Below are 57,671 nucleotides of genomic sequence, written 5' to 3'. Positions count from 1 at the left end.
TTTTATTAACGCCATTGGCGAGGCAGTACACGAGGTCAAACGACAAATCCCCAGTCATATTAGTGATCGTTTGGAAGCGGTTTTACTCGAGAGGCATTATTAGTCTTCATGTATAGCAAAATTTTAGGTACTGGCAGCTACTTGCCATCTCAAGTCCGTACAAATGCCGATTTAGAGAAAATGGTAGAGACAAGCGACGAGTGGATTGTTGCGCGTACCGGTATTAAAGAACGCCGAGTCGCCGCGGAAAATGAAACCGTGGCTGATATGGGCTATCACGCGGCTTGTCGTGCCATAGAAATGGCCAAGATTGACAAGCACGATATCGATATGATCATCGTAGCGACCACCAGTGGCAGTCACGCGTTTCCGTCATCAGCTTGTCAAGTTCAAGCGCAACTGGATATTCATGGCTGCGCGGCGTTTGATGTCGCGGCCGCGTGTTCGGGTTTTATGTACGCGCTATCGATAGCGGATCAACATATTAAAACGGGGATGTGTAAACACGTGCTCGTGATTGGTGCAGACGCGCTGGCCAAAGCGTGTGAACCAAACGACCGAAGCACCATTATTCTATTTGGCGATGCTGCAGGAGCCGTCGTCTTAGGTGCTAGTGATGAGCCCGGTATTTTGTCCACGCACATTTTTGCAGATGGTCAATTTGGTGATTTGCTCAGCTTGCCAAACCCACTTCGTGGGCAAGATGCCAACAAATGGCTCCATATGGCGGGCAATGAAGTGTTTAAAGTTGCAGTGACTCAGTTATCTAAGCTGGTCAAAGACACCCTCGATGCGAATGGAATCGACAAATCTCAACTGGATTGGCTGGTCCCTCATCAAGCCAATTACCGCATTATTGCCGCGACAGCGAAGAAATTATCGCTACCGCTTGAGCAAGTGGTTGTTACTTTGGATAAACACGGTAATACCTCTGCCGCGACGGTACCGACCGCACTCGATGAAGCAGTGCGTGATGGCCGAATTCAACGCGGTCAGACCTTGTTGTTAGAAGCATTTGGCGGTGGATTTACCTGGGGATCTGCGCTGGTTAAATTTTAGGCATTTGCAGCGTTTGCCTGACTCGAATGTCTTATTGGTTTAATGCTGCATGCGACGCGTATTTTGCGCGCGCGATTTATGGTTTTTTGCTTTAAGGAAAATTACATGAGCAAGTTTGCTATCGTCTTTCCCGGCCAAGGCTCTCAAGTCGTTGGCATGTTGGCCGAACTCGGCGAGCAGTATGAGATTGTCAAACAGACATTTGCGGAGGCTTCAGAAGCCTTGGGGTACGATCTTTGGGCGTTGGTGCAAAATGGCCCAGCGGAAGATTTGAACCAGACTTTCCGCACCCAACCGGCATTGCTTGCATCCTCTGTTGCCATTTGGCGAGTGTGGCAATCTCTTGAGCTTGCTCAACCTCAAAATCTTGCCGGTCACAGCTTGGGTGAATATTCAGCCTTAGTGTGCGCAGGTGTCATTGACTTTAAGCAAGCGATCAAACTGGTTGAGCTACGCGGTCGCCTGATGCAAGAAGCCGTGCCAGCGGGTACTGGTGCGATGTATGCCATTATCGGTCTTGATGATGCCGCTATTGCCAAAGCGTGTGAAGATGCGGCGCAAGGTGACGTTGTCTCTCCAGTCAACTTTAACTCACCAGGTCAAGTGGTTATCGCCGGTAGCAAAGACGCCGTAGAACGCGCAGGCGCGCTATGTAAAGAAGCGGGTGCGAAACGTGCATTACCACTGCCAGTTTCAGTGCCATCGCACTGCGCTCTGATGAAGCCTGCGGCGGATAAATTGGCTGTGGCGTTGGCCTCGATTGACTTTAATGCTCCAAGCTTGCCTGTGATCAACAACGTTGACGTGATGGCAGAAACGGATCCAGCGAAGATTAAAGACGCTTTGGTGCGTCAGCTTTATAGCCCTGTACGTTGGACTGAGTCGGTTGAGAAAATGAGTGAGCAAGGCGTGGAGCGCCTGATTGAAATGGGCCCTGGTAAAGTATTGACTGGCTTGACCAAGCGCATTGTAAAAACATTAGAGGCTCAAGCGGTAAACGATGTTGCCTCGCTTGATGCGGCAAAATAATTAGGATAACTCATGACAAACCTATTGGATTTAAGCGGTAAAATCGCGCTTGTGACAGGTGCAAGTCGCGGTATTGGTCGTGCAATTGCGGAAACTTTGATTGCGCGCGGCGCGACAGTGATCGGTACAGCGACCTCCGAAAGTGGCGCAGCAGCAATCAGCGAATATCTTGGTGACAATGGCAAGGGTTTGGCGCTGAACGTGACCAGTCCTGAGTCAATTGACCTTGTGCTAAAAGCGATCACCGATGAATTTGGTGGCATCGACATTTTGGTTAACAATGCGGGTATCACACGCGACAATCTCCTCATGCGCATGAAAGACGAAGAGTGGATGGATATCATGGATACCAATTTGACGTCGATTTTCCGTCTCTCAAAAGCGGTACTCCGTGGTATGATGAAAAAACGCAATGGCCGCATAATTAACGTTGGCTCAGTTGTTGGTACTATGGGCAACCCAGGACAGGCAAACTACGCAGCAGCAAAAGCGGGTGTGATTGGTTTTACCAAATCTATGGCTCGTGAGGTCGCCTCGCGTGGCATTACCGTTAATACAGTCGCGCCTGGCTTTATCGAAACAGACATGACGCGTGCGCTCAACGACGAGCAACGCGCCGCAACATTGGCAGATGTGCCTGCAGGTCGTTTAGGCGATCCTCGAGAAATTGCTGAAGCTGTGGTATTTTTAGCGTCTCCTGCGGCGGCGTACATCACTGGTGAAACGCTGCATGTTAACGGCGGTATGTACATGGTTTAAATCATGTGCCACATTTGTGCATGATTTAGGTCAAATAGGTAAGGAATTTCGGTAAAAATCGCGTAAAATTGTGGTTTGACCAGAAAAGATGCCCTTGCAACTTTTAATAGTTTGAATAAACTACGAAAAACATCGCATAAAGCGAACTCTGTATAGGAAAAGAAAAATGAGCAACCTTGAAGAACGCGTAAAGAAAATCATTGTTGAACAACTAGGTGTGGATGAATCTGAAGTGAAAAATGAAGCTTCTTTCGTAGATGACCTAGGTGCAGACTCTCTTGACACTGTTGAGCTAGTAATGGCGCTAGAAGAAGAATTTGACACCGAGATCCCAGACGAAGAAGCGGAAAAAATCACTACTGTTCAAGCAGCGATTGATTACGTGACTAACGCTCAGTAAGATTCTCTCCCAGGCGGTCACCGAGACCGCCTGTGTTTTTTCTGATTTCATCTATCCTCTCATAGAACATTTCTTTCATATTTCCCGGAGAATAATATCGTGTCCAAGCGTCGCGTAGTTGTCACTGGCATGGGTATGTTGACACCGGTCGGCAACACCGTACAAGATTCATGGAAAGCGTTACTGGCAGGTCAAAGTGGTATCTCAAATATTGAGCACTTTGACACGGAAGGTTTTCCTACTCGTTTTGCAGGCTTAGTTAAAGATTTTGACTGCACCCAATACATGTCAAAAAAAGATGCTCGTAAAATGGATTTGTTTATCCAATACGGCATCGCGGCAAGCGTGCAAGCGCTTGACGATTCGGGGCTTGAAATTACACCAGAGAACGCCACTCGTGTTGGTGTCGCCATTGGTTCAGGCATCGGTGGTTTAGAGCTGATTGAAGCAGGTCATACTGCATTGGTCGAAAAAGGCCCACGTAAGGTGAGTCCGTTTTTTGTGCCATCAACCATTGTTAATATGATTGCAGGTAACCTGTCTATCATGCGTGGAATGCGTGGCCCGAACATTGCTATTTCAACCGCGTGTACCACAGGTTTGCACAACATTGGTCATGCTGCGCGCATGATTGCTTATGGCGATGCAGACGCTATGGTAGCAGGCGGTGCAGAAAAAGCGTCAACGCCACTTGGTATGGCTGGTTTTGCCGCTGCAAAAGCGTTGTCCACTCGTAACGATGAGCCGCAAAAAGCGTCACGTCCTTGGGATAAAGACCGTGATGGTTTTGTTCTCGGCGATGGTGCTGGCATCATGGTGCTTGAAGAGTATGAGCATGCAAAAGCTCGTGGCGCAAAAATTTACGCGGAACTGGTCGGTTTTGGTATGTCTGGTGATGCGTATCACATGACGGCGCCAAGCGAAGATGGCTCTGGCGGCGCGTTGGCGATGCAAGCGGCAATGCGTGATGCAAATGTCACTGGTGAACAAATTGGTTACGTGAATGCTCACGGCACATCAACGCCAGCTGGCGATGTTGCAGAACTCAAAGGGGTCAAGCTTGCACTTGGCGAAGCAGGTAGCAAGCAAGTAAAAGTCTCATCGACTAAGTCAATGACAGGCCATTTGCTTGGTGCAGCGGGTTCCGTTGAAGCGATTATCACGGTATTGTCTTTGGTTGACCAAATTGTACCGCCAACCATCAATCTGGATAATCCAGAAGAAGGTCTTGATATCGATTTGGTTCCTCATACGGCCAAACCGGTAGAGATGGAATACGCAATTTGTAACTCGTTTGGCTTTGGCGGCACAAACGGTTCATTGGTATTTAAAAAGATCTAAATCAAGTCTTATCTCCGCAAGACTTGAGTTCCAACGGCTTGATGCATAGCATTGAGCCGTTTGTCGTTTTAAGGCAAGAAGATCGCGAGGTGGATAATGTATTGGGTAAATGGCGTGCCAAGCACATCGGTGACACTAAACGATCGCAGTTTCCAATACGGTGATGGCTGTTTTACGACGATGCGAGTTCGCGGCGCGCAAATAGAACATTGGCCTTATCATAAAGCGCGTATGGCAGCGGCGCTCGAGTGTTTGAAGATAGCGGAGCCAGATTGGGTCACGATTGAATCTTGGCTTGCTGTTGTCTTAGAGACGATGGCACAAGAGACCCATGCCATTGGTGGGATCAAGTGGCATGTAAGCCGAGGTCAAGGCGGCCGCGGTTACAGCCCGGCGAATGTTGATACACCTTGTCATACAATGTCGAGCTTTGCCTACCCAAGTCATTATGCGACTTGGCAACAAGACGGTATTGCGCTGGGTGTGTGTCAAACACCACTTTCGGTCAATCCTTATTTTGCCGGCCATAAGCATAATAATCGTTTAGAACAAGTGTTGTGCAAAGCAGAGCTCGAACAGGGTCCCTTTGCTGACGGTATAACGATAAATGTGCAAAACCACGTGATAGAAACTACAATGGCGAATCTATTTTGGCGCGTTGATGATAAGGTGTTTACCCCGGCATTAACCTCATCTGGTGTGGCTGGCGTCATGCGCCGCTGCGTGATGGACGCGTTGGTGGCACTAGGCCAACCCATGGTTGAAGTATACGCGCCATTATCACAGTTACTATGCAGTGACGAGGTGTGGCTGTGTAATTCACTGTTGGGCGTTGCCCCGGTATCTCGTATTGGTGAGAAAGCTTATCCAATTGGTAAGCTAACTCGAACGTTGCAAGGAATTTTAAACCCGTGATCAAGAAGTTGTTGGTCGGCATTGTTATCATTACTGCGCTAGCTTTAGCTGGCGTTTATTATGCAATTGAACAAGCAAAGTCATATTTACAAACGCCATTGGCACTTAATCAAGCTGAGTTGGTGACTATCACACCGGGCACGAGCTTTAACCGTGCTATCGGGCTATTGGTCGCTCAAGGTTGGCTTAGTGAGACGCCTTATCTAAGGTTGTTACCCAAGCTTTATCCTGAACTGACGAATGTCAAAGCGGGCACTTACCAATTAGTGGCTCCCTTAACGGCCTATGATGCGCTTGCGCAATTTACTCAAGGCAAAGAACATCAATTCACCATTACCTTAGTCGAAGGAAGTCGCTTTAGTGAATGGCGACAACAATTGGCGCAGGCACCCCATTTAACACATCAATTAACGGAACTTAGCGAAGCGGAAATTGCCGCTAAGTTGGGCGTTGACCGAGAAAAGCTGGAAGGGTTATTTCTAGCAGAAACGTATCATTATACGGCGGGAACGACCGATGTGGCTTTGCTGCAACGCGCGCAGCGTAATCTTGAGCGTGTGCTCAAGAAACATTGGGCGCAACGTGATGCTGCATTGCCTTTGCGCTCTGAGTACGACGCGCTGACTTTGGCGTCAATCATAGAAAAAGAGACGGCTATCGCCTCAGAGCGTAGCCGAGTCGCGTCTGTTTTTATCAATCGTTTGAATTTGGGAATGCGGCTTCAGACCGATCCCACCGTGATTTACGGTATGGGTGAGGCCTATGATGGCAATATAAGAAAAAAAGATCTTCGTACTGCAACGCCTTATAATACCTATATGATCAATGGGTTACCACCAACGCCAATCGCGATGGTGGGTGAGGCCGCGATTGCGGCAGCACTGAGTCCAGAACAGAGTGACTATCTTTATTTTGTCGCCAGTGGTCGTGGTGACCATGTGTTTTCCAAAACGTTAGCCGAACATAATCGAGCCGTTAGAGCGTATCTCAAGGTATTAAGAAATCAGTGATGAAAACAGCCAAATTTATTGTAATTGAAGGGTTAGAAGGCGCGGGCAAGAGCTCTGCAATTAAAACCGTCCTCGAGACGCTGGAACAGTTGGCGGTTGACACGGTGATCACAACGCGCGAACCAGGCGGTACGCCTTTGGCAGAGAAGATGCGCGCGCTGGTGAAAGAAGAGCACGCCGAGGAAACTCTGCAAGATATGAGCGAGTTACTGCTGCTTTACGCCGCGCGTGTTCAGCTGGTTGAAACGGTCATCAAGCCTGCGCTATCGCAGGGCACTTGGGTGGTGGGAGATCGGCATGATATGTCATCTCAAGCGTATCAAGGCGGTGGACGCCAAATTGATCGCCGCACCATGGAGCAACTGCGTGATACGGCGCTTGCTGGTTTCAAACCGGATATGACACTTTATCTTGATATCGATCCCCAAGTTGGACTTGAGCGCGCGCGCGGTCGAGGAGAGCTTGATCGCATAGAAAAGATGGACTTGAGCTTTTTCGAGCGTACACGAGCGCGTTATCTTGAGATTGCACAAGCGGATGACAGCGTTTTTATCATTGACGCAGAGCAATCGATGGAGCAAGTTGCGCTGAATATCGCCCAGACATTAACTCGCTGGGTGGCGGCGCAGCCTAATGAATGAGTGGCAAAGTTACCCATGGCTCACCCCTTTGTGGCATCAGTGGCAAGGCGCGCTGACGCGTAATGTGCTGCCAAATGCGCTGCTGCTCAATAGTGCTGAAGAGCTTGGTGCGGAGGCGCTGGTTAATCAACTGGCGCAAACCTTGTTATGTCAGCATTCTGACATCGAGCCTTGTGGTTTCTGTCATAGCTGCAGTCTGTTTTTGGCGCGAAACCATCCTGATTTTCATTCGTTAAATCCGGAGAAGTCGGGCAAGTCGATAACCGTCGATCAGATTCGACAGTGCAATCGTTTGGCACAAGAGTCATCTCAACTGGGTGGTTATCGCGTCTTTATTATTGAGCCTGCTGATGCAATGAATGAGGCCGCGGCAAACGCGCTGCTTAAAACGTTAGAAGAGCCAGGGCTCCGTTGCTATTTTATTTTGATGACAGCTCATCCGCAGCGCCTGCTACCAACAATACTGAGCCGTTGTCAGCAGTGGTATCTTGCCACGCCAAGCACCCAAACCAGCTTGGAATGGCTGAGTCAACGAGGCCAACATCATATCACAGCCGCAATGCTAAAATTAAACTCAGGCTCTCCGTTGCGAGCGGAGCGTTTTTTCCGTGATGATCAGTGGTCAGCCTACCAAAAAGTTGAAAGCGAATTTTTGGCCGTGTTGTTGAATGAAAGCGCTGATGAAGCGCCGCTTGTCAGTGCGATTATTACCGAAACACTGCCGCGCTTGGCGTGGCTTTGGCATCTGCTTTGCGATGGTCAAAAAACGCATTTTTCGTTGAATGATGCTACCTTACTACCCGGCGCGCAGCGCTTGGCTGAGGTGCCATATTTTCGGTTACAGCGCATGAGTCAATCACTGGTCGCACTAATGCAGCAACTGCGCACGCATTCGGGGCTCAATGAAGAGTTGCTTGTGATGAATTGGCTTATCGAATCTCGAGAGGATGTATGTTTGTAGATTCCCATTGTCATCTGGACAAATTAGATTACCAAGAATTACACACTGGCATCGCTGATGTCATTGAGAAGGCAAGGCAAGTGGGGGTTGAATCCTTGCTTTCTGTCGGTGTTACCATGAAAGCTTTTCCTGACATGATGACCATGATAGAGCCGTTTGATACTGTGTTTGCCTCTTGCGGTGTACATCCATTAGATGTTGATAGCCCTTTTGATTTAGCCACTTTTGAGCAATACGCACGACACAAAAAAGTGGTCGCAATTGGGGAAACTGGGCTCGACTATCACTATCAGCCGGAGAGTGCGCCATTGCAACAAGAGCGTTTTCGCCAGCAAATTCGCTTAGCGGTGGCGTTGAACAAACCCCTTATTATTCATACACGAGAGGCGCGAGCAGACACGCTTGCTATTTTACGTGAAGAAGGGGCGGATCGCTGTGGCGGTGTGATTCACTGCTTTACTGAAGATCTTGCGTTTGCAGAAGCGGCGATGGCACTGGGCTTTTATATCTCCATTTCGGGCATTGTGACGTTTCGTCAAGCCACCGAACTTAAAGCCGTTGTTAAAGCTTTGCCATTAGAACGGTTGCTGATTGAAACCGATTCGCCTTATCTGGCGCCGGTACCTCATCGAGGGAAAGAAAATCAGCCAGCTTATGTTGTCGAAGTTGCGGCTTATATTGCGCAGTTGAAAGGCATTGCGCTGTCTGAAGTAGCACGGCAAACAACGCAAAACTTCAAAACTCTTTTTTTGCGATAAAAATCAAATTAAGTAATTATGGACTCAAAAAGGACGCATTTTGCGTCCTTTTAGTTTTTATTATTATTGTTTTTTATCGAATCAAATTTGGTAATCGATTGCGATAGGTCACATCCGAAGTAAAATCACAAAAAGTAGTTTTGTTACAAAAAATAACTTTCGGAACCAAGTTGATCACAAACGGTATGAGAGACCATATATTGTTTTGTTTATTAAAAACAATTGCTTAATGGTGATTTTGGTTGGTTTTAACGCGTTTTGACTTGTGATCCACAACAGCATTTGAAACTTATTTTCGTAATCTTATAGATATAAACCACACGCTCGATATATATTTAGCGCACCGAAATTAAACCGCAATGTGTGGTTACAATTTTGGTGGGTGCTAACCTTGAAAGGCGACGGGGGTCCGCCGTTAGAACCCGAACACTAAACTATAATCAATCAGGAGCATGTTAGATGTTTAAAAACCTCTTTGCGAACCTGCAAAAAGTCGGTAAAGCGTTGATGCTACCAGTATCAGTGCTACCAGTCGCGGGTATTCTACTTGGCGTAGGCGCGGCGGACTTTAGCTTTCTACCAGAAGTTGTTTCCAACCTAATGGAACAGGCCGGTGGGTCTGTATTCGGCCAAATGTCCCTATTGTTCGCCGTTGGCGTAGCACTAGGTTTCACCAATAACGACGGTGTTGCGGGTCTGTCTGCAATCGTTGGTTACGGTATCATGGTTGCCACCCTAAACGTGATGGGCGAAACCATGGGCGTTGGCAAAATCGATACTGGTGTTCTTGGCGGTATCCTTGCTGGTGGCGTAGCCGCTTGGGCGTTCAACCGTTTCTATAAAATTCAGTTACCAGAGTACTTGGGCTTCTTCGCAGGCAAGCGTGCGGTGCCAATCATTACTGGTTTTGCTACGATTGCACTTGGCGTTGTTCTTTCTTTCGTATGGCCACCAGTCGGTTCTGTTATCAAAGCGTTCTCTAACTGGGCAGCATACCAAAACCCTGAGTTGGCGTTCGGTATCTACGGTATGGTAGAGCGTTCTCTAATCCCATTTGGTCTGCACCATATCTGGAACGTACCATTCTTCTATGAAGCAGGTACTTGTACAACGGCTGCTGGTGAAACTGCCAACGGTATCATGACCTGTTTCTTGACTGCAGATGATGCATCTCGCGCAGCAGGTAATGGTTTTGGTCAGCTAGCAGGTGGTTACCTATTCAAGATGTTTGGTCTTCCAGCAGCAGCGATTGCGATTGCGCATGCCGCTAAGCCTGAAAACCGCGCCAAAGTATTGGGTATCATGCTTTCAGCAGCATTGACCTCGTTCTTGACTGGTATTACTGAGCCTATTGAATTTGCGTTCCTATTTATCGCACCTGTATTGTATGTGATTCACGCAGTACTAGCGGGCCTTGCTTATGTATTGACTAACGCGCTTGGCGTGGTTCACGGTCACACGTTCTCAAATGGTTTCATTGACTTTGTCGTTCAATCACCAAATGCAGAAAATATGCTAGTGCTTGTGGGTCTTGGTCTTGCTTACGCGGTCATTTACTACCTAGTGTTCTCGTTCGTGATTCGTGCACTGAACCTGAAAACACCAGGCCGTGAAGACGAAGAAGAAGGCGCAGAAACTGCAACAGGTACTGAGCTTGCTGGTGAACTTGTTTCAGCGTTTGGCGGTAAAGCAAACATTACTAACCTTGATGCGTGTATCACTCGTCTGCGTGTTTCAGTTGCAGACACGGATGCGGTTGATCAAGATAAGCTTAAGAAGCTAGGTGCTGCAGGTGTTGTTGTGGTATCGGGTGGTGTTCAAGCCATCTTTGGTACCAAGTCAGACAACCTACGTACTGAAATGGACGAATGGATCCGTAACCACGGCTAATCTGTTTGTATTCCATATGATAAAAAGCCAATCAGGAAACTGATTGGCTTTTTACGTTTTGGGGTACACGTATATTTAATCCATTTGGCGATACTGAAGCATTTTGAGCCATAAGCGTATTTTATGATGCGCTATATTATTTCGTCCCACATTCGAGCTTGATAATCCTTGCACCACTCTACCATTTCAGTTGGCAACATAGTGCGAAACGGGTGTGGGTCATCGGAAGGAATCACTTCAATCATTTTGTCTATCATGATTTGTGGTGGGTACTGCCCATCTGGGGCTGCCAGCTGACGCTGAATCGCGCGAATACCCGTTTCTTTGGTAAAGTTCTTTTGTGGATCATACCATTCATCAACCTGTTCATAGATTCGGTCGTTAAATCCAGTACGAAACGCGCCTGGATTGATGGTACATACTCGCACACCAAACTCTTTTAGCTCATCCTTCATGCACTGCGCTATCGCTTCGATTGCGTGTTTTGAGGCGTTATAAGGCGCAAGAAACGGGTAGGTACTGACACCTGCCATGGATGAGACAAATACAATTTTTCCACTACCACGCTCAACCATTTTCTTTGCAAAACCTTGGGTGAGTGCGAGCGGGTTAAAAATATTGGTGTCCATCACCTCGCGTACGTACTCTACTGGGATTTCCGCTATTGGGCCGGTCGCGCCTGTTCCTGCTGCATTGACTAAAATGTCGATATCATATTGCCACGCTCTTTGGTGATCGCGAGGGTCATTCACATCGAGTTTTATGACTTGCATCTTTAGATTCTGGTTTGCGATGAGAGTTTTGAGTTCGGTGGCTTGCTGATAAGTATATACACCTGCAATGATATTGTGACCTGCATTGGCGAGCCCGATGGCTGAGCCAAGAGCCAAACCGGACCCTGCGCCGGTGAGTAAAATCGTTTTTGCCATGAATCAATCCTCAATGTTGTGATATCGGTTGATGGTTACCTCTCCATCTAAGGCATCTTTCAGTTCCTCTACCGCTTTGAGGAGGTGGGGAGTTTTCCAGTGTGCTGCTTCGGCATTGGGAGAGTGCCAAATTTCATAGGGGGTGAAAATATGAGGATCTTGCGCATCTTGCAGGTAGATATAGCTTATGCAGCCGTCTTCTTGGGTTCGTGTATTAAAGGCGAGGGTCTTCAGGGTTTGTTTTGCACTTTCGATATGTTGCGTGTGGCAGCGAAATCTTGCCATGACATACAAGGTGTGCTCCATAGCTTCGACTCCTTTATGGGTTGCGAAATGACACCTGGATACATTTTAGTCGCTTCGCCTTTGAGCGCCATTTGAGAGATGGTGTTTCTCTGAGAGAAGAGGTTATGTGGTGAAATGTACGGCCTTTATATCAAAAATAAAAAGCCACTTACGTGAAGTGGCTTTTTGAATGTCTATTTGACGCGATTAACGCTGTTCCATTGCACGTTTAATGCAGAACGCTGCGCCGCCCCAAGTAATACCAATGCCTATGAGCATCATAACGATAGCACCAACAGTCATGATTAGGCCTCCTGTTCTTGTGGTGATTGAGTTTCCGCTTTGCGGCGGCTGGATAGGTTAATCGCAACAGCGATGACGGTGATGACACCCATAACAACCCAACCTAAAGTGAGATCGTAGCCGCCGTAACCCACAGTAAACATTTCATACAATTTCGTTGCGAGGATCACTGCTAGCATCAGAGGTGTTACAAAGCGCAAGCAGATCTCAAACCATGTACCAACGCTAAAGTCAGAAACTTTGTTGACGTATTCACGAACTTGACCCACTTGCTTCATTAGCCAAACCACAAGCACAATTTCAACCAAGCCACCGAAGATAATACCAATGTTATTGGCAAAGTGGTCGATAAGATCAAGCAGTAATAGACCGCCATTAGTGGTGAATGCTAAAGAAACCACGGCACTAACGCCGACCACCAAGTTAGCCGCTTTGCGACGTGACCACTGGAATTTGTCAATCACAGCCGAGGTGACAGCTTCAATAATTGAAATGAGTGAGCTTAATCCAGCGACTGTTAGAGCAAAGAAGAACAGCGGGCCAAGAATATAAGGCGCGGGCATTAGGTTGATTGCTGCAGGTAATGTAACGAACGCCAATCCAACACCTGCCGATACCACTTCGGTGATCGCAACGCCTTGCTCTTGGGCCATATAGCCAAGCACAGAGAAGATCATGATCCCGGCCATCATCGAGAAACCACAGTTAATCAATACCGTCATAAATGCGTTGTTAGTGACGTCTGATTTTTCTGGTAGGTAGCTTGAGTAAGCCAGCATGATGGCAAAGCCGATACTTAAGGTGAAGAAGATCTGACCATAGGCCGCTGCCCACACTTTAACATCCATGATTTTGCTGAAATCAGGTTTGAACATGTAGTTCACACCGTCTAGCGCGCCAGGAAGAAAGACCATGCGACCTATGAGGATCAGCACCATGATAAACAAAATAGGCATCATAATTTTGGAAGCGCGCTCAATACCAGCTTTAACACCACCTGCAACCGCCGCGTAGGTGATAGCCCATGCGATTAATACGGTAAAGGCGATATTCCACTGAATGTTACCTAAGTTGGTTGGTGAATTATCACCCAACTTTAGGTATTCACTAAAGAAGAATGCGTTAGTATCGGTTCCCCAAGATTGAGTAAATGACATACCCAAGTAAGAGATTGACCAACCGATAACCGCAACATAGTAAACGGCAATAATCGCGGCGACACCAACTTGGAACCAGCCAAGCCATTCAAATTTTTTGTGGATTTTGGCTAACGTGACTGGAGCTGAGCCTCGGTATTTTTTACCTAGGCTGAATTCCAAAATCATAAATGGAATACCAGCGGTGAGCATGGCAAAAATATAAGGAATAAAAAAGGCGCCACCACCGTTTTCGTAAGCCATGTATGGGAAACGCCAAATGTTCCCTAAACCAATTGCAGAGCCGACTGCGGCTAGTATGAACCCCGCGCGGGATCCCCATTGTTCTCGCTTCATGATGTACTCCTTACAACTCCCTGAGGAATGAAGCTTTCCTTGAGCACTACAAGACGATTTTTACTGCGAAAGGAGCGAACCTTGCAACCATTCACCGTAAAACATAAAAACCTTGGTTTGTTTATAGGCTCTATAGAAGGAAATTAGAATTAAATGTTGTTTTTAACAACCTGGATTCGCGAAAGCTGGCATAAACAGCTTTTCGTTAACCGGTAGACTAGCGATTTATTTTGTTTGGTGCAACAGCGAACCTTGTGAAGTCCTGTGAGTGGCTTGCTTGGATATGTTGCATTATTGCAAACGGGCAGGGAAAGGTCGTTACGAAATTCTAAAGTACAGTGTAAAATGCTTCATTTTGGATAATTTCAAAGTAATGAGTCTAAATTCATCTTTAGGCGGACCCTCTAAAAAAATTTGATCAAACAACATTTTGTAAATGAAATGTTAGAAGTGCATTGTTAGGCCAAAATGAGCTTGAAATTGATTTAGTAACTGAGTGTGGAAGCGTATTGAACAGTTGCGAATGCCATTCACATCGACACAGCGGTATTGGCATTATCGTCAACACTGACTCCCAGCCAGCGTAGTTGACTGTTGAATGACACGGTTTCTGAGATTGGATACTCAATACCGGTAAACGCTGAGCCGGAAAATCCCCAGTGATTATCGACCCATGGCGCGTCAAGATAGCCGCCCCCTAAGCCAAGCCCCACATAACTGCGAAACCCATTTTTTAGTGGATAAACCACGCTGCTTTGAAACTGCAAAATGTGCAGTTTCGTTTTGGTATCAATCCGCTCAGTTTTGTTGCGTTGGCTGGCAAGGTAGAGACCTATGCGCCCTTTATCCATTGGGGTCTCGATGGCGATGCTCAGATTAACGCCTGCTTTGATATCGTACCGCTCATCGTTATCGTCTTTGACGTCGCCACCTGCAGTGACGCCAACCATGGGAGTGACCTCAAGTTCAGCAGCATCAACGAAAACAAATGGTATCAGAGAGAAAGAAAACATTTTGAGCAATTTGGTTATCAACGTCATCGTGTTAGCGAAAGGTGTTTTTGATTTCCTTGTAAGATATTTCATTTGATTCTCTTGGCGTAAGTGGCGTAAGTGGCGTAAGTGGCGTTTGGGTTTGCTGAGATTGAGTGGTATCGCGAGAGTTAACCGTAAAGCCGATGGTTAGATCTGCTTCGATTGTGATACCAATGGCATAATTACGCGACTGAATTGGTCAGAACTTGAACATGTCTCACGCAACTGTTATTACTTTGTTACATTTACATGGCTTGCGACATGAGTTTTGTGAGTTTGATTAATTTGGAGGCAGTGATGGAATACGATCTTAAGCTAGCGCTATGGGTAGTCGCGGCTGCATTTACCGTGATTCTCTCGTTTGGGTTTGTGGCAATTACCACGGCATAGTGGTGGTTATTTATGGTAGTCAATAGTGGTGTCGTTACTGAGCAAACCACCTTAGTTAATCGTGAGCGTTTTGCTGGCTACCTCGAAGGCAAAACCGCATTGGTGACCCAAGGTGGTGGTCAGCGTGGTATTTTTACAGCCGGCGTATTAGATGCATTCTTACTCGCCAATGTAGACCCATTTGATGAGTTTTATGGCACCTCTGCGGGGGCGCTTAATCTATGTGCCTATTTATGCCGGCAGTTAGGGTTGGCAAAGTCGTTTATTTTAGATCTCACAACGACCCCCGAATTTTTTAGTCTCTTTTCTTACATTCGGCGAAAGCAATTTCTTGGTATGGACTGGGCGCTCACGCAGATCCAACAGTTTCCGTACAAGATAGATCTTGATCTTGGTCGAATGACCTTGGGTCAGCGCGGTGCGTTTGCCGCAGTGACCGATGTTGATACGCTATCGGATCATTATCTCCCTTTGTTGACCCAGCAGTGGTTCGAAACGCTGCTCGCAACGTGCGCGATTCCGAGACTGTATGAGCATGAAGTCGAACTGAATGGTCAACGATTTGTTGATGGTGGTGTCTCAGCGTCAATCCCAGTACAGGAAGCGTGGCGTCGTAATGCACGCTTAATCGTAGTCGTTCGAACTGAGCCGATTGAGGTTCCTGGGCCCAAACCGACGTCCAATGATCTTAATGATGAAATACCAGCGTGGTTTAAGGAACCTTTGCAAGGCGTGCAAGAGAAGTGGCAGCAGACACTGCTTCAATGGCGACAAGGATGGTCAAGCTTTATTCAGCAGCAGTTTATTCAAGCGCAACAAAATGAGCCTTACGCTCCTCAGTTGAATGGCGGACGTTGGTTGTTCGGCGCTGATAATATTTATCGTCTTAGTCATTTATTGGGAGAAAAGTTTGATGCCAGTTTGGCAGATATGTTGATGGTTCATTATCAGACTTATGATTTAACTCAAACGTTTCTTCGACAGCCGCCCGACGACACTTTTGTGGTACAAATTGCGCCAAGCTCGCCGTTGCGCTCATCGTCTTTGATGAGCACGGCCGAAGAGCTTTTGCACGATTACCAGCTTGGGCTGGAAGCAGGGCAGCGTTTTATCACTTTATATCACTCCATGTTGACATCATCAGCTGCCGCTCGCTCGGCTTAATCGACCTCTAGAATACGCATACAATTGGTAGAGCCGATCACGTCCATAATATCGCCTTGGGTAATGATCACTCGATTACCAGACTCAAGTAGTCCTTGTGTTTTGAGCGTCAACAGTGCTTTTTGCGCTGTCGCGACGCCCCCATCACCTTGTGAATCGAAATAGATCGGAGTGACGCCACGATAGAGGGCGCAATGGCGAAGACTTTCTTCATGACGAGATAGCGCAAAAATCGGCAAGCCGGAACTCAGCCGTGACATGAGTAACGCAGTTTGGCCTGATTCTGTGAGTGAAATGACAGCATCGATTCCAGGCATATGATTTGCCGCGTACATGGTCGACATTGCAATCGTTTCTGCCTTACTGCTGAAAGGGTGTGCTGGCGGTGCGTGGCGTCGGTCAGTGACGGCGGTTTTTTCGGCGCCTAAACAGACGGCGGCCATCGCGGTTACCGTTTCAACAGGGTATTGCCCGGCGGCAGTTTCACCCGACAACATCACAGCATCGGTCCCATCCAGCACTGCATTGGCGACATCCATGACTTCGGCTCGAGTGGGCATCGGACTTGAAATCATCGACTCCATCATTTGAGTTGCTGTGATCACGGCGCGATTTAATCGACGAGCGTGCCGTATCAATTTTTTTTGTACGCCAACGAGCTCAGGATCGCCAATCTCAACCCCAAGATCGCCCCGTGCCACCATGACGGCGTCGGACGCTTGAATAATCTCATCCATCGCATCATCTGTCGCAACGGTCTCAGCACGCTCGACTTTCGCCACAAGACGCGCATTGAGCCCAGCATCTTGAGCCAGTTTTCGAGCGTACATCATATCGGCGCCATTGCGGGGAAATGAAATGGCCAAAAAGTCGACGCCAATTTGCGCGGCAGTAATAATATCGTTGTGATCTTTTTCAGTGAGAGCGGCTGCGGAAAGCCCGCCTCCGAGTTTATTGATCCCTTTGTTGTCGGACAGCGCGCCACCGATCATGACACACGTATTGACTTGGCTTCCGGTGACGCTGACCACTTTGAGTTGAATGCGCCCATCATCGAGTAACAACACATCGCCTTCAGTGACATCTTCAGGAAGCGTGGTGTAATCCAAACCGACGCCGCGTTCGTTACCAGCGCCACGTGCCATTGCGCTATCTAAAATAAAAGGCTCACCTACGCGTAGCGTTATAGCGCCCTTCTCAAAAGTGGATATCCGTATTTTAGGGCCTTGAAGATCGCCGAGTATGGCGACATGCTGTCCTATTTTCGCTGCAATTTTTCGCACATTAACGGCACGTTCGAGGTGCTGCTCTGCAGTACCATGAGAAAAGTTGAGGCGCACGACGTTGGCGCCTGCGCGTAAAATTCGTTCTAACACGTCGGCTTTATCGGTCGCAGGACCGAGCGTTGTAACAATTTTGGTTCGTCTAAGGCGCGGTGTCATGACCACCTCCTTTTCAAAGATGAGCGAGCAAAGATACTCATGAGTGTAGTGGTATCTTATTGAAGTTCAATGAGGTTACGATAAATTTTGTGGAGAAAAAAAAGTGACGTAACAATCACATTCTGTGCGCAATGAAAATGGTAGGTTTGTTGCGTTTTATAGGATGAATGTATGAGTTAAATGTCAACAAGGCCGTTGTTTTGCTGATTTGCCGGGCAAGTTAGGGGTATAATGGATCAAATTTCGATAATTTTACTGCGTTGAGCGCAGGTAATTTGACTGAAAACACAAACCATCACCTTTGAACGTGATGCGGGTCACGGCGCTGACGTGTTGCACTTCACAATTACTTCGCAAAGTAAAAAAATTGTCGAGTTATTACTGTGTGGAGTACGAGATGTACATGGCTCAACCCGGCCACATTGACCATATCAAGCAGGTCAATGCAGGTCGTGTATATAAACTTATCGATCAAAAAGGGCCGATTTCTCGAATTGATCTGTCTAAAGAGAGTGAACTTGCCCCGGCAAGTATTACTAAAATTACGCGCGAATTGATCGAGGCGCATCTCATTCATGAAACCACAGTGCAAGAATCCCTAAGTCGTGGACGGCCTGCGGTCGGCTTGCAGGTGAATAATCAAGGTTGGCAATTTTTATCGATGCGACTCGGGCGTGGTTATCTGACGATTGCGCTTCATGAGTTAGGTGGTGATGTACTCATTGACACGAAAATTGATATTCACGAGCGAGATCAGGATGATGTACTTGCTCGGCTGCTGCACGAAATTGAAGAATTTTTCCAAACCTATGCAGAACAATTGGACCGCTTAACCAGCATCGCCATTACTCTGCCAGGCTTGGTGAACTCAGAGCAAGGCATTGTCCTGCAGATGCCGCATTACAACGTTGAAAATTTAGCGTTAGGCCCTGAGATCTATAAGGCGACAGGTTTGCCAGTCTTCATTGCCAATGATACTCGTGCTTGGGCATTGGCGGAAAAGTTGTTTGGTCACTCTCAAGAAAATGAAAACTCGGTGCTGATTTCGATTCACCACGGGTTGGGTGCCGGGATTATTCTGGATGGACGTTTACTCCAAGGGCGCCACGGTAATATTGGCGAGCTCGGCCATATTCAAATCGATCGCAATGGTAAGCGTTGTCATTGTGGTAATCGAGGCTGCTTGGAAACTGTCGCCAGTTCAAAAGCGATTCGTGAGCAAGTCGTTGAGCGAATTCGAAATGGCGAGCCGTCATCTCTGGCATTGCAAGATGAAATGAGTATCGAAAGCATATGCGAAGCTGCAGCAAGTGGGGACGCACTTGCGGTTGATGTGATTGAACAGCTTGGAGAGTATCTTGGTTCGGCGATTGCGATTGTGATTAATCTGTTTAACCCAGAAAAAATCCTAATTGGCGGCGTGATAAATCAAGCGAAAGAGGTTTTATACCCATCAGTACTACGCTGTATTCAAGAGCAAAGTTTACCGGTTTATCATCAACATTTGGAATTGGTTGAGTCGCGTTTTTATAAGCAAGCGACGATGCCGGGGGCCGCGTTGGTGAAACAGGCACTGTATGATGGTGAGTTGCTGATGAAAGTGATTGAAGGTTAATCGGCGATATCTAGGCTTGAATGTTGATGCCGTTAACGAGCTTGCTGTTAATTGATTGCTCCCTCTCTTTTGTTCCGCTATGGTATCAAGTAATTGATGCTGTAGCGGTTTTCTTGTTTTTGTCGCCAGCAAAATGATGTATCAATATCATGGTTACCGAGCGACAAGACGCTCAGGTACCCTAAGCCACGGGATCAGGTGAATAATGTCGAATGTGTTAAATAGCGTCGATATGCGAACAAATTTGGTGGGCGAGAATCGACTCGAGTTATTGCTTTTTAGTCTCAACAGTCGGCAGATTTTTGCTATTAATGTGTTCAAAGTTCGTGAAGTGCTCAAAATGCCGATGTTAACTAAGTTGCCGGGCAGTCATCACCACATTTGTGGTGTCGCGTCGCTACGAGGTGAGGCGGTACCTGTGATTGATTTACGACAAGCGATCGGTTTTCCTCCACAACGTGGCGAAGTACTTGAAGAAAATCTGATCATTACCGAATACAACCGAACTGTGCAGGGCTTTTTGGTTGGACAAGTGCGCAATATCATCAATACCGCTTGGACCGAGATCCAACCGCCACCGAAAAACACCGGACGTTCGAACTATTTAACTGCGATCACCCAAGTCAAAGAAGGGGACCGCAGTGAGATTGTTGAAATTATCGACGTAGAAAAAGTGCTCGCAGAAATCGTCCATTATGACGTGTCGATTTCGGATGGGGTACTTGATGCCCAACTGGTCAATGAGCTTCATGGGCGCCACGTTCTGGTTGTCGATGATTCATCGACGGCACGCAATCAAGTGCGCGATACGCTTGAGCCGCTTGGGGTAAATATTATTGAGTGCGGTGATGGTCTTCAGGCGTGGAATTTATTGAAGCGCTGGTGTGATGAAGGCAAAAACTTAGAACAAGAGCTTCTTATGTTGATAACCGATGCCGAAATGCCGGAAATGGACGGTTATAAACTCACTCGAGAGGTGCGTCAAGATCCTCGTATGTCAAAACTGTTTATCACTTTGAATACCTCGCTGAGCGGTAATTTCAATGAGGCTATGGTGCAAAAAGTGGGATGTGATCGTTTCATTTCGAAATTTCAGCCCGATCTCTTAGTTCAAGTGTTGCAAGAGCGTCTGCGTGATATTTTGCGCTGATTCCATTATTGAGCTGCGGTTTATATTTAAGTCATTTGGGTATAAATATAAACCGCGGCTTTTAAGTTCTTTCAATGCGCATGCGCCTCAAACTTACCATCGACTAATGGAAATCTCGCGAGCGAGTATTTAGCCCGGTAAGGGAATCGGTTAAATCCTCAAGTCGCCCTGCGACGATATGCAGCACATCGCCTTCTTTTTCAACCACGCCTTTTACCATCAACAGTTTTGCCGTGAGATAAGCCTCTTTTTGCGCGCGAGCGGTGGCTTGCCAGACGACCACGCTAATGTTGCCCGTATCGTCCTCTAAGGTTAAAAATGTCACTCCTGCCGCGGTGCTAGGAGATTGTCGCCCGGTGACCAATCCGATAACCGTCACCAAAGCACGGTCACGACACTGCGCTAATTCAGCTCTACGGGTAAAGCGGGGCAGTTTCCCTGCTTGCTCAAGTTGCGTAATAGGATGCGCCGCGAGGCTAATGCCTGTGCTGGCAAAATCTTCTAGAGTATTTTGCCACTGACTTGGGGCTTGAAGTGTGTGTTGCGCACTATCTTCAAGACCACGAAACAGCGGCAGCTCACTTAAATTGTCCATCGCCTGCCACCGAGCTTGAAAGCGATCGCCATGCAGTGTGGCAAAAGCATTTGCTGACGCGAGTTTTTCAATGTCGCGACCGACATTGGGTAAGTTTTTGACTTGCGTGAGGTGCTGATAGCCGGTTGTTGGCCGCGCATCGATAACCGTGCGAATTGTCGCACTGCTAAGGCCTTTTATCATGCGAAACCCGAGCTGAATGGCAAACGAACCATCTGGCCGTAGGGTCAACTGGTGATCAGAAGATGACTGATTGATGCAAATCGGCAGCACAGCCACACCATGGCGTTGAGCGTCTTGCAATAACTGAGAAGAACTGTAAAACCCCATAGGTTGGCTGTTCAGTAGCGCGGTATAGAAGGCGGCAGGGTAGTGATATTTTAACCATGCCGAACAATAGGCAAGTACCGCAAATGAGGCAGAATGACTTTCAGGAAAACCGTATTCACCAAAGCCACAAATTTGCTCAAAGAGGCGTTCGGCAAACGCAGACTCGTAACCGCGAGACAACATGCCACTGATGAGTTTGTCTTTAAATCGCATCACGTTACCATGCTTTTTCCATGCAGCCATGGCGCGACGCAGCTGATCGGCCTCACCGCCAGTAAAGCCTGCAGCAACCATCGCCAGTTTTATCACTTGCTCTTGAAAGATCGGCACGCCAAGGGTGCGTTCAAGCACATCGCGCACCTCATCTGACGGGTAATCAATCGTTTCAATACCTTGACGTCGCTTTAAAAAAGGATGAACCATATCGCCTTGAATTGGACCTGGGCGAACAATAGCAATTTGAATCACTAAATCGTAATAATTGGCGGGTTTTAACCGAGGAAGCATGCTCATTTGCGCGCGCGATTCGATTTGAAAGACGCCCACCGTGTCGGCCTGCTGGATCATGCGGTATACGTTTGTATCGTCTTGCTTACGGGTAATATCTGCGATAGTGAGTGCTTGCTGGTAATGGGTTTCAATAAGTTGAAAACATTTACGAATGGCACTTAGCATGCCAAGCGCAAGTACATCGACCTTTAGCAGTCCGAGACTTTCTAAATCGTCTTTATCCCACTGAATGATAGTGCGATCTTCCATTGCTGCGTTTTCGACTGGCACCAGTTCATAAAGAGGACCGGCAGAAATGACAAACCCACCGACATGTTGCGACAAATGGCGCGGGAAACCGATGATTGCCTCCACTAAGGTAATAAACTGTTGGCCCTTTAGTGTGTCTGAACGCAAACCTAACTCGGTGATTTGATCTTGCCAACTTGTACTAGTGTCACGGCGGTGAATATGTTTGATAAAAAAATCGAGCTGAGTCTCTTCAATGCCAAGCGCTTTTCCCACATCACGCACCGCACTCTTAAAACGATAGCTGATCACGGTTGCCGCTAGCGCGGCGCGTTCGCGACCGTATTTTTGGTACAGGTATTGGATCACCTCTTCACGTCGTTCATGCTCAAAATCGACATCGATGTCGGGCGGCTCGTTACGCTCTTTGCTGATGAATCGTTCAAATAAGACCGAGATCTGACGAGGGTCTACCGAGGTAATTTCCAAGCAATAGCAGACAATCGAATTGGCGGCAGAGCCACGGCCTTGGTATAAAATGCCGCGATCTTTGGCAAACATCACAACATCATGAATGGTCAGAAAAAAATACGCGTATTCAAGCTCTTCAATTAGCGCCAGTTCTTTTTCTATGATGCCTGCAATCTCATCTGGAACCCCGGTATGAAAGCGGCGTTGTGCTCCCTGAGCCACAAGTTGGCGTAAATAGCTCATCGGTGTGTGGGCTGGTGGTACGAGTTCATGGGGGTATTCATAACGCAAACTGGCAAGATCAAAGTCGCAGCGTTGTGCAATGGCAACCGATTCTGCGATCCACTCTGGACGAAATAAGCGCTGCAGTTTTTCTTTGCCCCGTAACGACTGCTCTGCATTTACCAAACGATGATCGCCCAGTGTATCGACTAAAGAGTGGTGTTTTATTGCCGTGAGAGTGTGCTGTAGTGGTAAACGATCGGCGTGGTGCATCACGACACCTCCGCAGGCCGTGATGGGCAAATGAAACTGTTGGGCTAGGGCTTCACAGTGGCGAACATAGGCGCGGTCGTCTTGTTTTAAATGACGTTGTAATCCAAGCCATAAGCGGCCGGAATGATAGCGCGCCAGCCACTTTGCCCATTCTTCATCACTGGTTTGGTGGCAGGGTAGCCAGAGAATAAAGCAATGTTTGAGTGATAAAATATCCCAGTCGAAGAGTTGATAATGACCTTTATCACTGCGACGGCGCGCGTTGGTGATCACACGGCAAAGCTCTGCGTAGGCATGGCGGTTTGGTGCCAGTAGTACCAATTGGCACTCAGAGTTAAGCCAAAACAGACTGCCAATGAGAAGCTTGATTGAAAGATTATGGTTTTTAATTGCGCTGTGCGCTCGCACCACCCCAGCAACGGAGCACTCATCGGTAATTGCGATGGCGTGGTAACGCAAAAAATCCGCTTGCAGCACCAGCTCCTCGGCATGGGAGGCGCCAGTTAAAAAAGAAAAATTGCTTTGACAGAAAAGCTCAGCGTATGAATGACTCATTAGGGTGACCAAACAGCTAAATATCAAAAGTTACGCAAAAAAACCATGGCAGAACCAACGCTTAAAGGGATCACGAAAAATCCATAACCATTGGCCATGCTCGGTGCGTGCAATGTAGTAGTCCCGCATGATGGCGTCGCCATCCCACCAACCACTGACTATTCTTTCAGGCCCATTCATCAATGCGATGGTGTCATTTAAAGGCTCTGGCTCAGGCAATAAAAAGCTGGGTCGTAAGCGGCGAGTCAGTGTGTGCGTTTGCTGCTCTTGTGCCTCGCTGAGGCGACTTTGCTTCTGATTGGCATGATGATGAGAAGACTCCTCACTGCGCTGAACATCAAGCGCATTGACTAACAGTGATGCTTTTTCTGGTCGAGGATCGCTGATAAGTCGAGGGCGCAAGACCGCATCCCCCCCTAATTTGGCTTGCAATACACTGATCAGCTCCAGCGACGACATTTGGCCACTTTGTTGCGACAGCAGATCGCAACTTGTCCCTTGTTGCATACCGTGACGCGTTAGCTCAAGAGTAAAGCGAATTATCGGGGCGGGCAGTCGAAGAGATTCTAATTGTAATGTCGCCAGTGTCATCCATTTGCACGCCAGATACTCCCCTTGGGCGGCGTGAAATACGACGGCTGTATTGACGTGCTCTCTGTGGTGTAAGGTGAGCGTTAATTCATAAGCCAGCGCATCTCGCCATTTTAAAAAACGTTCCAGTTGCTCAAGCGCGCGCGTTAGGGGGCGAGTTAGCCATTGCACATTATCGTATTCATACAATAACTCTTGGCATAAAGAGAACTGTTCCGGCGGCCGATAAAATGAGTGTGGGTGTTTTAGCTGGCCTGTGAGGCGGCCAATATAGTTAACGACCTCAATATCAAATCGACGAGCCAACTCGGTAAGCGACAGTTTGAGCAGTGCGCCCAGTGTATTAATCCCGACACGACGTAACATGTCCTTGTGGCGTTCAGATAGCTCTGCATGCTCTAAGCTCTGTTTGGCAATAATGGCATACCAGTCATCGCGATGATGACCAAGAAAAAAGGGCAGTGCGGCTTGGCTTTGTGCGTCGTCGCCATCGCGCTGGTAAGCGTTATGCGAGACATTCGCCACAGTCGTGGTGTGCTTGCTCAATGCGAGCAACTTTGCCGCCAAAGGGGTGTGGCCCAGTGCGGCACAATAGCGCACATTTTGGCAACGCAGATGATGTTCTATCATCGCCCAGTAATGTTCCACGCTGTGATAAAGCTTGAGCATCGGTGTCACGCGAAGCAAAAGCCCGCAAGGAGGGATTAGACATATCTCCGCGGTGACCAAATAAAGCCACTGCGCCACGCCTGCTAATAAAGACTCGGTATGCTCCAGATGGTAAGGGTGTAATTCGAGGGAGTGACACATGGCAGCAGCGCTGGCAAGACCAAGGCCTGGCTGAATTCCCACGGCAAGAGCGGCGGAGTTGCACTGACACAATCGCATTGTTTTCTTATCAATAATCGCGATGGGCTGAGTGTTCTCGCTATCAAGTTTATCCAGCTGTAGCGCAGGAAAATGCAAATAGAGCCACAAGGGATCCGATGGAAGAGTCAAGTGAGGCGATACCATGCATTACCCTTGCTTGGTACGCGCAAAGGGAAGCACGGTTGAGCCATGATGAGATATCGGCGCGTTGACAAGGCTTGGATAGTGAGTTGAAAAATCCAGCTCAAGGCTGCCATGAGCAAAGCCGCCTTTGCGTTTTCGCGCAGTAATATGCAGACCTTTTGCTGTGGGCTTTAATTGCAAAGTCAGTGTGACGGGCAGTGAAAGTCGAGTTACAGCGGGGGATTTATGAATAAACAGCAGGGCGTTGCCTTGACGACTTGCCAATTGTAGCCGTTTGACGTGATGAATTTCTAATGAGTCTTGCCACAGCAGAACGTGGCGACACGCGCCGCTTTTAAGGCACTGCTCTGCGGCCCATAGTGCTTGTTGCGCGGTAGCCGGTTCAATGATCAATACGCGCTCTAGCGCGATATCAAGAGTGTTAAAAAACGCCGCCTGAGTAACAAACGGCGGCTGGATCAGCGCGATGTCACCAGGTTGTGTCTGTAAATAAGGTGCCAACAGGCGCAATTCACCAATACCGCAAAGTGATTCGATTTCCACCACACCTTGGGCTGGGTATCCGCCGTGCAAGAGTTCATCTAACGACGCAAACCCAGTTGAATGGTTTAGTGGCTCATCACCTGTGAGGGGCGCTTGTCCAGCTTGCCAAATCCATTGACGTTGTTTGAGAGAAAGAAGCGAATCGTGCATAGTAAATACCTGTGTTTATATACAGTATATTTGTACTAATTCGAAGCGCAAGCTTTTTCAGTGGTCAGTGATCTGGCAGTCGTGATTATTTATACCCAAGTGACTTCAAGATGCTGGATTCAGAGTCACTCATTGGGCTGAGAGCAAGGCAAACAACGCAGCGAAATAGCGAGTCTATTTTCAAGTTGTTTAACGCCGCTATCGGTTCAGTGATTGGCTCCCAAGGGGCGAGCTGTCTTGGCTCATCAGCTTTGTTGACGATTTTCGATTGAGAACCACTCAATCTTCAAATCCTCGCCTCACTGACAAACCAAGTCATTCTCGCTGAACCATGCATCTTGAGGTTACTTGGGTATAGGCTGAGCGTCAAAACACTGGCCGTTAAACTCAGTCACGGTAGGATCCATTAGCTGTAAATATAACGGCATGATATCTAATGGTGTTTTGAGAGTGTTGGCATCTTCGCCTGGAAAGGCTTTTTCACGCATTCTGGTACGAGTACCACCGGGGTTAATGGCGTTGATCCGCATGGTTGTATCACTGTATTCGTCAGCCAAGATCTGCATCATGCCCTCAACGGCAAATTTAGATACGCTGTAACTGCCCCAAAACGCTCGACCGCTATGACCAACGGTGGATGAGGTGAAGATGATCCGTGCAGCGGCTGACTTTTGCAGTACAGGCAACAGGGCCTGAGTCATTAAAAATTCGGCTTTGACGTTAATTTGCATGACAGCATCAAATTCATCTTCATCAATCTGTTCAAAGGGGCTTAATGTGCCAAGCACGCCAGCGTTATGCAATAAACCATCAAGACGGCCAAATTGATTCTCAATGGTTTCTGCCATATCAAGATAGTGCTGCTTTGTCGCGCCTTTAAGATCCAAGGGAATGATCGCCGCTTGAGGATAACCTTTGGATTCAATTTCATCGTAAAGAGATTCGAGGTTGGCAACATTACGCCCGAGTAAAATCACAGTCGCGCCCGCTTGAGCGTAACTGAGCGCCGCTTGGCGGCCAATACCAGCGCCAGCGCCAGTGACGAGAATAACGCGATCTGCGAACGCGTTTGGAGCAAGAGTGTGGAGCACGTGGAAGTCCTTATATCGCTTTTTTGGGCGGTATCGTAATGATATCGCTAAGAAAGGTTTGGTTATCGTGACAGGATGATTACAATAGCGTAAAGGGCAATTCTTTGACAAGGCCATCACGAACATTGAGTGCCTTGATGCAATCGTATAACCAGAGGAACTGAATTTGGAATTTTTGCTAGATTACGGCCTGTTTTTGGCCAAAATCGTGACGTTTTTAGTGGCGGTTGTCGTGCTGTTGGTATTGGCAAAGTCGCTTAATCACAAAGGCGCCACTGCTAAAGGGGAATTGGAAGTTGTTAACCTATCTGAGCAATACAAACAAACCGTGGAACAGCTTGAACATCATTTGCACGATGATGCGTTCTTGAAGCTGCGCGACAAAGCGAATAAGAAACAAGAAAAAGAGCAAAATAAACAACGCGAAAAAGAGATGAAGCAGAGTGCGAAATCCGGTGACGCACTGAGCGACACAAGAGACGCGCATGTTTTTGTGTTGGACTTTCATGGCAGTATTGATGCCAAAGAGGTCGCTTCGCTACGCGAAGAGATCACCGCGGTATTGGCCGTCGCTCAACCAGGCGATGAAGTCATACTGCGCCTTGAAACCGGCGGTGGCATGGTGCATGGCTACGGTTTGGCCGCTTCACAGTTAGAGCGCGTTAAACAAGCGGGCCTTCCACTGACGATTGCGGTCGATAAAGTGGCCGCAAGTGGCGGCTATATGATGGCGTGTGTTGCCGATAAGATTGTTTCTGCACCTTTTGCAATTATTGGCTCGATTGGTGTGATAGCTCAGCTGCCAAACTTCAATAAGCTACTTAAAAAGCACGACATTGAATATGAGCAACTGACAGCGGGCGAATACAAGCGCACATTAACCATGTTTGGTGAAAATACCGACAAAGCACGTGATAAATTCAAAGCTGAATTGGAAGAGACCCATCAACTGTTCAAAGACTTTATTCACCAACATCGCGCAGCATTGGACTTAGACACGGTTGCAACAGGTGAGCATTGGTTTGGCACGCAAGCCAAAGCGCTTGGGCTGGTGGATGATATCAGCACGTCAGATGACTTGCTTGTGGCAGCAGCGAAAGAGAAAACGGTGCTTTCCTTACACTATGTGCAAAAGAAAAAGCTTGCGGATAAATTGGCTGGGATCACTGGGAAAATGGCTGAAAGCGCGCTGCTGAAGTTGGCAGAGCGCGGTCAAAAACCGATTGTATAAAACAACACTCACGCGACTTAAAGGTCGCGTGAGTTCTATTATCTTATTGTTTTAGCTCAAGTTGGTAGAAGCTGGCTTGCGCATAATCGCCCGCTTCCATACCACGCCATTGGCAATCTGAGCTGCTTTTTTTGGTATTACATTGGTTGTAAACACCCGCTTTGTAATACATCCAATCATTACCGTAGCCTTGGTCAACCTCGTGACCTTGGTAGCCGCCTTTCGCTAAGTCAATATCATAGGTCTTGATGACTTGGTTAGCTTCACCCGGATTTTTAGTAAACGTGAGGTGCATGATGTCACCTTTCACCTTGATAGAATAAGCAAAAAGTTCACCAAGCTTGATACCATCTTGTGGATCGGCATCACCTTCGCGCAAATTGTATTGACCGAAGATATCGTGACGAATGTCTTTGCGCAGTTTTTTACCGTTTGAATCTTTGGCGTTTTGCAGTTCTTTAGGTGGGTTAAGTTCGTAGTTCCAGGCTAATGAACCAAACTCATGCTCCGGCAATTTACGGTATGAAATCTTAATGGGTTCGTTTTTTGAACCATGAATTTGACCAATGACAACCGCAAACGCGCCGTTTTTCTTGTAATTGCCGCTGCTACTGACTTTATCGATAGTAAGGGTCGCATTAAGCTCGCCACCAATCGCGCCATATTCTTTCGCATCAGGGTGTGATGCGACAACAAAGTTATTCTTTGGCTCGCCATAGTCGGTTGCCAACATGGCGCGCAGTTCGCTTCGTGTATTTTTGCTGTTGGGCGTTGTTGGTGCCTCGTTTGGTGCGACAAAAACCACAGCGCCAGTTTGAGGATCAGTATAAAACCACTGAGGGTGGACATAAGGAGTTTCGCGATTGCTCAATTCCGGTTTGGCAATTTCTAGGGCTTTGCCTTTTCGGCTTCCTTCGGTTTCCAGCTCTGGCAGAGTGATTTTCCAATTGCTCATATCAAAGTTTTGTGCCGGTGCTTTTGCTGGGTCAAGGTTGAATTTCGTTGCCAATGAATCTGACGCTGTCGCTATATTTGCGCTTGCAAGCAGGCTCATCGTTATTAGGGATAGGGTCATTTTTGTCATAACAGATCTCATTTATTCACGTTTTAAAAACCCATGAAGAATACAATAATATTGTATTACAAATTGTGATCGAGCAGGAAAAACGGCAAAAAGCTGCGCCACTAATAGAGCAGTCAACCTTGGTACAATCATCGCTATCGGGTAAAGACATGGCAATTTGAGGTGGTTTCATATATACTTCGCCCCCGTAAAATTAACTAAGGCATGGCAATTGGCGAGAAAGCCAAGCTCATGCACTAACGTGGAGAAGAACATGTCTGCCAAGACTCTCGTTGTCACTGTCGATGGCCCTAGTGGTGCTGGCAAAGGTACTTTATGTATGCTCCTTGCCAAAAAATTGGGTTTTCAACTACTCGACTCAGGGGCAATTTATCGAGTGTTGGCATTAGCGGCTCTTCATCATGGGGTTGATTTGGACTCGGAAGAGGCTTTGGTGCCATTGGCAACGCATCTTGACGTGCAATTTGTTGCCGAAGGTGATTTGGTCAAAGTGATCTTAGAAGGTGAGGATGTCTCTGGCGAATTGCGTAAAGAGCAAACGGGCATGGCCGCTTCAAAAATTGCCGCTTTTCCTCGAGTGCGAGAAGCTCTTTTGCGCCGTCAACGCGCCTTTGAAGTCGCCCCAGGCTTAGTTGCCGACGGTCGCGATATGGGTACTGTGGTGTTCCCATCTGCGCAAGTTAAAATCTTTTTGGACGCCAGTGCCGAAGAGCGAGCGCAACGCCGCCTCAAACAGTTGCAAGAAAAGGGTCTTGATGTTAGATTTGTTGACCTTTTGAGCGAGATCCAAGAGCGTGACGACCGAGATCGTAACCGCCCTGTGGCGCCATTGCGCCCAGCAGAGGATGCGCTAGTGCTTGATTCTACTTCGATGTCTATTGACGAAGTGGTTGAAAAAGCAATGAATTATATTGAATCTAAACTGGTGGATTAATCCGGCCAGTGCAGAGCGTTGGTCGCAAGGATGATGACCGGCGGAATTAACAACCCCACGCGGTAGGATACCCGTGGACGTTTACTTTATTGTGAAGATTAAATAAATGACTGAATCTTTTGCTCAACTCTTTGAAGAGTTTCTAAACGAGACTGAATTCCAACAAGGTACTATCGTTAAAGGTACTGTTGTAGCTATCGAAAACGGCTACGTACTTGTTGATGCTGGTCTTAAGTCTGAGTCTGCTATCCCTGCTGAACAGTTCAAGAACGCTGCTGGCGAACTTGAAGTTGAAGTTGGTTCTGAAGTAGATGTTGCTCTAGACGCTGTTGAAGACGGTTTCGGTGAAACTCAACTTTCTCGTGAGAAAGCGAAGCGTCACGAAGCTTGGATCGTTCTTGAGAAAGCTTACGAAGAAGCTGAAACTGTTGTTGGTATCATCAATGGTAAAGTTAAAGGCGGTTTCACTGTTGAACTAAACGGTATCCGTGCTTTCCTTCCAGGTTCTCTAGTAGACGTACGTCCAATTCGCGACACTACGCACCTAGAAAACAAAGAACTTGAGTTCAAAGTTATCAAGCTAGACCAGAAGCGCAACAACGTTGTTGTTTCTCGTCGTGCAGTTATCGAATCTGAGAACAGCGTTGAGCGTGATGAGCTTCTAGAAACTCTACAAGAAGGTTCTGAAGTTAAAGGTATCGTTAAGAACCTAACTGACTATGGCGCGTTCGTAGATCTAGGCGGTGTTGACGGTCTTCTACACATCACTGACATGGCATGGAAACGCGTTAAGCACCCATCAGAAATCGTAAACGTTGGTGACGAGATCCTAGTTAAAGTTCTTAAGTTCGACCGTGAGCGTACTCGCGTATCACTAGGTCTTAAGCAGCTAGGTGAAGATCCATGGGTAGCAATCGCTAAGCGTTACCCAGAAGGTCACAAACTAACTGGTCGTGTAACTAACCTAACTGATTACGGCTGCTTCGTTGAAATCGAAGAAGGCGTTGAAGGTCTAGTACACGTTTCTGAAATGGATTGGACTAACAAGAACATCCACCCATCTAAAGTTGTTAATGTAGGCGACGAAGTTGAGGTTATGGTTCTTGAGATCGACGAAGAACGTCGTCGTATTTCTCTAGGTCTAAAACAGTGTAAAGCTAACCCATGGCAGTCATTCGCTGAAGCGCAAGCTAAAGGCGACAAAGTAACTGGTAAGATCAAGTCTATCACTGACTTCGGTATCTTCATCGGTCTTGATGGCGGCATCGACGGTCTAGTTCACCTATCTGACATCTCTTGGAACGTTCCAGGTGAAGAAGCAGTACGTGAGTACAAGAAAGGTGACGAGATCTCTGCAGTAGTTCTAGCAGTAGACGCAGAGCGTGAGCGTATTTCTCTAGGCGTTAAGCAAATGGAAAATGACCCATTCAATGCTTACGTTGCTGATACTAAGAAAGGCACTCTAGTAAACGGTACTGTAACTGCAGTTGACGCGAAAGGCGCAACAATTGAACTGCTTGACGGCGTTGAAGGTTACATCCGCGCATCTGAAGTTTCACGCGATCGCGTTGAAGATGCATCTCTAATCCTAAGCGTTGGTGACAGCGTTGAAGCGAAATTTACTGGTGTAGACCGTAAGAACCGCGTAATCAACCTATCTATCAAAGCGAAAGATGAAGCGGAAGAGCAAGAAGCAATGGCATCTATCAACAAGCAAGACGAAGCTGCTTTTGGTAATGCAATGGCAGACGCTTTCAAAGCTGCTAAAGGCGAATAATTAAATTTGCTTTTAAGAAAAGGAGCCGAAAGGCTCCTTTTTTATTGCCAGTACATTGTTTGATGCAATGAAATTTGCGGTAATCCAATCAATTTTCACTCTGTTTGTAGCGTTTTTATCTACAATTGAAAGCAAGTGTTTGTTGGAACACAGTTTAGTTACTATAATGGCAGTAGTAAAAAATCGAAGAGGAAAACTATGACTAAGTCAGAACTCATTGAGCGTCTGTGTGCTGAGCAAACGCATTTATCAGCAAAAGAGATAGAAGACGCTGTCAAAGATATTCTTGAGCACATGGCTACAACATTAGAAAGTGGTGATAGAATTGAGATCCGTGGTTTTGGTAGCTTTTCTCTTCATTACCGTGAGCCGCGTGTTGGGCGTAACCCTAAAACGGGCGATAAAGTTGAATTGGAAGGGAAATACGTCCCTCATTTCAAACCGGGTAAAGAGTTGCGTGAGCGCGTAAACCTGCAAGAATAACTGGGCAAATCTCAGAATTTAGAAGCGGCATACTTATTAGTATGCCGTTTTTTTGTGAACACATTTATCCGTAGTGTGGTAACGGATTTTGCTGCATAATCGTAGATTCAAGTGACATAACCTCACACGGGTCAGCATTTACTTCTTAAAGGATGATGAGATATGAAAATTATAAAAGTCATAGCGGTGATTGCGCTGTTCCTTATCGCACTTGCTCTCGGTGCGCAAAACCAAGAAGTGGTTAACTTTAATTATCTTATCGCACAAAGCGACTTTAACCTTTCCACTTTGCTTGGATTGGTGTTTGTGATTGGTTTTGCGTGTGCGTGGTTACTCTTTGCTGGCATTCATCTCAAATTAAAGATGCAAATTCGCCGCCTTAATAAACAGCTTGTTAAAGCAGGCATTAGCGCGAAATCAGCGCAGGAATAAACGTCGCTATGCTTGAACTGCTCTTCTTGTTGTTGCCGATTGCCGCTGCCTATGGGTGGTATATGGGGAATCGTAATGCTGTCGACAACAAGCAGAAACAATCCAATCGATTATCTCAGCAGTATATGATGGGTCTTAACTTGCTCCTTTCTGATCAATCAGACAAGGCTGTTGACCACTTTATCGAGCTGTTGCAAGTTGACGATGACACCATTGACACTCATTTAGCGCTGGGCAACTTGTTTCGCTCGCGCGGTGAAGTGGACCGTGCGATACGCATTCACCAAAACCTCATTTCTCGTTCTGGGCTAACGATTGAGCAAAAAAATATCGCTCTACAGCAGCTCGCCAAAGATTACATGGCATCTGGCTTTTTAGATCGCGCAGAAAAGATTTTTGAACAATTGGTTGACGAGCCCGAGCATCGCGAAGCGGCGCTCAAACAGTTGGTCACCATCTATCAACAGACTCGTGAGTGGGATAAAGCCATCGATGCTGCCAATTTATTGGTCAAGATGGGTAAGAAAAAGATGCGTAAAACCATTGCTCATTTTTGGTGTGAAGAAGCCATGCTGGCACAGGCCGATGGTCAACGTGATAAAGCGATTAATTATTTTAAACACGCGCTGAAAGAAGATCCCGCGTGTGCACGCGCGAGTCTGTCGTTAGGGCGTTTATACCTTGAAATGCAAGAGTATCGCAAAACCATTGAGTATCTGACCGCGATACTGGATAACGACATTGATTTTATCAGTGAAGCTCTCCCCACCTTGGCGGAATGCTACCGTCATTTGGGGCAAGAAGAGCAATGGGTCGATTTTTTAAAACGTTGCATTGAGAAGCGAGCAGGGGTCTCTGCCGAATTGATGTTAGCGCAATTAGTGGCTCAGCACGATAGTGTCGGCGCAGCGCAAGAGCTGCTTACGCGGCAGCTGATCAAAAACCCAACCATGAAAGGGTTTTATCGTTTGATTGATTACCACATCGTGGAAGCGGAAGAGGGACGGGCAAAGCAAAGTTTAAGCACATTGCAAGCGATGGTTGGTGAACAGCTTAAAGTGAAGCCTCACTACCGCTGCCGGCAATGTGGTTTTGCAACTCATGCGCTCTATTGGCATTGCCCATCGTGCAAAGGTTGGGAGACCATTAAACCGATTCGCGGTCTCGATGGCGAGTAGTCTACATTATCGCCAGCGATTTGCTTGATTTTGCATACCGATTAAACATCACGATATGAATTTTTTGCAGCACGGTTGCTGCTTTTATAGACGCTAGGGCGATGGTGTACTGCACTGAGGACGCCACTGGCAATAATGACGAGTGTTAGGAGAAAACATGCAACACCCAACTGCGCCGATTCAATCTTTGACCGATCCTAAAGTTATTGTGGCGCTGGATTATGATAACCAGGATGACGCACTCGCCTTTGTGGATAATATCGACCCATCACTTTGCCGCTTAAAAGTGGGCAAAGAGATGTTTACTCTGTTTGGCCCACAACTGGTTCGCGAACTGCACCAACGTGATTTTTCAGTCTTTCTAGACTTAAAATTTCATGACATTCCCAATACGTGTTCAAAAGCGGTGCGTGCCGCCGCGGAGCTTGGTGTGTGGATGGTTAACGTTCATGCCAGTGGTGGCGAGCGAATGATGCAGGCCTCGCGTGAGATTTTGGAGCCATACGGTAAAGATAGACCATTACTGATTGGTGTTACGGTTTTAACCAGTATGGAACGTAGCGATTTAGCGGGTATCGGCTTAAACGTTGAACCAAATGAACAGGTGATGCGTTTGGCAGCGCTAACGAAAAACGCCGGACTTGATGGTGTTGTTTGTTCTGCCCAAGAGGCGTCACAGCTTAAAGCGGCATTGGGTCAAGAGTTTAAATTAGTCACTCCGGGAATCCGCCCAGTGGGGTCTGAGCAGGGCGATCAGCGCCGCATCATGACACCGGTTGAGGCGGTTGCCGCTGGCTCAGATTACCTCGTTATTGGTCGTCCAATTACCCAAGCGGTAAATCCTAACGACGTATTGGCTCAAATTAATGCGAGCCTTATGGCTTAAGCGTTAATATCTTGAGATTGCAGGGCTTTCCGTTTGTGCATCTTCACGTTGTTTGTGAATAGGTGTTCAATGGCGTGTCGAACATAAGGTTTGGCACGCCAGAGTGAAAGCGAAATTCGTTATCACTTGACGTAACTAATACAGCTTCTACATTCGCAAAGTGTTCAATACGCTCTGAAATATCTTCGCCAGCAATTTGCTCTGCGAGTGCCAAGTAGTCTTGGTAGTGTCTGGCTTCTGAACGTAGCAAAGAGATATAGAATTTTTGGATGGGCTCATCCAAAAAAGGCGCGAGCTTGGCAAAGCGCTCGCAAGAACGCGCTTCAATGAACGCGCCAATGATAAGCTTGTCAATCAGCGCTGCTGGCTCAAACGTTCGAACATGCTGCATCATTCCTTTGGCGTAACGACTTGCGGTGATGGGGCGATACTCTAAACCTTGCTCTTCCATGATCTCCAACACTTGATAGAAGTGGTGGAGCTCTTCTCGAATCAAAAGCACCATCTTATCAATCATATCCTGCCCGTAATCACAGCCATCTTCGGGTTGAATGCACTTGGACAGGTTGCTTTTGCCTTTAAGCGTGGCAAGGTTACCAATGCCCTTATAAGCAAAATTCTCGTAAGGCTCGATAAGTTGGGTGACTGATTGTTTGCCTTCTTCTGTGAGTACGTAGCGTTTTAGCAAGAAAACCGCACTCTGCGCTGCTTTCAATTCACACAGTAAATGATCGCGTAAAATCACCGATAGGTTTTGAGGCTTACGAGCCTCTTCAACCCAAGAGTCTGGCGTTGAGCATTTTAGGAAGTCATTGATTGGTTCTAATAATTCTTTATACATCTATGATTGCGTGTCTGTGTTGAGCTTTGTTTTGAGTGTAACAGCATTCAAACGGTGGCCCGTTTTTTACCAAAAGGCCGCGATGACGCGGCCAGTTTGTTACCATTTTTTCTTCTCGCCAAACAAGGCGTCGATTTCCGTTTCTCGTTCGCGCTCTTCAAGCTGCTGTAGCTCTTCGGCATGGCGGTGAAGCCGTTTTTTGTCAATCTCTTCAAGCATGAGCTCAAGTTTTTCTTTGGCGTTGATGGAGTAGTTGTCACTTTTGGTGCTAAGAACATCAATACCTTTGCGCAGTAGTTGCAACGCAGTGCCAATTTGGCCTTTTGTAATCGCTTCGTTGGCTCGTTTAATCACGTTCTCAATATTGATTCGTACCTGGATTGTTTCCAAACGCGCATTTTCGAGTACGTAGACCTGAGTATCGAAACGGCCTTTATTGTGTTCGTTACGAATGGTTTCGCGTAATCGCTTAACAAGTTTAAGCAAGGTGATCGCCTGTTTATCACTAGAAGGCATACGAAATGGCGTGCTTTCGTTAGCTTGGTAATTGTCCTTTAGCTGTTGGATTTGCTGACGTGTATTGACGATACGCTGCGCGATCTGTTTATTCTTAGGGTCAAGCGCAAGAATATTTTCCAAAGCGTCGAGGATGCGTCCGTTTAGGCAGATCAGCAATTCTTTGCTGAACGGCAGGTAATGGGCGTGACCGATAAGCTCTTCAGTTGCATCGATGATCGTTACGTAGCGCGCAGATTCTTGGCGTTTAGTCGCTTCGAGTTTGGCGCGATATTGCAGCATGATGTTATAGCCGAGCACCAAAACCAGTAGAATGGCAATCAACGCGATAATTAATCCAATATTCATAGAGATAAATCTGCTTATTCTCAAGTAATTGCTAACAGTAGAATACACGAATCGTACCCTAAGCTGCACGTTTTACATCACGATTATTCCTGCTTCTATTCGGTTTGATAACCAAAACTTTTGACACAAACCTGAGAATGAGGCATAGGTTGCAAAATTTAGTCAAAATGGCGATAACATCAGCAACCATCTAGTAAACCACTCGATTTCACTGTTCATTTTGTAATGGAAACGTTATAACTAACTCTTATATGTAAGAGCAATATTGTCATTTATATACCCAAACAACTTCAAGTGGAAAGGGTATATACCCAAACAACTTGAAGATGCAGGTAGGCGACCAGCGAACAAAGCCTCTGAGCATAGATAGGCTATGTGATGAGGTTTGTGAGTGCCCGTCAACACCGCTGCAACTTCAAGTAGGACGGGTATAACTCTGCTGCTGATTTCTTTCGAGTGCGTTGTACGCGTTTTGATAGGCTCTAAGGGTATGACAATTAATCTAAGGAGTTGGTACAAGCAATGAAACTGCAACAATTGAAGTACATTGTTGAAGTGGTCAACCACAACTTGAATGTTTCCGCGACAGCAGAGAGCTTGTATACCTCGCAACCGGGAATCAGTAAGCAAGTACGCTTACTTGAAGATGAGTTGGGCATTCAAATTTTTGAGCGCAGCGGCAAACATCTTACTCAAGTCACCCCCGCTGGGGATGAAATTGTGCGCATTTCGCAAGAGATCTTAGCCCGCGTTGAAAGCATTAAAGCGGTGGCGGCAGAGCACACACATCCCGAGATGGGGACATTGAACATCTCAACCACACACACGCAGGCTCGCTATGCGTTGCCAGAGGTGATCAAAGGTTTTACTGCTCGCTATCCCAAAGTGTCACTGCATATGCACCAAGGCACGCCGACACAAATGTCGGAAGCCATTGCGAAAGGCACCGCGAATTTTGCGATAGCCACAGAGGCGCTGCATCTTTATCAAGATGCGATTATGCTGCCGTGTTACCACTGGAATCGTTCGATCGTGGTGCCAAAAGATCACCCACTCACCAAGAAATCACCATTAACACTGCAGGATTTGGCCGCTTACCCACTAGTCACTTATGTCTTTGGCTTTACCGGTCGCTCTGAATTGGATGAAGCGTTCAATAAACATGGGCTGACACCACGAGTGGTATTTACTGCCACAGACGCCGATGTGATTAAAACGTATGTGCGAATGGGAGTCGGTGTGGGTGTGATTGCCTCAATGGCGTTTGACCACGATGCCGATGAAGATTTGGTGGCAATTGATGCCAGCCATCTATTTGGCTCTAGCACAACCAGTATCGGTTTTCGTCGCGGCACATTCTTGCGTTCTTACATGTATGATTTCATGGAGCGTTTCGCGCCACATTTAACCAAACCTGTCGTCGAGCAGGCCATGTCGCTTAAGTCGAATGCTGAAATTGACGAAATGTTTCGCGATATAGAGCTGCCTGTGCGGTGATTATACCCAAATATAACACTTCTCCCTCACGCACGAAGTGATTACACTGCGCGGGGGAGGGCCAGATGTTGCCATCATTTACTACTATTGACGCGTTACTTACCGCAACGCAATCACTTTGGCGCTTTGAGCCATTTCACTCAAGTCTCGATGATTCGCTGCCTTGGCAGAAAGACTATCCCGCGCTTTGCGCTTGGCTAGAGCAACTGACGCCGAACGATATTGCCTATTGGAAAACCGACGTTTCTAAGCTGATTACTCAGTTAGGCGCATTTATTCCAGAGCTGTCGTTATTGCACCAGCAAACGGAGTTGAGTCTCTTGGATGAGGCCTGCTCGTCACAGGTTGAGGCGATGCCTCGTCATCTTGAGACCGGAATTCCTGGTCGCAAGCTGACTCAAATTCAGCGCTTTGCTAATTTTGCTCTTCTCCATCATCATGGTGATAACTGGCTTGAATGGTGCGCAGGTAAAGGGTATTTAGGCCGATTATTGGCAGCATCAAACCACGAGCCTGTGGTGAGTTTGGAATACCAAGCTCAACTGTGCCAATCGGGCCAGCACTATGCGAATCAGCACCAGCTGCCCATGCATTTTGTCGAAGCTGATGCGTTTAGTGACGATGCACTGACAGCGTTTAAACCGCAGCAACATGCCATTGCGCTTCATGCCTGTGGTGATTTGCATGTCACGCTACTAAAAGCAGCAAGTGCTCAGCAGTCGCCAGCGATCACTATTGCGCCTTGTTGCTACCATTTAACGCGATCGGCTCAGTATCAAGCGTTATCACAGCCCGCCCAAGCCTCAGGTTTGAAACTGACGCAGCGTGAGCTGCGAATTCCGCTGCAACAAACCGTGACCGGAGGGGAGCGAGTGCATCGCCATCGCCAGCAAGAGATGATCTTTCGCTTAGGGTTTGATCTTATTGCGCGAGAGCAGTTGAGCGTGGGGGAATACCTGCCCATTCCGAGCATAAAAAAATCACAGCTGGCTGAGGGGTTTGAAGCGCTCTGTCACTGGGCTGCGGCGCAAAAGTCGTATGTATTACCACTTATCGATTTCAGCACTTATGAATCGCGTGCGGTAGCGCGATTTTGGCACATGGAGCGCTTGAGTCTGGTGCAAATGGGCTTTCAGCGCGCGCTTGAATTGTGGTTGGTGCTTGATAGAGCGCTTTATTTACAAGAACGGGGTTATAAGGTAGCTCTGAACGAATTTTGTGGTGCCAATATTACCCCACGTAATATTTTGCTTCATGCGGAGCGTGTCACAACGCAAAACGGTGAGGCCAACGATTGAACCGCGCATCTTGAGGTGACTTGGGTATATAGGCACTCAAATAGCAAAATAATCTTGCAGCGGTGAAAAAAATCGTGATTGAAGAAGAAAATTTTTCACAATTATTAATTTTTTTACTGGTAGGAGCACTGAGCGTGATCCACCTTGCAATATTTAAGGTATTTGTGGGCGCGCCATGCTGCGCGGAGACAAACTGGCTCGGTGCCAATGATGAATTTTAGGCTTTAGGATGCGTGATTATTTGAAATTATTGCTTTAAAAATCATTTTGTTAGCATGCTAATTATAAAGGGCGCAGCATATTATAAGCCAATATGTTGCGCCTTTTTTATTCGGATTTAGTCAAACAGTTGCATTGCTTTTAAAGGCTCAGTGAATTCAAGATTGAACGATTCTGCGACTTCTTTACAGGTAATAAGACCATGAAATACATTCAAACCGTGTAAAAATCCGTTATCGTCGAGCAATGCTTGGCGATAACCCTTATTGGCTAACGCAACAATGTAGGGTAAGGTAGCGTTATTTAAGGCAAAAGTAGACGTTCTTGCCACAGCGCCGGGCATATTAGCGACGCAGTAGTGAACCACGCCATTTTCCAAATAAGTGGGATTGTCGTGAGTGGTGGCCACCGAGGTTTCAAAACAGCCGCCTTGGTCGATGGCAACATCGACAACTGCGGCGCCGGGTTTCATTTGAGCGATGTGCGTTTTAGTGACTAATTTAGGCGCAGCAGCGCCAGGAATTAAGACGGCACCGATAACTAAATCGGCCTCGATGACATGGCGCTCAATCGCGTCAGACGTTGAATAGATAACTTTGGCTCGGCCTTGGAATTCTTCGTCAAGGCGGCGTAATGTATCGGTATTACGGTCCAAAATAGTGACATCGGCTCTCAGGCCAACCGCCATACGCGCAGCGTTGGCACCGACGACGCCACCACCGATAATGACGACTTTCGCGGGGGCAACGCCAGGGACGCCACCGAGCAGTAAGCCCTGTCCGCCGTGGGATTTTTCTAACGTTTGCGCGCCTGCTTGAATGGACATGCGGCCAGCAACTTCGGACATTGGCGCCAGTAGTGGCAAACGCTCTTGCGCATCGGTAACCGTTTCGTAAGCGATGCAGACGGCTTTACTGTTAATCAATTCTTGGGTCTGAGGCCAATCAGGCGCAAGATGCAGATAGGTAAATAGAATCTGGCCTTCGCGCAGCATAGCGCGTTCGACCGCTTGAGGTTCTTTGACTTTGACTATCATATCGGCGCGGGCAAAAACGTCCGCCGCAGATGAAAGAATGGATGCACCGACAGTGATGTAATCATTGTCCGAAAAGCCAATACCAGCACCCGCTTGGGTTTCGATGTAAACCTGGTGGCCATGAGAGATCACTTCGCGAACGCTGGCAGGGGTCATGCCAACGCGGTATTCGTGGTTTTTGATTTCTTTTGGAACGCCAATAATCATCCTGACTCCTCACTTTTTATTGGTTGCATTGACTGGATAATTGGTTTTATGTCGAATTAACTTTCAGTATAGGGCTTATCATTTGAAATTTGATGCTATATATTAGAAAGTTGTAGTATATTTTTTTGCAAGGAAGTAATAAGGTGGAATAAAAAATGGCAGACAGTTATAAGAAGCCGTCCAAGGAATTAGACCGCATCGACCGCAATATCTTAAATGAGCTTCAAAAAGATGGTCGAATTTCAAACGTAGAGTTGTCAAAACGAGTAGGTTTGTCGCCAACCCCATGTCTTGAGCGTGTTCGACGCCTTGAGCGTCAGGGCTATATCACGGGCTACACTGCGCTACTTAACCCTCAGTATCTCGATGCATCGTTATTGGTCTTTGTTGAAATAACATTGAACCGCGGCGCGCCAGATGTCTTTGAGCAATTTAATACCGCCGTTCAAAAGCTAGACGATATTCAAGAATGTCATCTGGTATCAGGGGATTTTGACTACTTGTTGAAAACTCGTGTATCAGACATGGGCGCTTATCGTAAACTTCTTGGCGACACGCTATTACGCCTGCCAGGTGTAAATGACACACGTACTTATGTGGTTATGGAAGAAGTGAAGCAGACTAACCAATTGGTGATCAAAACTCGCTAAGCGATACTTTGACCCCATAAATTCGCACTTGAGTTGATCAGGTGCGCAGTTCTGCGTCAGTTTTGGCGGGATCGCAATTGGGTTTTTGCCTTCATTGTGGTTAAATCAAAACAGTGTGCGAGCGGTGTAGACCGCTCGCTTCGTTTTTGATCACCCAATAGCCAAGTTGATATATGTTCAAGCAGAACACCAATAAAAAAGTTGAAACCATTATCAAATCCAGTGATGCTCTCCAACCCTCGCGTCTTAACGGGTTTCAGCGTCTTCGAGAATGTACGCTCATTTTAGGCATTCTGATGGCCTGTCTTATGCTGGTGGCTTTGATCAGTTTTAGCCCCGCCGATCCATCATGGTCACAAACTGCATGGGGCGGCACCATTCAAAACAAAGGTGGCGCGCTGGGTGCGTGGTTCGCCGATACACTCTTTTTTACTTTTGGCTCACTCGCCTATCTTATTCCTATTGTACTCATGCTCGGTTCGTGGATTGTTCTTCGTCGTCGCAGTGGTAATGAAACCATTGATCTGATGATTTGGGGCACACGCCTACTGGGATTAACACTGCTTATTTTAACCAGTTGCGGCTTGGCCGATGTCAACTTTGACGATATCTGGTATTTCTCATCAGGCGGTGTGATTGGTGATGTATTAACCGCGATTACCATGCCATACCTTAATGTGCTTGGCACCACACTCATGCTGCTATTTTTATGGGGCGCTGGTTTTACATTACTAACGGGAATTTCTTGGTTGGTTATTGTTGAGCGTTTGGGTGCGGGTGTCATTGCGTTGATGACTTCTTTGATTAACCGTGTTCGTGGAGAGCAAAAAGAGCTGCTCACTCCACAGTTAGATGCCGACACACAACTGATGCCATTAGACGCGCAAAATGATGCGAGTGATACTCACGCGGAGCCATGGCAACACGCTGATGACAATGAGCACCATGATGCGCTGATGGCGCCAACGATGGAACCTGCAGTTCAGGCCGCTCTGAATTCGACCCCATCAGCACAAGGTGACTTGCCAGTGGAGCGTCACTATCCGATATACACATCGGTGCAATCAGCGCCTCAATCTCAACTAGGCGCTGAGGTAACGACAGGCACAGTGAATGAGGATGTGCCTTCGTTTGACCGCAGCAAACAGCTCGCGGCAACCATCGACGAACTTGAAGCGGACGCGCGAGCGCATGACGATTATGTCATGGCATCGACCATTGAGCGCGCCGAACAGAACGTTTCTTCGCCTCACACCGCTTTTGCTGCTGACATTCATCGCGAGAAAGGTGCCCCTCGTCAAGAGCCGCATTTTAGCGCCGATGCTTTTGATTCGATTGATAATGAACCTCACTTTGCTCAAGAGCCAGTCTCTGAGGCTTCAAACGTCGTTTCTTCGCGCATGGAAGCTCATGCTGACGAACAAGAAAACACCCATCTGCACGCGCATCTGTCACCTTCGCAAGAGGTCCGTGACACCGAAGCGTCGTTAACGTCATTAGATATGGTGCACTCTTATGACGCAGCGTCACAACAAGAAGCAAGTACTTACCCTTCAGATACCATGATATCGCAAAGTGAGACAGAGGCGCTGGTAGGTGACGATGAAACCGTGGCAACGACTGAATTGAGAGCAGTGTCATTTTCAGACGCCGCTGACGTAACATCTGAGGCCAATGCTCAAACTATTGACGCGCCTTGGCTGGACTCCTCGAATGCGTTGCCATTAACCGACGACTCGAATGATGATTTGGCCTCGGATGAGACCGCTTCTTACGAATCATCTTGTTATGAATCATCATCGTCTTCTTATGAACCATCGTCGCACGGCGTTTCTGCTCATCAATCCAATGGTGGCGAATCATCCGCTTATCAGCCTTTGCCTCAAGCGAATGTTGCAAGCGAGTCACCGCTTGATGACGATGAGCCACAAGATGAGGATGTTGCGGCATTTCAGCAAATGGTGGCTAGCGCGCGCGCTGCAGAGCAAGCCAAGCAAAACCCATTTTTGGTCAAACACGATGTCAATTTACCTGTGCCGACAGAACCGCTGCCGACACTGGATTTGCTTTACCACCCAGAAAAACGCGAAAACTTCATCGACCGCGACGCACTTGAACAAGTGGCACGTTTGGTTGAGGCCAAATTGGCAGACTATAAAATTAAAGCCAGTGTCGTGGGCATTTTCCCAGGGCCTGTGATCACTCGATTTGAACTTGATCTGGCCCCTGGCGTCAAAGTTAGTCGTATCTCAAGTTTGTCGATGGATTTGGCGCGCTCACTGTCGGCGATGGCCGTTCGCGTGGTAGAGGTGATCCCAGGTAAGCCCTATGTTGGGCTTGAGCTGCCTAATATGAGTCGCCAAACCGTGTACCTTTCGGATGTGGTTGCCAGCTCCATCTTTACCGAAGCGTCTTCTCCGACAACCGTGGTATTAGGCCAAGATATTGCCGGTGATGCCGTGGTGGCGGATCTGTCTAAAATGCCACACGTACTGGTGGCGGGTACCACAGGCTCGGGTAAGTCGGTGGGTGTTAACGTCATGATCCTCAGCATGCTATACAAAGCGTCGCCAGAGGACGTGCGCTTTATCATGATTGACCCGAAAATGTTGGAGCTTTCGGTCTACGAAGGGATACCTCACTTGCTCGCAGAAGTCGTGACTGATATGAAAGACGCCTCGAACGCGTTGCGCTGGTGTGTTGGTGAGATGGAACGTCGTTACGCGCTGATGTCAAAGCTGGGCGTACGTAACATTAAGGGTTATAACGAAAAACTCAAAATGGCCGCTGAGGCAGGTCATCCAATTCACGATCCGCTCTGGAAAGAGGGTGACAGTATGGATGCCGAGCCACCGCTACTGGAAAAACTGCCTTACATTGTGGTGGTTGTGGACGAATTTGCCGACCTAATGATGGTGGTCGGTAAAAAGGTAGAAGAGCTGATTGCGCGTTTGGCGCAAAAAGCGCGAGCGGCGGGCATTCATTTAATTTTGGCCACGCAGCGCCCATCGGTGGATGTGATCACAGGTCTTATCAAGGCCAACATTCCGACTCGCGTCGCGTTTACGGTCTCGACCAAAACCGACTCGCGCACTATTTTGGATCAAGGGGGCGCAGAGTCTCTACTTGGCATGGGTGATATGCTCTATTTGCCGCCAGGCTCTAGCCACACAGTTCGTGTTCATGGCGCGTTTGCCTCAGATGATGATGTGCATGCGGTGGTGAACAACTGGAAAGCGCGTGGTAAACCGAATTATATTGACGAGATCATCAGTGGCGATCAGGGGCCAGAGTCGCTATTGCCCGGCGAGCAGGCCGAAGGCGATGATGATGATCTTGACCCGCTGTTTGATCAAGTGGTTGAGTATGTGGTTCAGTCGCGTCGTGGCTCCATTTCAGGAGTTCAACGCCGATTTAAGATTGGCTATAACCGCGCCGCGCGTATTATTGACCAGCTCGAATCACAAGGCATTGTCAGCGCGCAGGGCCACAATGGTAACCGTGAAGTACTGGCACCTGCGCCACCTAAAGACTAGGACATAAAATGAAGAAATTGTTGTTATTGACGCTCGTAAGTGGCCTTGCCTTTGCGGCGCCACAAGATGAACTTAACCGACGTTTATCGATGAACGACGGATTTAGTGCGCAGTTTGTCCAGCAGGTATTAAGCCCGGATGGTGAGCCGATTATGGAAGGGGAAGGCACGGTAGAAATTGCTCGCCCCAGTCTATTTCGTTGGACCACCACTTATCCCGATGAAAATGTGTTGGTCTCTGACGGCAAAACCCTGTGGTATTACAGCCCATTCATCGAACAAGTCAGTATTTACTGGCAAGAACAAGCGACTGAGCAAACGCCATTTGTGCTACTTACCCGCAATAGGCCCAGTGATTGGAACAATTATGTGGTTAGCCAACAGGGCGATACGTTTACCCTAGTTCCTGTGGCGCGTGACGCCGCGCAAGGCCGATTCAACATTCATATTGATGCGAAAGGCATTGTGAAGGGGTTTGATGTTATCGAACAAGATGGCCAGCAGGGTAAGTTTGAGTTCACTCAAGTGACACTGGAAAAACCCAAGGCCAGTCGATTTATGTTTGCCATACCCAAAGGGGTTGAGGTCGACGATCAAAGGAACTAACTTTGGCCAATTACACATTTGATTTTTCTGGGGACGAAGACTTTCGTCCTCTTGCCGCTCGTATGCGGCCGCAAACCATCGAACACTATGTAGGCCAGCAACACATCTTAGGGCCAAATAAGCCGCTGCGCCGAGCCCTTGAAGCCGGCCACCTGCATTCGATGATTTTGTGGGGGCCGCCAGGCACAGGCAAAACCACTTTGGCCGAAGTCGCCGCTAACTACGCAAACGCCGAAGTAGAACGGGTTTCTGCCGTCACCTCCGGTGTGAAAGAGATCCGCGCGGCGATTGAGCGTGCGCGAGACAACAAACGCTCGGGGCGTCGCACGATATTGTTTGTCGATGAGGTGCATCGATTTAATAAATCGCAGCAAGACGCGTTTTTGCCTCACATTGAAGATGGCACAGTGACCTTTATTGGCGCGACGACGGAAAACCCATCGTTTGAACTCAATAACGCACTGCTGTCACGTGCAAGGGTCTACAAGCTGACCTCGCTCACTCAAGCAGAAATTGCTCAAACGTTACAGCAGGCTATTCACGATGAGTCGCGTGGTTTAGGCGCGGTTCAGGCTCAGTTTCATGATAACGTGCTTGATAGGCTTGCAGAGCTGGTCAATGGCGATGCGCGTATGTCGCTCAATTATCTTGAGCTGCTTTATGACATGGCCGAAGACGATGACAACGGAGTCAAACAGATAACGTTAGCCCTGCTTGCCGAAGTCGCGGGTGAAAAAGTAGCTCGCTTTGATAATAAGGGCGACATTTGGTACGACCTGATCTCTGCGGTGCACAAATCCATTCGCGGCTCCAACCCGGATGGGGCGCTTTATTGGGCGGCGCGAATGATTGCAGCAGGGTGTGATCCACTCTACATTGCACGGCGGCTACTTGCGATTGCCTCAGAAGACATAGGTAACGCCGATCCACGTGCAATGCAGGTCGCTTTGTCGGCTTGGGACTGTTTTACTCGCGTGGGGCCAGCTGAGGGGGAGCGTGCTATCGCACAAGCGATTGTCTATTTGTCCTGCGCGCCAAAAAGCAACGCGGTTTACAGCGCGTGGAACCAAGCGTTAACGGATGCACACAATTTGCCAGAGTATGAAGTGCCTCATCATTTACGTAATGCGCCAACCAAGCTGATGAAAGAGATGGGGTATGGCGCGGAATATCGTTATGCTCACGATGAGCCGGGCGCTTACGCCGCCGGCGAGCGCTATCTTCCACCAGAACTGGGTCAGCGGCGATACTATCAACCGAGCCCGCGCGGTTTAGAAGTGAAAATTGGCGAGAAGTTAGAGTATTTGGCCGGATTGGATGCAAATAGCCCGCAAAAGCGCTATGAAAACTAGCGGTTTTTGGATACATTTGTTCAGAATTTTTTTGCCACATTTTTTTGCCACGTAGCGCGTGAAATGAAGACGTTGCGTGTCGTCACCACATTAAGCATAGGATTAACAATGCTGGATTCTAGATTACTTCGCACAGAGCTGGACGAAACAGCTGCAAAACTGGCGCGCCGTGGTTTTCGCCTCGACGTAGAGACTATTCGCAATCTCGAAGAACAACGTAAGTCAATTCAGGTTGAAGTTGAGAATTTACAATCCAAGCGTAACTCGATCTCCAAGGAAATCGGCCAAAAAATGGCGGCTGGTGACAAAGAAGGCGCGGAAGCGATCAAGCAGCAAATTGGTTCTCTTGGCAGCGATCTTGATGCCAAAAAAGTAGAGCTTGATGCCATTCAAGCCCAACTTGAAGAGATCACTTTGTCCGTACCGAACATTCCAGACGATTCTGTGCCAGATGGTAAAGATGAAAACGACAACGTTGAAGTGGTTCGTTGGGGCTCGCCAAAATCTTATGACTTTGACGTAAAAGATCACGTTGATCTTGGTGAAATGGCCGGTGGTTTGGATTTTGCGAGCGCAGTAAAAATTACTGGCGCACGTTTTATTGTGATGAAAGGTCAATTTGCTCGTTTGCATCGTGCGATTGCTCAGTTCATGCTGGATCTGCACACCGAAGAGCACGGCTACACTGAAATGTACGTGCCTTACCTTGTTAACGCTGACAGCTTATTCGGTACTGGCCAGCTACCAAAATTTGGTAAAGATCTGTTCCACACCGAGCCGTTAACCGAAAAAGCCAGCGACGAAGAGCCGCGTAAACTGTCACTGATCCCAACCGCGGAAGTGCCTGTGACAAACTTAGTGCGTGATGAAATCATCGATGAAGCGGATTTGCCATTGAAGATGACCGCGCACACGCCTTGTTTCCGTTCTGAAGCGGGCTCTTACGGCCGTGATACGCGTGGTTTGATTCGTATGCACCAGTTCGACAAAGTGGAATTGGTTCAAATCACCAAACCTGAAGATTCAATGAACGCACTTGAAGAGCTGACGGGTCACGCTGAGAAAGTTCTTCAACTGCTAGAGCTGCCTTACCGTAAAGTGGTGCTTTGCACTGGCGATATGGGCTTTGGCTCGCGTAAGACTTACGATCTTGAAGTCTGGGTACCTGCGCAACAAACTTACCGTGAAATCTCTTCTTGCTCAAACATGTGGGATTTCCAAGCGCGTCGCATGCAAGCGCGTTTCCGTCGTAAAGGTGAGAAGAAGCCAGAGCTTCTACACACACTTAACGGCTCTGGTTTGGCCGTTGGCCGCACTATGGTGGCAATTCTTGAAAATAACCAAGAAGCGGATGGTCGCATCGCGATCCCGGCTGTACTGCAAAAGTACATGGGTGGCGTAACGCACATCGGTTAATGGTGATTTAGTTCTATTAGAACTCAGTCATTATTGTTGAATTTAAAGACCCAGCGAAAGCTGGGTTTTTTGTGTTTTCAATTTGTGAAATTGTGAAATTGATAGGGGAGAGGGTTTGTCTCGCTTTGAAGTTTTGTCATCACTGTGACGCTGGTGGAGCGAGCCAGTTACTCTTTGTCTTGCCAAAGAGTAACCAGAAAGGCGCTTTTATTCTTTGGTGCTGTTCGGCGCGGTTTGAGGCGTTCCCGACGCCGCAAACCTAAAAAATCGTCCTGATTTTTTGCCTAGTGCTTAGTGAACAAATCGGTTGGCTAACTTGGTTTTGCCCCAAATCTTTTTAACCCCAACGAACCAGTCACCAGAAGCGCACCGCATTAGACTAAATTATCTTAATTCATTAAGCAGTGTTTTATGCGGGAATTTTCCGCATTTTTCCCTGAAACTTCTTCTCGCTTCACACAATGATTTGATGTGCCTTGAGGTTCACAGTTAGTGATAGCAAGATGGACGGAATGCAAAAATGGAAAAATCCGTCTATAAAGCGTCAAGTGCCTAATAGATACCATGCACCTCAATTGGTTAGAGAATTTATAATGAAATTAACAAGTGACGCAGTTGAATTTGCGAAAACACACATAACAAAGTTTTATGATTCAGACTTCTTCCCTAAGCCATTTGAATACTTGGCACTATGGGATAATTGGAACGATGTAAAATCATATTTAACGGCAACAGATTTAGACCAAATTTTAATGGAAGACCCAACGATCATGTGTTCACCAAAACCGAGTGGAACATTTCGTATAGTGCACCAGATCGATCCAATTTCATCCATTGTTTATACCGCTTTAACTTATATGATTGCTGAAAAAGTAGAGCAACATAGATTTGCGTTGCCACAACAAGTTGCTTGTTCATATCGAGTTTCGATCGATAAAAATACTGGTACTTTCTTTGATAATGGGACAGGTTATGGGGATTTTCTTGAAAAGTGTTCTGAGCTGAAAGAAACGTATGAACATGTTCTCATCACTGATATTAGTGATTTTTACAATCAGGTTTATGTTCATAGACTTAGAAATGCAATTAGTGCCTTAGATACTGGATTTGAGCATATCGCTAAGAGTATAGAAGACTTTCTATTATCAATTAATGGATCTCCAACCAAAGGTATCCCAGTAGGTCCAGCTTCTAGCATTATCATGGCGGAAGCTCTTATGATTGATGTTGATGTGTTTATTTCGAATAGTGGTTTTAAGCATACTCGTTATGTTGATGATTTTAGAATATTCGGTAATTCCAAAAACGAACTCGTAACTTTTTTAGATAAACTGACTAAGTACCTTTTTGAAAATCATCGGTTAAATCTTTCATCTTCGAAAACAGAAATTATTTCTAAGAAAGAATTTGTTAATAACTACTTAGAAAGTCCGGAAAACGTTGAAAAATCGCATATTCACCAAACGTTATCAGAATTAATGGAACCTCAAGGGGCATACAAAGCGTATGAAGAGGAACCAGAATTGCCCTCTGAAACAGAGATTAGACCAACAGTAATGTTCTCAATGTGCCAAAAGTTACTCGCATTAGATAAGTTAGATCTTGGTGTGGCAAGGCATATACTAAGACAATGCAGAAAATACCGGATTCGTTCAGTATCCAAGTTTATAATCGAAAATTTTGAATATTTCTGTCCTGTTATTAATGATGTTGTCCTTTACCTCGATAAGGTAACTAATGCTAGGTTTATAGAATTGAATCTAAGTAAATTTGAGGATCTAATCAGGGAAAATAGCTACGCTCAGTTACCTTTTGTTCGCTTGTGGTTAGCTGAATACTTCCGCCGAAACTCTTATTATTTAAAGTCAGCTAGTATCGCAGATTACGTTGCTGGCTCTTTACATCATGAAGCCTATGCAGACCATATCATTGAGTCATCCAACCTATCAGAATTTAGGTATATCAAAGCTAGCCTAAATGAAGTTAGTGACAGGAAGAGGAGAGCTATCTTTAAGGCATCTCTTGTTACAGCAAAAGACGACCGTGATGCTTGGCTAAATTCAATCAGTAGAAGATATAGTGGTAATATCATAGATGTAAGCGTCATTAAATGGGTTAAAGCTAAGAGCAGCGATTGAGGCGGCGCTAAAAGTTGTTAAGACGGATTACCTAGTGCGTGCCATTTTCGCTTCGCTTAAGTGTGTTAAACGCTTACTTACCATTTAGCAAAGCCTTATCAAACATAGTAACTAAGGACATTTATATGATAATAAGACTCACAAAAGTGCTACTACTCAGGCGGCAGAAAAAATTTGAAGATACAAGTAGCCCACTTTTGTGTTTCATTGGTGGGCTTAGCTTTTTAGTAACGGGCTTCATGGGATTGATGTTAGGCGAAGTTGTTCCTAGCTTTATGAAGATATCAAATGCTAATCCAATATCAATACAAATGATAACGATCGCATTATTTCTAGGTCTTTTAGGGATGGTGTTCTGGGTATTTAGTTGCATCACTGCTAGATGCCACTCATTGTTGTACGAGCGTTGGTTTAAGTAACGCTGCTAACAAGCGTCTACGTTTTCAAGTTACTTTTCTAATCCGGCTATCAGATTTGGGACAGCCAGCCTAAATCATTTCTGTCCAAAAGCGAGTTAGTTGAACTCAGCAAATTACAAGGTCAAAAATCAGGACGATTTTTGAGGTTTGCGGCGTCAGGAACGCCTCAAACCGTGCCGAACCACACTAAAGAATAAAAGCGCCTTTCTGGTGACTCTTTGGCAAGACAAAGAGTCACTGGCTCGCTTCCATCGAGTTGACGTTGGGGACGATATCAATAGCGAGACAAATCTATGCACTAATCCCCAGCGTCCAGTTTAAAACAATCATCTCGCGGTAACGCAGACGCCACCGCATCAATTAACTGCTTAATATCACTTGGTTCACTGATGTAAGGCGGCATCATGTAAATCAATCGGCCAAAGGGACGAATCCATACCCCTGATTCAACAAAGTGCTGTTGAATCACTTCCATGTTAACCGGCTCAGTGGTTTCCACCACACCAATGGCCCCAAGCCAACGAACCTCTTTGACGCGCCGATGGTGCAAAAGTGGCGGCAGAAGTTCACAAAATACCTCTTCAATTTGCTTTACTTGATGTTGCCAATCACCTTGGGCAATCAAACTTAAACTGGCAGTTGCAACTGCGCAGGCCAGTGGGTTAGCCATAAAGGTAGGGCCGTGCATAAAGCAGCCCGCATCGCCACCGCAGACAGTATCGGCAACATGCTTGGTCGTGAGTGTCGCCGAAAGGGTCATATAGCCCCCAGTGAGCGCTTTACCAACGCAAAGAATGTCTGGCTTAACATCAGCGTGTTCGCACGCAAAGAGCTTACCTGTGCGACCAAAGCCTGTGGCAATTTCATCCAAAATCAGCAGCACACCATAATCATCGCAAAGCTGACGCACCTGTTTTAAAAATTGCGGATGATAGATGCGCATGCCGCCGGCACCTTGCACGATAGGCTCTAAAATGACCGCCGCAATATCGCTTTGGTGAGCCATAAGTTTAGCTCGAAAATCGTTCAGATCGCTCGGTTGCCATTCATCCCAAAAGCCACTTTGAGGCGAGTCGGCAAAGATATGCTCAGGTAAGAACCCCTTATAAAGTGAATGCATTGAGTTATCAGGATCGGTCACCGACATTGCTGCAAAGGTGTCGCCATGATAACCGTGGCGCAGGGTGAGAAATTTAGCTCGGCGCTCATGACGCGCATGCCAATATTGCAGCGCCATTTTAAGCGCCACTTCAACCGCAACCGAACCTGAATCGGCAAGGAACACTTGGTGCAAATTGTTTGGGGCCAGTGCCAGTAGTTGCTGGCACAACGCAATTGCAGGCTCATGAGTGAGCCCACCAAACATCACGTGCGCCATTTTTTCCACCTGGTCGTGGGCGGCGCGGTTTAACACTGGGTGATTGTAACCATGAATCGTTGACCACCATGACGACATGCCATCGATAAGTTGCGTACCATCTTCAAGTGTTAGGCGTACACCATGAGCCGATTCGACCGGGTAACAGGTCAGAGGTGTTAACGTTGAGGTGTAGGGATGCCAGATATGCTGACGGTCAAAGTCTAAATCCATTCAAAGTGCCATTTTGTGATGATTAAAAATTAATCTAACGTAAACTTTTAATATTATTGATATGTTGACAGTTTATCGCGGAGGGTTAGACTGTCAACCAACATCATTTTAAACCCGCTTGCTGTTTAAATTTTTGGCCTCTTGTTGTTGTGAGCGGGGTGATAAAAAAGGAATCAACGTGGAAGTAAGACACAATTGGACGCGTGAAGAAGTCCAAACCCTTATGGATAAGCCCTTCATGGATTTGCTTTTTGAAGCGCAGCAGGTGCACCGTGCCTACCAGTTAACCAATCATGTGCAAGTCAGTACCTTGTTGTCGATTAAGACTGGTGCTTGCCCTGAGGATTGCAAATACTGCCCTCAAAGCGCGCGCTACCAAACGGATGTCGACAAAGAGCGTTTAATGGAGGTTGAGCGAGTTCTTGAGGCGGCAGAAAAAGCCAGAGCGGCAGGCTCGACTCGATTTTGCATGGGCGCGGCATGGAAAAACCCCAAAGAGCGTGACATGCCTCATTTAACGCAGATTATTCAAGGCGTTAAATCGATGGGACTTGAGACCTGCATGACGCTTGGCATGCTTTCGTCTGAGCAGGCAAAAACCTTAGCGACAGCGGGGCTCGATTATTACAACCACAACCTTGATACCTCGCCGGAATTCTACGGCAACATCATTACGACTCGAACTTACCAAGACCGCCTTGACACCCTTTCTCATGTGCGTGATGCGGGAATGAAAGTGTGCTCCGGCGGCATTATTGGCATGGGTGAAAGTGACAACGACAGAGCCGGTTTATTGGTTGAGCTAGCAAACCTGCCAACGCAGCCTGAGAGCGTGCCGATTAACATGCTGGTTAAAGTGAAGGGCACGCCATTGGAGAGTGCCGAAGACGTTGACCCGTTTGATTTTGTCCGTTTGATTGCGATTGCGCGGATCATGATGCCCGCCTCGGCTGTGCGTCTCTCTGCGGGCCGCGAAAATATGAACGAGCAAATGCAGGCGCTCTGCTTTATGGCAGGCGCCAACTCGATTTTCTATGGTTGCAAGCTGCTGACCACCCCCAACCCTGCGGAAGATAAAGATCAGCTTTTGTTTAACAAGCTGGGCATTAATCGCGAGCACATCAGCCAAAAACCGGACGCAGCAACAGAAGAAGCGCTGCTTGAGCAGGTGACGGAGCGTATGGCAAGCCGCCCAACCAAGGACGATCTCTTTTACGATGCCAGCCTTTAACGCCAAAATTGCTCAAGCGCTTGAGCTTCGCAAACAGCAAGGGTTATATCGCACCCTTCAGCCGGTATTTTCTGGTAATCAGGCGGAGCTTGCCTGTGATGATCGTCGTTATGTTAATTTTTCATGTAATGACTATTTGGGCTTGGCCAGCGATCAATCGCTGGTGCATGCGTGGCAGCAAGGGCTGAGTATCTATGGCAGTGGCAGTGGCGCCTCCCCAATGGTGACCGGCTTTAGCGATGCGCACCGTAATTTAGAAGCGTCATTGTGTGAGTGGCTGGGCTACCCACGTGCCGTTCTATTTGGCTCCGGTTTTAGCGCCAATCAAGCGCTGCTTTTTACCTTGCTTGATAAGGGAGATGTGCTGCTGCAAGACAAGCTTAATCATGCCTCACTGATGGAGGCGGGTATGCTATCGCCAGCTTTGATGCGACGTTTTCGTCACAATGATACCGCTCAGCTTGACAACTGGCTGAGTGAGCTATCATCTAGTGATGCTGCCACGTTAGTGGTGACCGAAGGTGTGTTTAGTATGGATGGCGACAGCGCGCCATTGGCGCGACTTGCTCAACTCACCGATAAGCGCGCCTGGCTGGCGGTGGATGATGCGCATGGTATTGGTGTGGTTGGCGAATATGGCGCAGGCTCGTGCGCGCTCGCGGGGATAAAACCAAATCTTTTGGTTGTAACCTTTGGTAAGGCGCTTGGCATGTCGGGCGCAGCGATTTTGTGCGATGAAGCGACTGGGGACTATTTAACCCAATTTGCGCGTCATCATGTTTACTCAACAGCGTTGCCTCCGGCGCAAGCATTTGCGTTGAACCACGCAATTTCCATGGTGCAAACTCAGCAATGGCGGCGCGATAAATGGCGCGAATGGAGTGATTATTTTCATGATGCCCTTGGTGACACTCCCGCAGTCGTGAATACTGCGTCACCAATAAAGCCGGTGATAATTGGTGATGCACAAGCGGCGGTGAACGCGGCAGCGGCGTGTTGTGAACAGGGTATTTGGCTTACTGCGATTCGTCCGCCAACGGTGGCGTCAGGCCGTGCAAGGCTGCGAGTGACGCTCACTGCAGGCCATCGATTCGAGCAGATAAAATTGCTCACTCATACGCTAAAGCGTGTGTTAGGAGAGCTATAATGGAGCGTTTGAATAACACCGCACTGCCATTAGAATCACCCAGATTCAACGACACAAAAGCGGCTATTGCGCAGGCGTTTGGGCGCGCCGCGAAGCATTATGATCAGCATGCGGCATTTCAACGCCAAGTTGGGCACCTGCTACTTGATGAACTGCCGCACGATCTGAGTGGTTGGCGTATATTAGATTTAGGCTGTGGGACTGGCTACTTTTCAGAGCAGCTTGCTCTGCGTGGCGCGCAAGTGGTTTGCGCGGATCTTTCAACAGCCATGCTTGAGCAAGCTCGTTTGCGATGTGGCGTTGGTACAGCTGAGTTTTGCTTGGCGGATGCCGAGCATTTGCCTTTTGCGGATAACAGTTTTGATGCGGTGTTTTCCAGTCTTGCGCTTCAGTGGTGTGATGATCTTTCATCTCCACTCGCGGAGATATCGCGAGTGACCCGCGCAGGTGGGGTAGCGCTATTTTCGACCTTGCTAGCAGGTTCACTGCATGAGCTGCAAGCGGCGTGGCACAAAGTTGACGTACATCAACACGTCAATCAGTTCATCGCGCTTAAACAAGTAAACCTTGCGTTGGCGCAAATTTCAGCATCACAGCATCACCTAAACTTGACGGCTATCACAGTTTGGTACGAATCAGCGCTGGCTTTAATGCGCGATCTTAAAGGCATTGGTGCGACGCATGTTATGGGTCGTGCTCAAGGTTTGACGAGTCGAAAAACATTGAATCAGGTTGAATTAGCGTATCAAACCTATCGAAATCGCGATGGTTTGCTTCCCGCAACCTATCAAGTTTGCTTAGGAAAATTGAAGCTATGATGAAAGCATTTTTTATCGCAGGTACCGATACCGATGTAGGTAAGACGGTGTCGTCAAAAGCCATTTTGCAAGCGTTGGCAGCAAGGGAACTCGCGACGATCGGCTATAAACCTGTTGCGGCAGGGTGCGAATTAACCGCAGATGGCATGCGCAACTCTGATGCGTTGCATTTGCAGAAAGCGGCGACGGTTGCTGTTCCTTATGAGGATGTTAACCCTTATGCGCTTGCATTGCCTGCATCTCCACACATTGCGGCGAAACAAGAGAATGTCACTGTGGATTTTGACCGCTTAAGTGAGACACTTGAGCGTTTGAAAGCACAGTCTGATACGGTACTGATTGAAGGCGCAGGCGGTTGGCGAGTGCCTATCACGGACGATGAGTGTCTATCAAATTGGGTAAAACGTGAAAAATTGCCCGTTGTACTGGTGGTTGGGATAAAGCTAGGCTGTTTGAGCCATGCGATGCTGACCGCTGAAGCCATTGCCGCAGATGGGCTGGAGTTGGTTGGCTGGGTGGCTAACCGTGTCAATCCAGGCACTGAAAATTACGCCGAAATCATCGCGTTGCTTGAGCATAAATTTAGCGCGCCAAAATTGGGTGAAATTCCGTATATTCCGAGCGCGAAACGCATCGATTTAGGTAAATACATTGATGTGACGCCTTTACTTTAAAGGCTATACCCGTTCTATTTGAGCATATATACAAAAAAGGACTGCCAACGGCAGTCCTTTTGGTTAGCGCATCTTGAAATCACTACTTTTCGCTGATAAGCCCCATCAAAGCACTTTGGGTATCACTGATCTCTTTGTTGATCTGCTGTTCCGTTGCGATACCCAATTGTTGTTTCGCCTCGTCTTCTGAAATACCGAGGTGACAACAAAGTAAATCAATCGCCATTTGGTAGTTGTTTGATTCGACCATGGTGAGTTCCTTTCTCATTTGCGACGCAGATTGAACACGGCTTAATGGCTATGTTCAACGCTGATACAATGAATTTAGCACTTTTCTACTACGTCGCAATAAGACCAAAGTCTATACCCAATTGACCTCGCATCTTGAGGGTACTTGGGTATAGACGCCGAATCGACGTCATGATCTGGTCATTAAATGTTGCAATTTTTTACTTACACTTTTCAGGGAAAACGAGCAACATATGCAGTAATCTTACCGGATGTGGGTATCTGTCTCTCATCATCATGTATCATCATGTGCTTCCTGCGGAGAAAGTGTAAATGAAGCGAATGTTTTTATTCCTAGCGACCAACTTAGCGGTTGTTCTGGTGCTAAGTGTTGTTTTGAATATTGTCTATGCAGTCACAGGCATGCAGCCAGGCAGTTTGTCTGGACTGCTTGTCATGGCCGCTGTGTTTGGTTTTGGTGGCGCGTTCATTTCTTTAATGATGTCAAAAAGCATTGCGCTTCGCTCTGTCGGCGGCGTGGTGATTGAAAGTCCGCGTAATGAAACCGAACATTGGTTGTTGGAAACGGTCGCTCGTCAAGCGAAACAAGCGGGTATTGGCATGCCAACGGTGGCAATTTACGATGCGATGGACATTAACGCATTTGCCACCGGAGCAAAACGTGACGACTCTTTAGTCGCGGTTTCGACGGGTTTATTACACAATATGACACGAGATGAAGCCGAGGCAGTTTTGGC

52 protein-coding genes (2 of these 52 cut by a window edge) are annotated in these 57,671 nt (G+C 47.3%); 36 read left to right on the top strand and 16 right to left on the bottom strand.

Annotation, left to right across the window (positions count from 1 at the left end; genetic code table 11):
* From plsX to ptsG, 12 genes are all read left to right on the top strand, one after another.
* On the top strand, window positions 1-103 hold the 3' portion of the coding sequence (gene plsX / locus HGP28_RS01240) for a phosphate acyltransferase PlsX (protein WP_168834611.1). The gene continues 923 nt to the left of window position 1, outside the view; 103 of the gene's 1,026 nt are visible here — the last part of the coding sequence; its start codon lies beyond the left edge, outside the window; it ends in the stop codon at window positions 101-103.
* 5 nt (window positions 104-108) lie between these two features.
* Window positions 109-1,059, top strand: a complete 951-nt coding sequence (locus tag HGP28_RS01235) for a beta-ketoacyl-ACP synthase III (protein ID WP_168834610.1) — start codon at window positions 109-111, stop codon at window positions 1,057-1,059.
* A gap of 105 nt (window positions 1,060-1,164) precedes the next feature.
* Complete coding sequence (fabD, locus tag HGP28_RS01230; protein WP_168834609.1) at window positions 1,165-2,088, top strand: ACP S-malonyltransferase; 924 nt, start codon at window positions 1,165-1,167, stop codon at window positions 2,086-2,088.
* A 24-nt stretch (window positions 2,089-2,112) separates the two neighbouring features.
* Entirely contained in the window at window positions 2,113-2,847 is a 735-nt protein-coding gene (gene fabG / locus HGP28_RS01225; protein ID WP_168834763.1) for a 3-oxoacyl-ACP reductase FabG, read from the top strand.
* Window positions 2,848-3,013: 166 nt separating this feature from the next.
* A complete protein-coding gene (gene acpP / locus HGP28_RS01220; protein WP_168834608.1) occupies window positions 3,014-3,247 on the top strand; it encodes an acyl carrier protein in 234 nt (77 codons plus the stop codon).
* Window positions 3,248-3,346: 99 nt separating this feature from the next.
* Window positions 3,347-4,588 carry a beta-ketoacyl-ACP synthase II gene (fabF, locus tag HGP28_RS01215; RefSeq protein WP_168834607.1) on the top strand — a complete coding sequence of 414 codons (1,242 nt, stop codon included), beginning with the start codon at window positions 3,347-3,349 and terminating at the stop codon, window positions 4,586-4,588.
* A gap of 96 nt (window positions 4,589-4,684) precedes the next feature.
* Window positions 4,685-5,503, top strand: coding sequence for an aminodeoxychorismate lyase (pabC, locus tag HGP28_RS01210; RefSeq protein WP_168834606.1), 819 nt, complete (start codon window positions 4,685-4,687; stop codon window positions 5,501-5,503).
* Window positions 5,500-6,513: an endolytic transglycosylase MltG gene (mltG, locus tag HGP28_RS01205; protein WP_168834605.1), complete on the top strand. Its 1,014-nt coding sequence runs from the start codon at window positions 5,500-5,502 to the stop codon at window positions 6,511-6,513. The genes pabC and mltG overlap by 4 nt, the downstream gene beginning before the upstream one ends.
* Entirely contained in the window at window positions 6,513-7,154 is a 642-nt protein-coding gene (gene tmk, locus HGP28_RS01200) for a dTMP kinase (RefSeq protein WP_168834604.1), read from the top strand. The genes mltG and tmk overlap by 1 nt, the downstream gene beginning before the upstream one ends.
* The gene (holB, locus tag HGP28_RS01195; protein ID WP_168834603.1) at window positions 7,147-8,115 is read left to right on the top strand and encodes a DNA polymerase III subunit delta'; all 969 of its coding nucleotides are present in this window, start codon (window positions 7,147-7,149) and stop codon (window positions 8,113-8,115) included. Before tmk ends, holB begins: the two co-directional genes overlap by 8 nt.
* Window positions 8,106-8,873 (top strand): TatD family hydrolase, encoded by a 768-nt coding sequence (locus HGP28_RS01190; RefSeq protein WP_168834602.1) that lies wholly within the window; start codon window positions 8,106-8,108, stop codon window positions 8,871-8,873. Before holB ends, HGP28_RS01190 begins: the two co-directional genes overlap by 10 nt.
* A gap of 459 nt (window positions 8,874-9,332) precedes the next feature.
* Window positions 9,333-10,763 (top strand): PTS glucose transporter subunit IIBC, encoded by a 1,431-nt coding sequence (gene ptsG / locus HGP28_RS01185; RefSeq protein WP_168834601.1) that lies wholly within the window; start codon window positions 9,333-9,335, stop codon window positions 10,761-10,763.
* Between the two features lie 131 nt (window positions 10,764-10,894).
* Here the strand turns inward: ptsG and HGP28_RS01180 are convergent, their stop codons facing one another.
* From HGP28_RS01180 to HGP28_RS01160, 5 genes are all read right to left on the bottom strand, one after another.
* Complete coding sequence (locus HGP28_RS01180) at window positions 10,895-11,692, bottom strand: SDR family oxidoreductase (protein ID WP_168834600.1); 798 nt, start codon at window positions 11,690-11,692, stop codon at window positions 10,895-10,897.
* Between the two features lie 3 nt (window positions 11,693-11,695).
* On the bottom strand, window positions 11,696-11,998 hold the full coding sequence (locus tag HGP28_RS01175; RefSeq protein WP_168834599.1) for a putative quinol monooxygenase: 303 nt from the start codon (window positions 11,996-11,998) through the stop codon (window positions 11,696-11,698).
* A gap of 186 nt (window positions 11,999-12,184) precedes the next feature.
* Entirely contained in the window at window positions 12,185-12,280 is a 96-nt protein-coding gene (locus HGP28_RS01170; protein WP_168834598.1) for a MetS family NSS transporter small subunit, read from the bottom strand.
* 2 nt (window positions 12,281-12,282) lie between these two features.
* Window positions 12,283-13,773, bottom strand: a complete 1,491-nt coding sequence (locus tag HGP28_RS01165; RefSeq protein ID WP_168834597.1) for a sodium-dependent transporter — start codon at window positions 13,771-13,773, stop codon at window positions 12,283-12,285.
* Window positions 13,774-14,303: 530 nt separating this feature from the next.
* Window positions 14,304-14,723, bottom strand: a complete 420-nt coding sequence (locus tag HGP28_RS01160; protein WP_168834596.1) for a porin family protein — start codon at window positions 14,721-14,723, stop codon at window positions 14,304-14,306.
* Window positions 14,724-15,104: 381 nt separating this feature from the next.
* Here HGP28_RS01160 and cydH point away from each other — a divergent pair, with 381 nt between their 5' ends.
* Both cydH and HGP28_RS01150 read left to right on the top strand, forming a co-directional pair.
* Entirely contained in the window at window positions 15,105-15,197 is a 93-nt protein-coding gene (cydH, locus tag HGP28_RS01155) for a cytochrome bd-I oxidase subunit CydH (protein WP_168834595.1), read from the top strand.
* A gap of 12 nt (window positions 15,198-15,209) precedes the next feature.
* A complete protein-coding gene (locus tag HGP28_RS01150; protein ID WP_168834594.1) occupies window positions 15,210-16,361 on the top strand; it encodes a patatin-like phospholipase family protein in 1,152 nt (383 codons plus the stop codon).
* Here the strand turns inward: HGP28_RS01150 and pyk are convergent.
* Window positions 16,358-17,803 (bottom strand): pyruvate kinase, encoded by a 1,446-nt coding sequence (pyk, locus tag HGP28_RS01145; RefSeq protein WP_168834593.1) that lies wholly within the window; start codon window positions 17,801-17,803, stop codon window positions 16,358-16,360. The two genes, HGP28_RS01150 and pyk, sit on opposite strands and share 4 nt — an antisense overlap.
* Window positions 17,804-18,200: 397 nt before the next feature.
* Here pyk and mlc point away from each other — a divergent pair, with 397 nt between their 5' ends.
* Together mlc and HGP28_RS01135 are read left to right on the top strand one after the other, a co-directional pair.
* Window positions 18,201-19,418, top strand: a complete 1,218-nt coding sequence (gene mlc / locus HGP28_RS01140; RefSeq protein ID WP_168834592.1) for a sugar metabolism global transcriptional regulator Mlc — start codon at window positions 18,201-18,203, stop codon at window positions 19,416-19,418.
* A 205-nt stretch (window positions 19,419-19,623) separates the two neighbouring features.
* On the top strand, window positions 19,624-20,568 hold the full coding sequence (locus tag HGP28_RS01135; protein ID WP_168834591.1) for a chemotaxis protein CheV: 945 nt from the start codon (window positions 19,624-19,626) through the stop codon (window positions 20,566-20,568).
* A 103-nt stretch (window positions 20,569-20,671) separates the two neighbouring features.
* Here the strand turns inward: HGP28_RS01135 and HGP28_RS01130 are convergent, their stop codons facing one another.
* From HGP28_RS01130 to HGP28_RS01115, 4 genes are all read right to left on the bottom strand, one after another.
* The gene (locus HGP28_RS01130; protein WP_168834590.1) at window positions 20,672-23,752 is read right to left on the bottom strand and encodes an error-prone DNA polymerase; all 3,081 of its coding nucleotides are present in this window, start codon (window positions 23,750-23,752) and stop codon (window positions 20,672-20,674) included.
* 30 nt (window positions 23,753-23,782) lie between these two features.
* Window positions 23,783-25,357, bottom strand: a complete 1,575-nt coding sequence (locus HGP28_RS01125; RefSeq protein WP_168834589.1) for a Y-family DNA polymerase — start codon at window positions 25,355-25,357, stop codon at window positions 23,783-23,785.
* Between the two features lie 3 nt (window positions 25,358-25,360).
* Complete coding sequence (imuA, locus tag HGP28_RS01120; protein WP_168834588.1) at window positions 25,361-26,050, bottom strand: translesion DNA synthesis-associated protein ImuA; 690 nt, start codon at window positions 26,048-26,050, stop codon at window positions 25,361-25,363.
* Between the two features lie 344 nt (window positions 26,051-26,394).
* Entirely contained in the window at window positions 26,395-27,141 is a 747-nt protein-coding gene (locus HGP28_RS01115; protein WP_168834587.1) for a YciK family oxidoreductase, read from the bottom strand.
* A 166-nt stretch (window positions 27,142-27,307) separates the two neighbouring features.
* Here HGP28_RS01115 and sohB point away from each other — a divergent pair, with 166 nt between their 5' ends.
* Window positions 27,308-28,372, top strand: coding sequence for a protease SohB (gene sohB / locus HGP28_RS01110; protein ID WP_168834586.1), 1,065 nt, complete (start codon window positions 27,308-27,310; stop codon window positions 28,370-28,372).
* Between the two features lie 43 nt (window positions 28,373-28,415).
* On the opposite strand, the gene HGP28_RS01105 is transcribed toward sohB, so the two are convergent.
* Window positions 28,416-29,456: a polysaccharide lyase family 7 protein gene (locus HGP28_RS01105; RefSeq protein ID WP_168834585.1), complete on the bottom strand. Its 1,041-nt coding sequence runs from the start codon at window positions 29,454-29,456 to the stop codon at window positions 28,416-28,418.
* 253 nt (window positions 29,457-29,709) lie between these two features.
* Here HGP28_RS01105 and cmk point away from each other — a divergent pair, with 253 nt between their 5' ends.
* The 6 genes from cmk (at window position 29,710) to pyrF (ending at window position 35,146) form a co-directional block, all read left to right on the top strand.
* Entirely contained in the window at window positions 29,710-30,390 is a 681-nt protein-coding gene (gene cmk, locus HGP28_RS01100) for a (d)CMP kinase (RefSeq protein WP_168834584.1), read from the top strand.
* A gap of 106 nt (window positions 30,391-30,496) precedes the next feature.
* Window positions 30,497-32,167, top strand: coding sequence for a 30S ribosomal protein S1 (gene rpsA, locus HGP28_RS01095; protein WP_168834583.1), 1,671 nt, complete (start codon window positions 30,497-30,499; stop codon window positions 32,165-32,167).
* Window positions 32,168-32,365: 198 nt separating this feature from the next.
* Window positions 32,366-32,650 (top strand): integration host factor subunit beta, encoded by a 285-nt coding sequence (ihfB, locus tag HGP28_RS01090; protein ID WP_168834582.1) that lies wholly within the window; start codon window positions 32,366-32,368, stop codon window positions 32,648-32,650.
* A gap of 162 nt (window positions 32,651-32,812) precedes the next feature.
* Window positions 32,813-33,082, top strand: coding sequence for a LapA family protein (locus tag HGP28_RS01085; RefSeq protein ID WP_168834581.1), 270 nt, complete (start codon window positions 32,813-32,815; stop codon window positions 33,080-33,082).
* An 8-nt stretch (window positions 33,083-33,090) separates the two neighbouring features.
* Entirely contained in the window at window positions 33,091-34,260 is a 1,170-nt protein-coding gene (gene lapB / locus HGP28_RS01080; RefSeq protein ID WP_168834580.1) for a lipopolysaccharide assembly protein LapB, read from the top strand.
* Between the two features lie 187 nt (window positions 34,261-34,447).
* Entirely contained in the window at window positions 34,448-35,146 is a 699-nt protein-coding gene (gene pyrF / locus HGP28_RS01075) for an orotidine-5'-phosphate decarboxylase (RefSeq protein WP_168834762.1), read from the top strand.
* A 43-nt stretch (window positions 35,147-35,189) separates the two neighbouring features.
* Here pyrF and miaE read toward each other — a convergent pair whose 3' ends face one another.
* Together miaE and HGP28_RS01065 are read right to left on the bottom strand one after the other, a co-directional pair.
* Window positions 35,190-35,987: a tRNA isopentenyl-2-thiomethyl-A-37 hydroxylase MiaE gene (gene miaE / locus HGP28_RS01070; RefSeq protein ID WP_168834579.1), complete on the bottom strand. Its 798-nt coding sequence runs from the start codon at window positions 35,985-35,987 to the stop codon at window positions 35,190-35,192.
* A 99-nt stretch (window positions 35,988-36,086) separates the two neighbouring features.
* Entirely contained in the window at window positions 36,087-36,851 is a 765-nt protein-coding gene (locus HGP28_RS01065) for a DNA repair protein (protein WP_168834578.1), read from the bottom strand.
* A 522-nt stretch (window positions 36,852-37,373) separates the two neighbouring features.
* Between HGP28_RS01065 and cysB the strand changes: the two genes are divergently transcribed.
* Window positions 37,374-38,348: an HTH-type transcriptional regulator CysB gene (gene cysB / locus HGP28_RS01060; protein ID WP_168834577.1), complete on the top strand. Its 975-nt coding sequence runs from the start codon at window positions 37,374-37,376 to the stop codon at window positions 38,346-38,348.
* A gap of 65 nt (window positions 38,349-38,413) precedes the next feature.
* The gene (locus HGP28_RS01055) at window positions 38,414-39,646 is read left to right on the top strand and encodes a methyltransferase (RefSeq protein ID WP_168834576.1); all 1,233 of its coding nucleotides are present in this window, start codon (window positions 38,414-38,416) and stop codon (window positions 39,644-39,646) included.
* A gap of 337 nt (window positions 39,647-39,983) precedes the next feature.
* Here HGP28_RS01055 and ald read toward each other — a convergent pair whose 3' ends face one another.
* Entirely contained in the window at window positions 39,984-41,108 is a 1,125-nt protein-coding gene (gene ald / locus HGP28_RS01050) for an alanine dehydrogenase (protein WP_168834575.1), read from the bottom strand.
* Window positions 41,109-41,263: 155 nt separating this feature from the next.
* Between ald and lrp the strand changes: the two genes are divergently transcribed.
* The 6 genes from lrp (at window position 41,264) to HGP28_RS01020 (ending at window position 50,805) form a co-directional block, all read left to right on the top strand.
* Window positions 41,264-41,758 carry a leucine-responsive transcriptional regulator Lrp gene (gene lrp, locus HGP28_RS01045; protein ID WP_168834574.1) on the top strand — a complete coding sequence of 165 codons (495 nt, stop codon included), beginning with the start codon at window positions 41,264-41,266 and terminating at the stop codon, window positions 41,756-41,758.
* Between the two features lie 173 nt (window positions 41,759-41,931).
* Window positions 41,932-45,294, top strand: a complete 3,363-nt coding sequence (locus tag HGP28_RS01040) for a DNA translocase FtsK 4TM domain-containing protein (protein ID WP_168834573.1) — start codon at window positions 41,932-41,934, stop codon at window positions 45,292-45,294.
* 8 nt (window positions 45,295-45,302) lie between these two features.
* Entirely contained in the window at window positions 45,303-45,899 is a 597-nt protein-coding gene (gene lolA, locus HGP28_RS01035; RefSeq protein ID WP_168834572.1) for an outer membrane lipoprotein periplasmic chaperone LolA, read from the top strand.
* A 2-nt stretch (window positions 45,900-45,901) separates the two neighbouring features.
* Window positions 45,902-47,251, top strand: coding sequence for a replication-associated recombination protein A (locus HGP28_RS01030; protein WP_168834571.1), 1,350 nt, complete (start codon window positions 45,902-45,904; stop codon window positions 47,249-47,251).
* A gap of 108 nt (window positions 47,252-47,359) precedes the next feature.
* Window positions 47,360-48,667 (top strand): serine--tRNA ligase, encoded by a 1,308-nt coding sequence (gene serS, locus HGP28_RS01025; RefSeq protein ID WP_168834570.1) that lies wholly within the window; start codon window positions 47,360-47,362, stop codon window positions 48,665-48,667.
* A gap of 512 nt (window positions 48,668-49,179) precedes the next feature.
* Entirely contained in the window at window positions 49,180-50,805 is a 1,626-nt protein-coding gene (locus HGP28_RS01020; protein ID WP_246225496.1) for an RNA-directed DNA polymerase, read from the top strand.
* A 717-nt stretch (window positions 50,806-51,522) separates the two neighbouring features.
* Here the strand turns inward: HGP28_RS01020 and bioA are convergent.
* Window positions 51,523-52,815 (bottom strand): adenosylmethionine--8-amino-7-oxononanoate transaminase, encoded by a 1,293-nt coding sequence (gene bioA, locus HGP28_RS01015; protein WP_168834569.1) that lies wholly within the window; start codon window positions 52,813-52,815, stop codon window positions 51,523-51,525.
* 178 nt (window positions 52,816-52,993) lie between these two features.
* Between bioA and bioB the strand changes: the two genes are divergently transcribed.
* The 4 genes from bioB to bioD are packed head-to-tail and all read left to right on the top strand — an operon-like array spanning window position 52,994 to window position 56,685.
* Complete coding sequence (bioB, locus tag HGP28_RS01010; RefSeq protein ID WP_168834568.1) at window positions 52,994-54,046, top strand: biotin synthase BioB; 1,053 nt, start codon at window positions 52,994-52,996, stop codon at window positions 54,044-54,046.
* Window positions 54,033-55,193, top strand: coding sequence for an 8-amino-7-oxononanoate synthase (bioF, locus tag HGP28_RS01005; RefSeq protein WP_168834567.1), 1,161 nt, complete (start codon window positions 54,033-54,035; stop codon window positions 55,191-55,193). The genes bioB and bioF overlap by 14 nt, the downstream gene beginning before the upstream one ends.
* The gene (gene bioC, locus HGP28_RS01000; protein WP_168834566.1) at window positions 55,193-56,011 is read left to right on the top strand and encodes a malonyl-ACP O-methyltransferase BioC; all 819 of its coding nucleotides are present in this window, start codon (window positions 55,193-55,195) and stop codon (window positions 56,009-56,011) included. The genes bioF and bioC overlap by 1 nt, the downstream gene beginning before the upstream one ends.
* Entirely contained in the window at window positions 56,008-56,685 is a 678-nt protein-coding gene (bioD, locus tag HGP28_RS00995) for a dethiobiotin synthase (RefSeq protein ID WP_168834565.1), read from the top strand. The genes bioC and bioD overlap by 4 nt, the downstream gene beginning before the upstream one ends.
* Window positions 56,686-56,767: 82 nt before the next feature.
* Here bioD and HGP28_RS00990 read toward each other — a convergent pair whose 3' ends face one another.
* Window positions 56,768-56,935 carry a hypothetical protein gene (locus HGP28_RS00990; protein ID WP_168834564.1) on the bottom strand — a complete coding sequence of 56 codons (168 nt, stop codon included), beginning with the start codon at window positions 56,933-56,935 and terminating at the stop codon, window positions 56,768-56,770.
* Window positions 56,936-57,246: 311 nt separating this feature from the next.
* Here HGP28_RS00990 and htpX point away from each other — a divergent pair, with 311 nt between their 5' ends.
* Window positions 57,247-57,671, top strand: the 5' end (the start) of a protein-coding gene (gene htpX / locus HGP28_RS00985) for a protease HtpX (RefSeq protein ID WP_168834563.1). The gene runs 439 nt beyond the window's last position; only the first 425 of its 864 coding nucleotides appear in the window; it begins with the start codon at window positions 57,247-57,249; its stop codon lies beyond the right edge, outside the window.

It is taken from the genome of Vibrio agarilyticus, assembly GCF_012641465.1.
Classification (GTDB): Bacteria; Pseudomonadota; Gammaproteobacteria; order Enterobacterales; family Vibrionaceae; genus Vibrio; species Vibrio agarilyticus.
Note: the sequence above shows the minus strand (reverse complement) of the source record. Positions and strands in the feature narration are given on the sequence as shown.

Bases quoted from the DNA above. Each gene is read 5' to 3' on its own strand.
- HGP28_RS01130 (WP_168834590.1), bottom strand. From the start codon at position 23,752: ATGAGTCATTCATACGCTGAGCTTTTCTGTCAAAGCAATTTTTCTTTT.
- HGP28_RS01125 (WP_168834589.1), bottom strand. From the start codon at position 25,357: ATGGTATCGCCTCACTTGACTCTTCCATCGGATCCCTTGTGGCTCTAT.
- HGP28_RS01235 (WP_168834610.1), top strand. From the start codon at position 109: ATGTATAGCAAAATTTTAGGTACTGGCAGCTACTTGCCATCTCAAGTC.
- bioC (WP_168834566.1), top strand. From the start codon at position 55,193: ATGGAGCGTTTGAATAACACCGCACTGCCATTAGAATCACCCAGATTC.
- HGP28_RS01135 (WP_168834591.1), top strand. From the start codon at position 19,624: ATGTCGAATGTGTTAAATAGCGTCGATATGCGAACAAATTTGGTGGGC.
- tmk (WP_168834604.1), top strand. From the start codon at position 6,513: ATGAAAACAGCCAAATTTATTGTAATTGAAGGGTTAGAAGGCGCGGGC.
- HGP28_RS01150 (WP_168834594.1), top strand. From the start codon at position 15,210: ATGGTAGTCAATAGTGGTGTCGTTACTGAGCAAACCACCTTAGTTAAT.
- lrp (WP_168834574.1), top strand. From the start codon at position 41,264: ATGGCAGACAGTTATAAGAAGCCGTCCAAGGAATTAGACCGCATCGAC.
- ald (WP_168834575.1), bottom strand. From the start codon at position 41,108: ATGATTATTGGCGTTCCAAAAGAAATCAAAAACCACGAATACCGCGTT.
- cydH (WP_168834595.1), top strand. From the start codon at position 15,105: ATGGAATACGATCTTAAGCTAGCGCTATGGGTAGTCGCGGCTGCATTT.
- cysB (WP_168834577.1), top strand. From the start codon at position 37,374: ATGAAACTGCAACAATTGAAGTACATTGTTGAAGTGGTCAACCACAAC.
- bioD (WP_168834565.1), top strand. From the start codon at position 56,008: ATGATGAAAGCATTTTTTATCGCAGGTACCGATACCGATGTAGGTAAG.
- HGP28_RS01055 (WP_168834576.1), top strand. From the start codon at position 38,414: ATGTTGCCATCATTTACTACTATTGACGCGTTACTTACCGCAACGCAA.
- holB (WP_168834603.1), top strand. From the start codon at position 7,147: ATGAATGAGTGGCAAAGTTACCCATGGCTCACCCCTTTGTGGCATCAG.
- bioA (WP_168834569.1), bottom strand. From the start codon at position 52,815: ATGGATTTAGACTTTGACCGTCAGCATATCTGGCATCCCTACACCTCA.
- acpP (WP_168834608.1), top strand. From the start codon at position 3,014: ATGAGCAACCTTGAAGAACGCGTAAAGAAAATCATTGTTGAACAACTA.
- ptsG (WP_168834601.1), top strand. From the start codon at position 9,333: ATGTTTAAAAACCTCTTTGCGAACCTGCAAAAAGTCGGTAAAGCGTTG.
- HGP28_RS01020 (WP_246225496.1), top strand. From the start codon at position 49,180: ATGCAAAAATGGAAAAATCCGTCTATAAAGCGTCAAGTGCCTAATAGA.
- serS (WP_168834570.1), top strand. From the start codon at position 47,360: ATGCTGGATTCTAGATTACTTCGCACAGAGCTGGACGAAACAGCTGCA.
- imuA (WP_168834588.1), bottom strand. From the start codon at position 26,050: ATGCACGATTCGCTTCTTTCTCTCAAACAACGTCAATGGATTTGGCAA.
- HGP28_RS01105 (WP_168834585.1), bottom strand. From the start codon at position 29,456: ATGACAAAAATGACCCTATCCCTAATAACGATGAGCCTGCTTGCAAGC.
- HGP28_RS01040 (WP_168834573.1), top strand. From the start codon at position 41,932: ATGTTCAAGCAGAACACCAATAAAAAAGTTGAAACCATTATCAAATCC.
- miaE (WP_168834579.1), bottom strand. From the start codon at position 35,987: ATGTATAAAGAATTATTAGAACCAATCAATGACTTCCTAAAATGCTCA.
- lapB (WP_168834580.1), top strand. From the start codon at position 33,091: ATGCTTGAACTGCTCTTCTTGTTGTTGCCGATTGCCGCTGCCTATGGG.
- HGP28_RS01165 (WP_168834597.1), bottom strand. From the start codon at position 13,773: ATGAAGCGAGAACAATGGGGATCCCGCGCGGGGTTCATACTAGCCGCA.
- mlc (WP_168834592.1), top strand. From the start codon at position 18,201: ATGTACATGGCTCAACCCGGCCACATTGACCATATCAAGCAGGTCAAT.
- pabC (WP_168834606.1), top strand. From the start codon at position 4,685: ATGTATTGGGTAAATGGCGTGCCAAGCACATCGGTGACACTAAACGAT.
- ihfB (WP_168834582.1), top strand. From the start codon at position 32,366: ATGACTAAGTCAGAACTCATTGAGCGTCTGTGTGCTGAGCAAACGCAT.
- HGP28_RS01175 (WP_168834599.1), bottom strand. From the start codon at position 11,998: ATGGAGCACACCTTGTATGTCATGGCAAGATTTCGCTGCCACACGCAA.
- lolA (WP_168834572.1), top strand. From the start codon at position 45,303: ATGAAGAAATTGTTGTTATTGACGCTCGTAAGTGGCCTTGCCTTTGCG.
- HGP28_RS01085 (WP_168834581.1), top strand. From the start codon at position 32,813: ATGAAAATTATAAAAGTCATAGCGGTGATTGCGCTGTTCCTTATCGCA.
- HGP28_RS01065 (WP_168834578.1), bottom strand. From the start codon at position 36,851: ATGAATATTGGATTAATTATCGCGTTGATTGCCATTCTACTGGTTTTG.
- rpsA (WP_168834583.1), top strand. From the start codon at position 30,497: ATGACTGAATCTTTTGCTCAACTCTTTGAAGAGTTTCTAAACGAGACT.
- HGP28_RS00990 (WP_168834564.1), bottom strand. From the start codon at position 56,935: ATGGTCGAATCAAACAACTACCAAATGGCGATTGATTTACTTTGTTGT.
- HGP28_RS01190 (WP_168834602.1), top strand. From the start codon at position 8,106: ATGTTTGTAGATTCCCATTGTCATCTGGACAAATTAGATTACCAAGAA.
- pyk (WP_168834593.1), bottom strand. From the start codon at position 17,803: ATGACACCGCGCCTTAGACGAACCAAAATTGTTACAACGCTCGGTCCT.
- bioF (WP_168834567.1), top strand. From the start codon at position 54,033: ATGCCAGCCTTTAACGCCAAAATTGCTCAAGCGCTTGAGCTTCGCAAA.
- HGP28_RS01160 (WP_168834596.1), bottom strand. From the start codon at position 14,723: ATGGTTGGCGTCACTGCAGGTGGCGACGTCAAAGACGATAACGATGAG.
- HGP28_RS01180 (WP_168834600.1), bottom strand. From the start codon at position 11,692: ATGGCAAAAACGATTTTACTCACCGGCGCAGGGTCCGGTTTGGCTCTT.
- cmk (WP_168834584.1), top strand. From the start codon at position 29,710: ATGTCTGCCAAGACTCTCGTTGTCACTGTCGATGGCCCTAGTGGTGCT.
- HGP28_RS01170 (WP_168834598.1), bottom strand. From the start codon at position 12,280: ATGACTGTTGGTGCTATCGTTATGATGCTCATAGGCATTGGTATTACT.
- fabD (WP_168834609.1), top strand. From the start codon at position 1,165: ATGAGCAAGTTTGCTATCGTCTTTCCCGGCCAAGGCTCTCAAGTCGTT.